Here is a 57,671-nt window from a genome sequence, read left to right as displayed (position 1 = left end):
CCGTCTGCGAGCGAGCAGGCGGCTCTCGGGGCCGTCGGAGCCGCCATCGGGATGCTGGCCGTGCATGTCACCGAACGGGCGCTCTTCGTTCGCCGGGGCGCGAGCCACCCGCCCGCCCGGCAGCGGGCGGCCGCGCTGTTGCGGGAGATGAACCCCGAGGAGCGCAAGCTCGCCCAGGAAGCCCTCGACCTGGCCCTGGATGCGACCGAGGCCGCCTCCGGCACCGGGGCGGGAGCCGTCTCCTTCACCTCGGAGATGTTCGGATCAGCCCCCATCCACACCCCGCTCGACCCCTCGTACCTGAGGACCACCGAGGTGTGCGACGCGATCCAGTGCCGCTCGCGGGACTGGTATGTGAGCCTCTTCGACCAGGCGGCCGGTGAGCTCGGCCTCCCCTGGCTCGCGGACGGTGCCCGGCTCGCCGCTGAGGACGATCCAGCGGGGGCGCTGCGGACGTGGGGTGTGCCGAAGGGAAACATCGGCGCCCTGTGCGATCCGCAGCAGCCGCTGACCTTCTACGCCCTGTACTTGAAGCTGCGGGCCGCTTTTACCGCCGGTGGGATGCAAGCCAGCCACCTGCTCACCTACGCGCTCGCGGCGGCAACGCTGGTCGGTGAGCCGCTGGGCGGAGAGACCGGCCAGACTACGGCCGACAGGGCGTAGGGCGCGCACGCCTTCAGCTCGTGGATCAGTCCTCGACGGTGTTCCGACTCAGTCGGACGTGACGACCTAAGGAGTTCAAGGCATGGCAACAGGTTCCCTCGACGGGCCGGTTCCGGCAGCAGACGGACGTGGGCAGCGAGTCCTCGACCTCCTGGACAAGGCGATCGACACCCAGAGCCTGCTGGTGCGCAAGAACATCGCCCGGGCCCGCCAGCGGAACCCGGAGGCGACACCGGCACAGGTGATCCGCAGTCTGGAGCGGATGTACGTCAGCGCCTTGACCGGGACGGGTGCCGCAGTCGGAGGAGCCGCGGCCGCCCCCGGCGTCGGCACGGGAGTCGCCCTGGCACTGTCGGCGGGCGAGGCTCTCTCGTCTCTTGAGCTGAGCGCCCTCTTCGCGCTCTCGCTCGCCGAAGTCCACGGAGTCCCTATCGACGAAATCGAGCGCCGCCGGACGATCGTGATGGGAATCATGCTCGGCGGGACCGGCTCCGCCACCATTGGCAAGGTCGCTGAGCGTACGGGGCAGCACTGGGGACGTCAGGTGGTCGCCAAGGTGCCTGTCGAGACGTTGCGCCAGATCAACAAGATCTTGGGGAAGAACTTCATCACGAAGTACGGGACCAAGCAGGGGATCATCGTTCTCGGCCGAGTGGCACCGTTCGGTATCGGCGCTGTGATCGGTGGTGGCGCCAACGCCGCCCTCGCCGCTCTGGCGGTGAGGGCCGGTCGTCGCGCGTTCGGCCCACCCCCGACGTCGTGGCCAGGGTCGACGCACAGCACACCGCCGACGTCCGAGGACTCGCTTGGCTGACGCTCGGGCCGCCATCGCAGGCCTCCCTGAGCTCGCCCTGGGCGATACGCCTACGCCGGCGTCAGCGCCGGGAGGGAGGTCGGCTTCTTCAGGATGTGGAGCTGGGGGGTGGTGAGCGGCTTCCGGCTACGGTCCGCCGCGAACACGCACAGCCGCAGGACCAGGAAGCGGCCTATGCCCGCGAGGCCGGAGGCGCTGAGGTAGACCAGCTGCTCGGTGAGGGCGCCGGGGGACGACTGGACCGCGTGCAGGGCGAGCATCGCGGCGGACGTCACCGCGTACGCGGCGGCGGCCGAGCCGGCGGACTGACCGTGTTCGCGCCGGCCGGGGCGGTGGGCGGCGCCGAAGGTGAAGCGGGCGTGGAGTTCGGTGCACAGGAGGGTGGAGGCGATGGTGATGATCGCGTTGGCCACCGCCCAGGGCATCGAGTCGGCGAGGAGGGCCACCGCGCCGCTGGAGAGGAGGCCGACTCCGCCGCCGGTGAGTACGAAACGGGCGAAGGAGGAGAGGGGGCCGGGGGCCGCCGGGGGCGTGAGGGGCGCTGTGTCCATGGCGGGCTCCGTCCGGTGGGTGGGCTGTGGCCCGTGAGGCACTCGATTGCTTGACTCACTCAAGCATATGGGGATTGCTTGACTTAGGCAAGCACTGCTCTCAGGGAGAGGCCTGGAAAGAGGGAGGAAGCGGCTCGCTCATACTGGGCCGGTGTCGCAGCCGTTCGAACAGCCCCCGGTCCCGATAACCGCCGACGCGCCCGAGGCGATAGCGCGGCCCCTGCTCACGCAGTCCTGGCTCGATCTGACCTTCCTTCACTGGGCCGTCGAGCCGGATGACGTCGCCGGGCTGCTGCCGTCGGGGACCGTGCCGGACACGCTGGACGGGGTCACGTACGTCGGGCTGGTGGCGTTCCGGATGCACAAGGTGGGGTGGCTGCGGCTGCCGGGCGTGCCCTACCTGGGGAGTTTCCCGGAGACCAATGTCCGGCTCTACTCGGTGGACCGGCACGGGCGGCGTGGCGTCGTCTTCCGTTCGCTCGACGCGTCGCGGCTGCTGCCGGTGGCGGTGGGGCGGATCGGCTTCCGGATGCCGTACCTGTGGTCCCGGATGGCCATCGAGGCCCGTACCGACGGCGACGGCGGCGGCGATGTCGTCACGTACACCAGTTCCCGGCGCTGGCCCGGGCCGCGCGGGGCGCGGAGCCGGATCGTCGTGCGGGTCGGTGAGCGGATCGACGAGCCGACCGGGCTGGAGCACTTCCTCACCGCGCGCTGGGGGATGCACGGGGCCTTCTTCGGGCGGTCGATGTTCCTGCCCAACGCCCATCCGCGGTGGCCGCTGCACCGGGCCGAGCTGGTGAAGTGCGAGGAGGACCTCGTGGTCGCGGGGGGGGGCTTCCGGCGCCTGTCGGGCCGCCGGTGAGTGTCCTGTACTCGCCCGGCGTCCCGGCCCGCTTCGGCCGCCCGGCCCGGCCGGCGGGCATTCCGACGCCGTGACGTGAGGTGCCTTCGGGCCGTCACGGTGTCGGCGCCGCCGCTCAGAGCGAGGGCTGGGGCCGGGACGGCGGTGGGGGCAGGGTCGCGAGGGCCTCCGGTGGGATGGCGTGGTCGAGGAGGTGGAGGGGGGCCGGGCGGACTCCGGCGGCTTCGGCGGCGTCCCAGTGGGCGAGGGCGCCGGGGAGGTCGACCAGGCCGTGGATCAGGGGGAGTTCCGTACCGGAGTCCGAGGCGGTGTGGTGGGCGTGGAGGAGGGACTCCAGGCGGCAGGAGGCCAGGGTGCCCGGGAGGTGGTGCTGGGTGCGGGCCGTGGCCCGGCCGGTGCGGGCGAGGGCCGGGAGGTCCGGTGACAGGTGCGTCTCGGTGGGATCCAGGGCCAGCAGGCCGCCTCCCACGATCAGTACGTCCTGCTTGTGCCGCATACGGTCCAGGGCCCGCGCGGTGTCGAAACAGTGCGGGAAAGAATCGTCCACGACGATCGTGCCGGGCCGTAGCCGGTCGACGTCCAGCAGGGTCGTCGGGCCCCCGCTGACCGCCGTGACGATGACGTCGGCTGTCTCGTAGACCTCGGTGGGGAGGGTCCGGGTGTCGGTCGACTCGACCACCTGGACGGCCATCGTGGGGTGATCGACCGACAGTTCCGTGGCGAGGTCGTGGAGGCGCGGGGCGCTGCCCGGCAGGTCGCAGAGGAGGAGTCGGGCCGGGGGGTGGGGGCTGCGGGCCAGGAGCAGGCGCAGCGATGACGTGCCGATGGAGCCGCAGCCGACGACGGCGAGGGTCAGCTCGGAGAGGTCGCGGTCGGTCGCGGTGAGTGCGGTGCGGACCGTTTTGACCACGGCGACGGTCGTGGCCGCGTGTCCCGTGGTGAGGGTCGCGGTGAGGGGGGCGGGCGTCGCCGAGGTCTCCCGGAGGACGTCGTAGCCGTAGCCCGTGAGGGACGGGATCATGCCGGCCAGTGAGACGCAGCGGGCGCCGAGGGACGCGGCGTGTTCCACCGCCCGTGCGGTGTGGGTGGGGAGGTCCCCGGTGGGGAACGGGCCCGTCAGCTCGTCGGCGAAGAGGGGGAGCGAGACGAAACCGGATCTGCCGAGGGGCGTGGTGATGCTCTCCAGGAGTCTGGCCCTGCCGTCCGGGAAGAGGAGGGCGCGGATCTGTTCGCGGCTGGGGGCCGCGTGTGGGGGGAGGCCGGCGAAGGCGGCCAGGTGGTGCGGGGCGGGGAGGTAGCCGATGAGGGCGGCGTCGAGGGGAGGGGTGGGGGCCGTGATCTTCCCGTGCGGTGCGGCTTCCAGTTGGGCGCGCAACTCCCCCGCGAAGTCCGTGAGTTCGTCGGACGTGAGGGCTGTCGCCGATGCGCGGGCCGTGACGCGTAGGCCTTCGCCGGTCGGGGACGGGCGTACCGCCAGGAAGACGTCCGTGCCCACCGGCGGCGGGGCGAGCGCCGTTTCGGTGTCGTCGGCGTGGAGGGTCAGGGTCGTGTCGGGGGGTGTGCCGAGGGAGGCGAAGTCGAGGAACGTGAAGAAGAACTGGGCGGTACGGGGGAGGCCTTGGGGCGTACGGAGGTCCAGGGGGCCGGTGGTGCGGGCCGCGATCGTCTCGGCGGCGATACGGCGGAGGTCCTCGTCGAAGTCGGGGATGGGGATGGGGGAGGGGGAGGGGACGAAAGAGGGGTGGAGGGCAGGGCGTAGTGCCACCGCCTCGGCGAAGGGGCCGAAGACGTGGTGTGCGTCCGGTGTGGTCTCGTCGCGGCCGGTGACGGCCAGGCCGAGGACCAGGTCGCGGTGGCCGGTGAGGGTGGTGAGGGCGCGGTAGTACGCGGTGAGGAGAGGGGCGTAGAGGGTGGTGCCGGCGGTCTGCGACGCGAGGCGGCGGAGGGCGTGGGTGTGGTCGGCGTCGAGGGTGAAGGTGGTGGTGTGGAAGGCGGCAATGTCCCGCGTGGGGGTGCCGGGGCGGGGTGTCCGTAGGACGGGTGGGGTGTACGGGGTGTGGTGGCGGGTGCGGTATTCCTGGCGTTCCTCGCGTTCCTCGTGTTCCTGGCCTTCCTGGCCTTCCTGGCGTTCTTGGCCTTCCTGGCCTTCCTCGGTCTGCGGGTGCGGTGCCTGGGGGGTCGCGGGCTGGTGGTGCGTGGTCCGGTGGTGGACGTGGTCGCGGAAGGTGGAGTGCAGGGGCTCCAGGCCGTGGGGCAGGCCGCGTTCGAAGCGGCCGTACACGGTGAGGAGTTCACGGGTGAGCAGGGCCGCGCTGTAGCCGTCGCCGATGAGGTGGTGGGCGTGGACGAGGAGTATGTGCTCGTCGGGGGCGACGGTGAACAGGCGCAGGCGCAGCAGGGGCCAGGCCCAGGGTTCGAAACGGCGGCGCGCCTCCTCGGCGACGCGTTCCTCCAGCAGGTCGGGGTGGGACAGGACTTCCGTCTCTACGGGGAGTCGTAGCGAGGCGGGGAGTTCCTGTTGCACGGGTGGGCGGGCGCCGGACGGGAAGACCGTGCGGAGCATGGGGTGCCGGGCCATCAGGACGTCGACGGAGCGTTGGAACAGGTCCGGGTTCAGGGGGCCGTGGATACGGAAGCGGGCCAGCCAGGCGGGGTTGGCGCGGGGGGTACCGGGAGTTCCGGGAGCGCCGGAGGCGAGGGCGTCGGCGAGGAGGAAGCCCTGTTGGGAGGGGGTGAGGGGGTACGGGGTGAGGGTGGGCTCGGTCTGCCTGGTCTCGGCTGGGGGCGTGGTCGTGGGGGTCGCGTCGATGGCTGCCGCCAGGGCGGTCAGTGTGCGGTGCGTGTAGACGGCGGTCGGGCGTGGCAGTGCGGGGCGGTCGTGGCGTAGGCGGGAGAACAGTTCCAGCACGGTGATGGAGTCGCCGCCGAGGGTGAAGAAGTCGTCCTGCTGGTGGATTTCTGGCTCCGGGACGTCCAGCAGTTCCGACCAGGCGCGTGCCAGCAGGCGTTCGGTGGGGGATGCGGGCGGCGTGCGCGGGTGGCCTTGCTGCGGCTCGGCGCCCGTGTCCGCCGTGGTGTCGCTTCGGGGCGCGAGCCGGTTGCGGTCGATCTTGCCCGTGCCGGTCAGGGGGAGTGCCGGGAGGGAGTGGATGCGGGCGGGGAGCATGTACGGGGGGAGGGTGCGGGAGAGGAAGGCGCGCACCTCGCGGGGGTCGGGGGTGGATGCGGGGGTCCGGGGCTCGACGTAGGCCACGAGTCGTCCGTCGCGCAGCAGTACGGCCGCGCGGGCCAGGTCCGGGTGGGTGAGCAGGGCGGCCTCGATCTCGCCGAGTTCCACGCGATGGCCACGGATCTTGACCTGGTCGTCGAGCCGGCCCAGGAACTCCAGCACCCCGTCGGCCGTACGGCGGACGCGGTCGCCGCTGCGGTACCAGCGGCGGCCGTCCCGTTCGGTGAAGGCGGCGGCGGTGAGGTGGGGGTCGCCCAGGTAGCCGGGGGTGAGGCCGGTTCCGGCGATGAGGAGTTCGCCGGAGTCGCCTGGGGCGCAGGGGTGTCCGTCCTCGTCGGCCACGGTCAGTTCGGTGCCGGTGATCGGGCGGCCGATGGGGAGGTGGCGTACGTCGTCGGCCGGGCGGGTGTCGATGATGTGGCAGGTGGCGTTGATGGTGGCTTCGGTGGGGCCGTAGAGGTTGGCGATCCGGTGGTGGCCGGGGCCGCTGCCGGTGCCGGTGACTGTGCCCAGTAGGTCGAACCAGCGGCGTACGTGGGCTGCGGGCAGTGCTTCGCCGCCCACGTGGACCCAGCGCAGGGCGGAGAGGTCGGGGGGCGTGCCGTGCTGCCGGGTGTGTTCCTCGGCGGCGGTCAGCAGGCGTTCCCACAGGGTCGGTACCGAGCTCCACACCGTGATGCGGTCCGCCACCACACGGTCCAGCAGCGCGTCGGGGTCCCGCAGCAGGTCCCGGGAGAGGGTGTGCACCGTGGCGCCCACCAGCAGCGGGGCCAGCAACTGCCGTACGGAGGCGTCGAAACAGACCGACGCGGTCTGGGCCAGCCGGTCGCCCGGGCCGTAACCGAAGGTGGCCAGTGACCAGTCGAGGTAGTTCGTCATCGCGTGGTGGGTGATGGGGACGGCTTTGGGGCGGCCCGTCGAGCCGGAGGTGAAGATGACGTAGGCGATGGCTTGGGGGTCAGGGGTGGGGGTGTCATTGTCGTGAGGGTCGGCGGTCGGTAGGACGTCGGCCGGTTCGGTCACGTCGGCCGGTTCGGTCACGGTGGCCGGTTCCGTCACGGTGGCCGGTTCGGTCGCGGTGGCCGGTTCGGTCGCGGTGGCCGGTTCCGTCACGGTGGCCGGTTCGGTCACGGTGACCGGTTCGGTCACGGTGACCGGGGTGATGCCGTCCAGGCCTGCGGCCGCTTCGTGGGTCGTCCTGTCGCAGACCAGTACGCGCACTCCCGTACGGGACAGCTGATCCCGGTGTCGGGCGGTGGGGTGGGTGGCGTCCAGCGGTACCCAGCCGGCGCCCGCGCGCAGGATGCCGACGACTCCGGTGACCGTGTCCGTGCCGCCCGGTTCGGTGAGGAGCCCGACCAGGTCGCCGGGGCGTACGCCGTGGGCGCGCAGGCGGGCGGCGAGGGCGGCGGAGGCGGTGTCGAGGGCCGCGTAGGTGAGCGTGGTCCGACCGGTGTCGACGGCGATGGAGTGGGGGGTGGCGCGGAACTGGGCGTGCAGGCGGCTCACGATTCCGCCGGTGGCCGTGACGGTGGATGAGGTCGCTGCCGCCTCCCGAGGGGACGTCACGGCGGTCGCCGCTGCCTCCGCCGTGGCCGTCAGGGCGTTCGAGGTATCCGCCAAGTCCGCGACCGCCGCGCGCAGTTCGGTGACGTACTCGTCGGCGAGGCGGCGGACGGTCTCGGGGCGGAACAGGTGGGCCGGGTGGTTCCACGACAGGCGCAGGCTCGCGTCGGCCTCCCAGCAGAGGAGGCCGAGGCGGGTGGCGGCGGAGGCGGTGGCGGCGGCCGTCGGGGTGACGGTGACCGGCCAGTCGGGGCCGTGGACCACAGGGAAGCGGGCGAAACTGAACCCCGCCTCGGCCGCCGTGCGCGGCGCCGGGCCGGTGGTGGGGCGCACCTCGGACAGCAGCCGGGCGAAGTCGGTGCTGCTCAGGGTCGCGTGGGCCTCGGCTTCCCGCCAGATCTCCCGCAGCCGGCCGGCGAGCGCGGTGGCCGGTTCGTCGGGGGCGGTGGTCACGAACACCGGCAGGGTGTCGGCCAGCGGCCCCACCAGACGGTCGATGCCCGCGATCGGCAACTCCCGCCGGGCCCGGGCCACATTGACCGCCACGGCCCGCCGCCCGCTCCACCGCGCCAGACAGCGGCCGTACACCGCCAGCAGCAGGTGGAACAACGAGACCCCGTGCCGCGCGGCCGTATCGCGGAGCGCGGCGGTCAGTGCCTCGTCGATGCCGGTGCGGTGGTGGGTGAGGGGCGGGGTGGGGGGTGCTTCGGGGTCTCCGTCGTACGGCAGGGAGGGGTGCGCGGTGGCGGTGGTGTGTTCGGCCAGGCGGTCGCGCCAGTACCGCTGGTCCTGGGCGTACGCCGGGGACTGGCGTTCGGCGGTCACGGCGGTCGCGTAGTCGCCGAACTCGGCCTGCGGAGCTTCGAGTTCGGGTTTCTCATCCCCTCGGGTCAGGGCTGTGTAGAGGGACCAGAGGTCCTCGGCGAGGAGCTTGAGGCTGTAGCCGTCGGCGGCGGCGTGGTGGACGACCAGGAGCAGGTGGGCGAGGTGGGCGTCGTCACGGTCCTGGACGAGGAGGGCTCGTACGGGGTCCTCCGTCGTCAGGTCGAACGGGCGGTTGCACAGGTCCTGTTCGAGCCGGCGCAGATCGCGCAGATCGCGCGGATCGCGCGAATCACGCGGATCGTGGGAGTCCCCGATCTCGAACCAGCGCGGTGCCGCGTCCACGGGCCCGGCGGGTGCGACGTACTGGCGGGGCCGTGCGCCGCCGTCACCGGTGATCCGCAGGCGCAGCATGGGGTGGCGGGCGGCGAGGCGGGCGAGGGCCCGGCCGAGGAGGACGGTGTCCAGGGGGCCGCTGATGCTCTGGCGTACATAGCCGTAGGCGGTGATGCCCTCGTGGAGGGTTTCGGTGGTGTGGAAGGCGAGTTGGAGGGGGGTGAGGGGGAGGGGGCGGTCTTCGGGTGTGGGTGTCGGCGAGGGGGCGTACGGGGTGACGGTCGCTGTCGGCGTCGCCGGCACGGGCGGGGTCGTGGCCAGGTGGGCGGCCAGTTCGCCGATCGTGCGGTACTCGAAGAGGAGGGTGGCCGGGAGGGGCAGGCCGAGTTCGCGTTCGAGGCGGCGGGCGAGGTCGACGGCGCTGAGGGAGTCCAGGCCGAGGGTGAGGAACTGTTCGTCGTCGCCTATGTCCTGCGGGGCGCGGTGCAGCGCGTCGGCCAGGAGGCGGCGTATGACCGTGGTGACGTGGGACGGCTGGGGCAGGTCCTGCCGCTGAACAGCCCTTTGGGGGTGGGATGTTGTGGGGAGGGGCTTGGCCGAGTCGGTTTGCGTGGGGACGGGCGCGGTCGAGTCGGTTTGCGTGGGGACGGGCGCGGTCGAGTCGGTTCGCGTGGGGACGGGTGCGGGGGTCGCCACGCCCGTGCCTGCCACCAGTACGTGGGCCGCGTCCAGGGCGACCGCCGCGTGCAGGCCCGCGAGGGCGGCCCGTGCGGTCATGGGGGCGAGGCCGTGAGACCGGAGTCGGCGGTCCTGTGTGCCGAGGCCGGGGCCGTGCTGCGGTGTCGTAACTGCGGCCAGGCCCGTGTCGGTGACGGGGCCGAAGGCGATCGACCGCCAGGGGCGGCCCGCGGTGCGCTCGGCGGTGGCGAAGGCGTCGAGGAAGGAGTTGGCGGCGGCGTAGTCGCCGAGGGCGCCGGCCAGGCCGGGCAGTACGGCGGAGACGGAGGAGAAGGCGACGCATACGGCGCCCTCCTGGCCGTGCCGCCGCAGTGCCTCGGCGAGCAGCGTCGTGCCGCGCACCTTGGCGGCGAGCATGTCCTCGATCTCGTCGTCCGGCTTGCCGCGCAGGCTGCCGGGGCGGGCCGTACCGGCCGCGTGGAACACCGCGTCCAGGGGTGGCAGTCCCGCGATGAGTTCGTCGACGTCGGCCGCTTCGGTGGCGTCGGCCGTCTGGTAGCGGGCGCGGGCGCCGAGGGCGCGTAGGTCGGTGAGCAGGGCGCGGGGTGGGGTGGGGGTGCGCCCGGTGAGGACCAGGGTCGGGGTGCCGCGTTCCGCGAGGTCGCGGGCGAGCGCGGAGCCGAGGCCGCCTGCGCCACCGGTGATCAGGTAGGTGCCGTTCCGGGGGAGGGGGAGTGGGGGTATCGGGGGCTTTGAGCCGTCGTTCGCGGGCATGGTCGTACGGGTGAGGCGGCGGCCCGTACGCCAGGCGACGGTGCCGCCCGCGCCGGGGTCGGGTGGGGTGGTGGCACACAACTCCCTTGTCAATGCGTCGAGTTGGGAACCCAGGGTGTCCTGGGCCGTCAGGTCGATGCTCAGTGAGGAGAGGCCCGGATGTTCCTCGGGGAGGGCGAGGGCGAAGCCGTGCAGGAGCGCCTGTGCGGGGCGGGGGCGGGCGGGGGAGTCGGCGATGCCGGTGCTGTACGCGTCCTCCGTGACGAGCAGCAGGCGGGTGGCGGTCGTGCCGAGCGACGGCAGTACCTCGCGCAGGGCGGAGACGGCGGCGGCGGTCTCCGACTCCGCCCCTGTCGGGTCACCGGCGAACCACAGCACGGTCTCCGGGGTGGTTGTCGGCGAGGCGTCGTGCTGCCGCAGCACGGTCACTCCGCGCCGGGTGAGTTGGTCGGTGAGGGACCGTCGGAGGGGTGTGTCGGCGCCGGCCAGGCGTACGGCATCGGGGCCGGGGGCGGCGGTCAGTGGGGCGTCGCGCCAGAGGAGGGGCTGGGGCGGGGCGGGTATGCCGTCGGGCGCGGAGGGCGTCGACTCGCATGCGGTTGTCGTACCGGACCCAGGTGCCGTGTCGGATCCACGTGCCGTGTCGAGTCGCTCCGGCCAGTGGTGGCGGCGCTGGAACGGGTACGTGGGGACCGGCACCCGTCGCCGTACCGTGCTCCGGGCCGGAGAGGCCGGAGAGGCCGGAGAGGCCGGAGAGTGCGGGGAGAGCGGGGTTCCACGGGTCCAGAGCCGGCCGACCGTCTCAAGCAGCGCTCCTGCCCCTGCTTCCGCTTTTGCTGCCGCTTCTGCTCCTGCTCCCGCTCCCGATCTCGGTGCGGTCAGTGCCGGGAGGACCTCCACCTCAGCGGGCGCGACGCCGGAATGCGCGGCGGTCACCGCGTGGATCGGGCCGGAGAGGGAGTCGCCGGGGCCGAGTTCGACGAAGGTGTCGTAGCCCTCGTCGAGGAGCCGGGTGATGGCGGCGCCGAATCGGACGGGGCGGATCGCGTGGTCGCGCCAATAGCCGAAGCCGGGACCGGAGTCGGGGCCGGAGCTGGGGCCGGAGTCGGAGGTCAGGTCGGGGTTCCACTCGCCGGTGACGGTGCTCAGCATGGGCACGGTGGCGGGGTGGACGGTCAGGGTCTTCGCGGCGTTGTGGAGGGGGTCGAGGACGGGGTTCAGCATGGGGGAGTGGAAGGCGTGCGAGACGCGGAGGCGGCGGGCGGCCACGCCGCGGGCGGTGAGGGCGGCGACCGCGCGGTCGACGGCGTCCGGCTCGCCCGCCAGCACCACCTGGGTCGGTGAGTTGACGGCGGCCACGCAGAGGGTGCCCTCGGACTCGGCGAGTACGGAGGCGACGGTGTCCTCGTCCCCCCGTACGGCCGCCATGGCGCCCGGCGCGGCGAGCCCGCCCACCAGTCGCCCGCGTTCGGCGGCGAAACCGACCGCCTCGGCGAGGGGCAGGGCCCCGGCGACGCACGCGGCGGTGATCTCGCCGACGCTGTGCCCCACGACCGCGTCGGGCGCTACCCCCCACGCAGCCAGCTGCCCGGCCAGCGCCACCCCGAACGCCACCAGCAGCGGCTGTGTCACCTCCGTCCGGGCCAGGGCCGCCGGGTCGGCGTCCTCGTCCAGACACCAGGCGGCCAGGGTGCGGCCGAGGACCGGCCCGGTGAGCGAGGACGCCTCGTCCAGGACCTCACGGAACGCGGGCGCCGAGCGGTACAACTCCCGTCCGAGGCCTGGTCGTTGGGCCCCCTGACCAGGCAGTACGAACACCGTGCGCGGCCGGGACGCCCGTACGGCGGCCGGCGCCGCGCTCGCGGAACCCGCCCGACCGGCCGCTTCGAGCCGCTCCGCGAGGTCGCCCTCCGCCACGACGGCCAGCCGGTACGGCCCCTCGTCCCGGGCGGTGTTGACGGTGGCGCACACGTCGCCCTCGTCCAGTTCGGGGTGGGCCCGCAGCCGCGCGGCCAACTCGGCGGCGGCGACGCGCAGTGCGGCATGGGTGCGGGCGGAGAGGGTCAGCAGGTGGGGGCCGGGTGTGGGCATGGGCGTGGGCCCGGCCGCGTCCCTCGGCGCCTCCTCCAGCACCGCGTGTGCGTTGGTGCCGCCGAAGCCGAAGGAGTTGACGCCCGCGATCAGCGGGCGGTCCTCCGCCTCGGTCCATTCCTCGTGCTCGGTGACCAGGCGGAAGCCGGGGGCGACGCGTTCGAGGAAGGGGGCGGGTGGGGTGGTGTGGAGGGACGGCGGGAGCCGGCGGTGGGAGAGGGCGAGGACGACCTTGACGAGGGCGGGCATGCCGGCCGCGTTGAGCAGGTGCCCCAGGTTCGACTTGACCGAGCCGAGCCGGCGCGGGACCCCGTCGGCGCGGGGCGGGAACGCCTGCCCCAGCGACTGCGCCTCGACGGGGTCACCGATCGGCGTACCCGTGCCGTGCGCCTCGACGTACGACACGTCGGCCGGATCGACGCCGCACTCCTCGTACGCCCGGCCGATCACCTCACGCTGGCCGCGCGGGGTGGGGGCGAGGAGGCCGAGCGAGCGGCCGTCGTTGTTCACGGCCGTACCGCGTACGAGGGCGAGGACCGGGTCGTCGGCGGTGCGGGCGTCGTCGAGGCGGGCGAGGACGATCGCCGCGCCGCCCTCCCCCGGTACGAAACCGTCGGCGTCGGCGCCGAACGCGCGGCACCGGCCTGTCGGGGACAGCGCGCCCGTCGCTTCGAGGAGGCGGTGGCCGGTCGGGGTCAGGCCCAGGTTGACGCCGCCGACCACGGCGAGGTCGCACTCGCCGGAGAGCAGGCTGCGCCGGGCCAGGTGCAGGGCGACCAGCGCGGAGGAGCAGGCCGTGTCGACGGCGAGGGCCGGGCCGTTCAGGTCCAGTACCTGGGAGACGCGGGCGGCGATCAGATTGGGGAGGTTGCCGGTGAGCGCGGCCGGGTGGCGGGCGAGGTCGCCGTCGGCGGCCTCGGCCAGGATCTCGCGGTATCCGCTGTCCCCGGTCGCCGCGAACACCCCGACCCTGCGGCCGGCCCGCCGTGGTCCCGCGTACCCGGCACGCTCCAGCGCCTCATGGGCCAGCTCGAGAAAGATCCGCGCCTGCGGGTCGGTCGTCCGCGCCTCCGCGTCGTCCATGCGGAAGAAGTCGGCGTCGAAGGCGGCGGGGTGGGAGAGGAAGGCGCCGGGGCGGCCGTTCGCGCGGGGCACGGGCCCCGCGTCGGCCGTGTTCCCGCCGGTGGCCAGCAACTCCCAGAAGGCTTCGGGAGTCTCGACGCCGGGGAAACGACAGGCTGCGGAGAGAACGGCGAGGGGTGCGGCGGTACCGGTACCGGTATCGGTGCCGGTGCCGGTGCCACTCGCCTCATGGCTCGGGGGGAGCTGTGTGGTGGCGGCTGCGGGTGTGTCGTGGCTGGGCGCGCAGTTCCCCGCGCCCCTGAAGGGCCTGCGGCCCTTGCGAGGGCCGCGCCCCTCCTCACCCGGACTCGCCCCGCCCAGCAGCTCCAGCACATGCCCGGCCAGTCCCGCCACCGTGTCGTGGTCCCGCAGCGCGGCCGGCTCCACCGTCACGGAGAACGTGTCCTCCAGCCCGCCCAGCACGGCCATCGCCTTGAGTGAGGACCCGCCGAGGTCGAAGAACCGCTCCTCAAGTCCGATCTCGGCCGCGTCCCGCTCCAGAACCCGCGCCCAGACCCCTCGTACGGACTCCTCGATCGCACGCGGCGACCGGGGGACAGCCGTTCCGGTCCGCACGTCCGCTCCGACGCGGGTATCTGCCCAGCGCGCCTCGACCGCCGCGTACGTCCCGGCCTCGAACCGGCCGCGCAGCACCCCTCGGCGCAGTTTCCCGCTGGTCGTACGCGCGAACGCCCCCGGCGGCAGCGGCAGCACCCGTACGTCGTCGTGGCCGAGGGCCTCCCGGAGCCGCCCGGCGGCCGCCCGGAGCACCGGGGCGGCAGCCGAGCGCTCGGGCCGCGCCCACTGCACGAACGCGACGACCCGCTCGCCCCCACCGTCCGGATCGGTCGACCCCACGACCGCCACGGCACCCGGCGGCAGCCCCGGCGTCGCGGCGACCGTCTCCTCCAGGTCCGATGCGTGGAACGTACGGCCGTTGACGAACACCACGTCCTTGTGGCGCCCGGTGACACACAGCCGCCCGTCCCGCAGGAAGCCGAGGTCACCGGTACGCAGCCAGCCGTCGCCCCCGAACGCGTCCGCGCTCGCCTCGGGCGCCCGGTGGTACCCGCGCCCCAACTGCGGCCCCCGCACCTCCACATGCCCGACCCGCGACTCACCCGACGGTCCTCCGGACGCGCCGGTGATCCGGACCTCGCAGCCCTCCACCGGCCGCCCCAGGTCCATCAACTCCACGGCGTTCGGGCCCGGTTCGGCCTCCACCACCCGCCCCCGGCTGAGCGCGGCCCGGTCCAGTACCAGCGGCGTGGCGATCTCGCCCAGCGGCGGCACGGTCACCGCGAGCGTCGCCTCGGCCAGGCCGTACACCGGCAGCGGGGCGCGCGGGTCGAGCCCCGCCGGAGCCGTCCGGGCCGTGAACTCCCGCCAGACGCGCGGTGCGATGGGCTCGGCGCCGACGAGCATCAGCCGTACGCAGCTCAGGTCGAGCCCGGCGAGGGTGGCCTCCGGCACTCGTCGTACCGCGAGGGCGAGGGCGAAGTTCGCGGCCGAGAGGAGGGTCGCGCGGTGACGGGCGACGGCCTCGAACCACAGCGCCGGGCGCTTGGCGAAGGACAGCGGCTCGATCCGTATCTGCTTCAGGCGCGCGGCCATCGGGACGAGATGCGTGCCGATGAGACCCATGTCGTGGAAGTACGGCATCCAGGTCGCGATCACGTCGTCGGCGGTGATTGCCATCGCGGCGCGGATCTGGCGGAGGTTGGCGAGGACGCCGGCGTGGGTCAGTTCCACGCCCTTGGGCGCGCCGGTGCTGCCGGAGGAGAACTGGAGGAAGGCGATGTCGTGGGGTGAGCGGCGCGGCAGGTGCCGGGGCGGGCGCCCTTCGCGGAGCGCGTCCAGCCGCAACGCGCCTGCCGCACAGTCGAGTGCGGCGACGACGGCGGCCGTCGACCCGTCCACCACCACGGGCGGCCTGCCGAGGAGTTCCCACACCGGGCCGATCCGGCGCGGCTCCGGGGCGAGCGGTACGGGGACGGCTCCCGCCGCCAGCGCGCCCCAGAACATCGGCTGGAAGGCGTCGCCCCGGTCGGCGACCAGCGGCAGCGGGGTGCCCGGTGTCACGCCGGCCGCCATCAGCCCGCCCGCCACACGCAGGGCGTCGTCCCGGAGTTCGGCGAAGGTGACCGTGTGCTCGCCGCCGTCTCCCCGGACATGAACGACGGTCTGGCCCGGGGTCTCCCGCGCCGCCGTCAGCAGCACGTCCAGCAGCGTCTCCGCCCCTGTGTCCGCCGCTCCGCCGTTCGTACCTTCATTCGATCTCTCCACCGTGCGGAGATTACAAGTCGGGCCGCGCGGAACACCGTCGCCGTCGAACGCCCGCGTGTCCGAGCCGCCGTACGACCGGCCGGTGGGGGCTGGTCGCGCGGTTCCCCGCGCCCCTTACGAGGCGCGGTACCGCACGGGACTTCGCCAAGGCCGCCTAGCATGCCCAGCCATGGCGATGTTCGTGCACCTCACCTCGGCGGCCAACGCGCCGCGCATCCGGCGTTCCGGAGTCCGCGCGACCGCTCAGGGGCAGGACGGGGCGCGTGGGGTGTACTGCTTCCCCGTGCTGCCGTCGTACACCCTCACCCACCAATGGCTGCGCGAACTGGGCCGGTTCGGCAGCCGGGGCGGGCTGGTGGCCGTCCATGTGCGGCTGGACGACGCCCAGGAGGTGCTGGTCGGGCGGTATACGGACCGTGCGCGGAGCGCCCAGGCCACCGTCCCCTCGGCGGAGGCGGTACAGCGGATCTCGGGGCTGGCGGACCCGCGGGGGTGGGAGGTGTTCGTGCCCCGGGCGATCCGGCCGCGCGAGGTGCACCGGGTGCGGGCGGCGCCGCAGGTGGTGGGGTGGCGCTATCTGCCGGACGTGCACGGCATCCGTCCCTGCACGTGCTTCGGCTGCCGGGTGCGCGGCGGCTACGGGGCGCGCCGCCTGCGCGAACGGCTCCCCCATCCCCTGGACGGCCCGCCGCCGCCCGTCCGCGTGCTCCTCGCCCGCGTCGAAGCGGCCGGCGACCCGGGCGACCCGGTCGCGCTCCGCCAGGCCCTGCACTGGTTCGGCATGCGCCGCCGGGGCCCACTCGACCGACTGACCCGCCTTTCCGCCCACCCCGATCCCGGCGTACGGGAGGAACTGGTCTGGACGGTCTCCGGCTGGTCCACTCCCGGCGTCGGCGAACTCCTCGACCGCCTCGCCGACGATCCGCATCCGGACGTACGGGAGGCGGTGGAGGCGGTACGCGACTCGTCGTGACACGTCAGCACACCGCGCTCGCTCATGTCCGCTTCTTCCGGGCCGTCTTGTACGCCTGCCACAGCTCCGTGGCCTTCTCCCACCGCACTTGCCCGTACCCGCAGGCAGCGCACCCCGTCAGGTGGGTCAGGAACACCCCGTACTCCGTCTCGTGGCTGGTCCGCGAGGGGTGCCAGGCCGTGCTGTCGGCGGGATTTGTGGCAGGCGAAGAGGCTGCCGTCAGTTCCAGGTGTGGGCCACGTCCACAACCAGCCGGTCCGGCAGCTGGATCACCCGGAACGGCAGCCGGGCGCGGACGCCGACGCCTAGCTGGGTCTCGCCCTCGAAGCTGCCGGCGAACCGGGTGTCGCGGAAGGTGCGGTAGCCGGAGATGTTCACGCCGGGCAGGGGCTCGGCCACGTCGCCCGGGTACGCGACCCCTCCGGTCTCCGGGTCGTAGCTCGGCGCGGCGACCCGGATTGCGAGGATGGCCCCGCCGCTCACCGGGATGGGGTCGCCCGAGCCGACCTGGTGGAGCCGGTCGACGTACTGGACGTAGTAGCCAATGTGGTCGCCGCCGCCGGGGACGTCGAACACGATGCGGTCGAAGCAGTCGTGCCGGCCGGTCCTGATGTCCGCCAGCGGCACGGCGCCGCTGTCGGGGCTGCCCTTGGTGCCGCTGCCCCAGCCCGTCGGGCAGGCCGCGGCGGCCCGCGAGGCGCCCCCCGGCGCGGCACTCGCGGTGGCCGCCGCCGTCCCGAGTGCGGTCCCCGCGAGCACGAGTGCCGCCAGCACGGCTCCGATTCGTCGCATGTTGTCCCCCTTGATGACGTAACGCTGTCGTAGCGCTGTTATCGGAGGAGACGGCCCGGTATGGCGGAAGGTTGTATGCCGGTTGCGGGGAAGTACCCCTGGAATCCGAGCCGCCTGGAATCCCAGCCGCCCCGAATCCCAGCCACTCACTGGACCGGCGACCCACTCCGCTCAGGATGACGGCGGCGAGCCGTAGGGGCGGCCGGGGACGGGACCTTGCGGAGCAGGGGGGTCGTCGTGGTGCGGCCGGTGGTGCCCGGGCCGGCGCCGCCCGGGGGACGGTTCACGTACTGGCTGTGCAGGCTGTCGTCGATCCGCCAGAGGATCCCGGTGCTGCGGCCGGGAGGCGCGGCCGGGTCGAGCTTGGCCGTGAAGGACGCGAGGCGGTCGTAGAGGGTCTTGCAGCGGGCTCCGTTGGCGGTGGTCTCGGCGGTCGTGGCCTCGCGGAGGGCGTCCAGGAGGAGGACCAGGTTGTGGCCGGAGAGCAGGACGTCCTGCATGCCGCCGTCCGCCTTGGTGATGCGGCCCGGCGGCAGGTTGGGGTTCGCGGTGAAGTGGGCCGCCCTGGTCGCGCTGGGACCGACCCGGTCGTACGGGTCGCGTGTGCTCTGGGTCCAGCCGGGCTCCCAGATGCCGAACGCCGTGCGGGCCAGGAAGGTCCAGGTGTCCTCGTGGCAGCGCAGCGTGAGGTACGAGACGCCTGCCGCGCGCTGGAGCGTGCCGTTGTGCTGTTCGAGGGCGACCCGGTTCGCGGCGAGGGCGGCCCGCAGGACCGCGCGGTCCTCCTCCCGCCAGAGTCGTTCCTGCTCACCGCGTTGAACCAGCAGATCCCGTTTGATCTGCTGGTTCTTCGCGTACTGCTCGACGAACGTCTTGATCAACGTCCTGAGCGACGTCTTGAATGCCTTGAACATCTTGAACATGGCGCCTGCTGAGGTCGGGCCGGACATCCTGGTGTCGCAACAACCTGGTGTTGCAGCGGCCCAACGACGTTCATCAGATCTTGGTCACGCGGACCGCCCCTCCCGCGACCTCATCAGTGGCTGGATCCGCGTGCCGAAGTTCTCGACGCCGGCCAGGAAGTCGTCGAAGACGAGCATGATCCCCTTCGTGCCGTCGACCTCGGCGACCTCGTCGAGCATCTTCGCGACCGTCTCGTAGGAGCCGACCAGCGTGCCCATGTTGAAGTTGACCGCGCCTTCGGGCAGGACGATCGTGCGGGCGGTGGAGGAGTCGTCGGCGGTGGTGTCCGAGGCCGATTCGCCCGCCATGTAGGCGAGGGCCGCGTGGTCCGCGTTGTCGTGGTAGTCCTGCCACTTCGCCCGGGCGGCCTCGTCCGTCTCGTCGGCGATGACCATGAACAGGGAGAGGGCGCCCACGTCGCGGCCCGTCCGCTCCGCCGCCTCGACCAGCGTGGCCGTGGAGCCGGCGAGGGCGAGCGGGGTGTTGACGCCGCTGCCCAGGATGAAGCTGTAGTCGGCGTGCTCGGCGGCGAACCGCATCCCGGTACCGCTCTGCCCGGCGGCGACGATGTCGATGTGGCCGTTCGCCGGGCGCGGGGACAGCACGCAGTCGTCCATCTCGTAGAACTCGCCCTTGAAATCGCTGACGCCGTCGCGCCACAGGTCCTTCATCACGGTGACGTACTCCGCGGCGCGCGCGTACCGGTTGCCGAAGTGGTCGTCGCCGGGCCACAGGCCCATCTGGGAGTACTCGCCGGGCGCCCAGCCGGTGACGATGTTGACGCCGAAGCGGCCGGGGGCGATCGAGTCGACCGTGACGGCCATGCGCGCGACGATCGCCGGCGGGAGGGCGAGGATCGGGGTGGAGGCGTACAGCTTGATGCGGTCCGTCACGGCGGCCAGGCCCGCCATCAGCGTGAAGGACTCCAGGTTGTGGTCCCAGAACTCGGTCTCGCCGCCGAAGCCCTTGAGTTTGATCATGGAGAGCGCGAAGTCGAGGCCGTGCTCCTCGGCCTTCCGCACGATCGCCTTGTTCAGTTCGAAGCTCGGCAGGTACTGCGGTGAACTCTTCGATATGAGCCAGCCGTTGTTGCCGATGGGGAGGAAAACGCCGATGTCCATGCCGCCCATGATCCATGATCGGCCAGTCAACTCACCCTGGAGCCAACGCCGTTGGTGCGGATGCCCGGCGCGGAGGGCGGACGTCGAGGGCGGCATCGAGGACGCGTTGAGGACGACACGGGGGAGCCGCTGTGGAATTCCTGTGGCGGACTGCCTTACGTATGAGTAGAACGTTAAAGTCTGGCTCATGAACGCACGGCTGGCCCTGCTCAGCACGGTGGACCCCGGTGTCGCGGAAAGCGAGGTCTTCCGGCTGGCGCTCCAGCACGCGGTCGGCGAACTCGGCGCCCTCGGGGGGATGATCCACCTCAGGGGCCCCATGTCGGCCCTGCGGCTGGTGTCGGTCACCGGCCTCCCGCCCGCGCTCACCCGCCCGTGGGAGATCATCGACCAGGAGGGCCCGCTGCCCCCGGCCCGCGCCCTCCACCGCGGCAGCGGATCGTGGTCGCCGCTGGGCTCCATGGCCATCGCCTGGCCCGGCACCGGCCTGGTCTCCTTACCCGTGGCCGGCTGTGCCCGCACGATAGGCGCGCTGACCGTCCTCACCGGCGCCCGGGGCGAACCCACCGACGAGGAGTGGGAGTTCCTGCGGGCGCTCGTCGAGTGGACCGAGGACCGCATGGCGCAGGCGCCGCCACCGTCCGGCCCTCCCCAGGCCGAGCTGAACGGCGAGCGGCTGCGGCAGGCGCTGAAGGAGGTCAGCGTCGGCTCCTGGGACTGGAACATCCGCACCGGCGACCTGATCTGGGACGAGGCGGCCCTGGAGCTCTACGGCACCAGAGCGTCCGAGTTCACCGGCAAGGTTGAGAACTGGATGCGGATCGTCCACCCGGACGACCTCGCCCCCACCCTGGCCGCGGCGGAGCGGGCGATCCGCGACCACGGCGTGTACGAGGCGGAGTACCGCGTACGGCGATTCGACGGCACCTGGGGCTGGACGCGGGCCCGCGGCCGGGCCACCTACGACGAGCACGGCGAACCCCACCGGATGATCGGCGTGGGGTGGGAGAGCAACGAGTCACGGTCCGCCCGGGACGCGCTCAGCCGGGCCCTGCGGCACATGAGCGACGGCTTCCTCGCCGTCGACGCCGACTGGCGGATCACCTTCGCCAACCTGGAGGCCGAACGCACCCTCGGCCTCTCCGAGGAGGAGCTGTTCGGGCGCGTCCTGTGGGACGTGCCGTCCCTGCGTGAGACCCCCGGCGTGGAGAGCCGCTGCCGGCAGGCCGCCGCCGAGGAGAAACCCTCCGGGTTCGACGTACGCATACCGGACCGGGGCAGCGTGTACCACCTGCGGCTGGTCCCGGGGCCCGACGGCCGGACCGTCTACTTCACCGACGTCACCGAGAAACGGCGGCTGGAGGAGGAGCACCGCGAAGCCGAGCGCGCCGCCTCCGAACGGGCCGACCGCATCGCCGCGTTGACCGCCGCACTCGCCAAGGCGACCACCTCGCAGGACGTCGTCGAGGCGGTCGCCCGATGGGTGCTGCCGCCGTTCGCCGCCACCGGACTCCTCGTCCAGGCCGTGGAGGGCGGCCGGCTCCACAACGTCGGAGCCGTCGGCTACTCGGACGAGTTCATCACTCTCGTCAACCACTTCCCCAAGACGCCCTACGGCCCCGCCTGGGACGCGATCAACTCCGGCACCCCGATCTTCATCTCCTCACCGCAGGAGTACGTCGCGTACGTGCCCCAGCACGCCGAGCTGCTGGCCAGGTCCGGCAAACAGTCCTGGGCGTTCCTGCCGCTGACGGCGTCCGACCACACCTTCGGTGTGTGCATCGTCTCCTTCGACCGGCCGCGCCGCCTCATCGACGAGGAACGCACCCTCCTCACCGCGATCAGCGCCCTCCTCGCCCAGTCCCTGGAACGCGCCCGGCTCTACGACCTCGAACACACCCGGTCCCGCGAACTCCAGCGCGCCCTGCTCCCGCAGGCCCTGCCCGCCCTCGCCGCCTGCGAGTCCGCCGCCCGCTACCTCCCGGCCGGGCAGGGCATGGACGTCGGCGGCGACTGGTACGACGTCATCCCGCTCTCCAGCGGCCAGGTCGCCCTCGTCGTCGGCGACGTCATGGGCCACGGCCTGTCCGAGGCCGCCACCATGGGCCGGCTCCGCACGGCCGTCCACACCCTCGCCGACCTGGAACTGCCCCCCGACGAGATCATGAGCCACCTCAACGACATCGTCACCGCCATGGGCGAGGAGTCGTACGTCACCTGCCTGTACGCCCTCTACGACTCCACCACCCAGGTCTGCTCCATCGCCCGCGCCGGACACCCGCCGCCCGCCCTGGTCCACCCCGACGGCACCGTGCACTTCCCCGAACTGACCGCCGACCCGCCGCTCGGCGCGGCCGACCCGCCGTTCGAGACGGTCGAGCTGACCGTGCCCGAGGGCAGCCTGCTCGTGCTCTACACCGACGGGCTGATCGAGTCGGCGAAACGGGGCATCGACGAGGGCATGGCCGACCTGGCCGGGCTGCTGCGCACCGCCCACGAGGACGGCACCGCCGCCGACCTGGAACGCCTCTGCGACACCCTCACCCATGGTCTGCTCCCCGCCGAGCACCCGGCGGCCGACGACGCCGCGTTCCTCGTCGCCCGCCTGCACGCCCTGACCGACGACCGGATGGCCTCCTGGTCCCTGCTCGACAACCCGAAGGCCGCCGGCCAGGCCCGCCGCCACGTCCGCGAACAGCTCGCCGCCTGGGACCTGGACGACCTCGCGCCCACCACCGAACTCCTCGCCAGCGAACTCGTCGGCAACGTCGTACGCCACGCCAAGGGCCCCGTCCGCCTCCGCCTCCTGCACGGCTCCGCGCTGGTCTGCGAGGTCTTCGACGGCAGCCTCACCATGCCCCGCATACGCCGGGCCACCGACACCGACGAGGGCGGCCGGGGCCTTCAGCTCATCACCGCGCTCTCCCAGCGCTGGGGCACCCGCTACACCACCACCGGCAAGTGCATCTGGACCGAACAGTCCCTCACCGGCCCCGACCCCCACCGCGACCCGCCGCCCGACCCGCTGGAGCTGATGTTCCCGACCCCGGAGGGCTTCGACGGCGACCTGGACACGCTCTCCTTCGGAGACCTCGACCCGTAGGTCAGCCCAGGTCGCCCCCGTGCCGCTTTCCGCTCAGCAGTTGCGGATGGAATAGACGGGCGCCCAGTCCACGCCGTAGACAGCGTTGTCGGCGGGGTAGGAGCGCAGTTCGTTGCCGCTCGAACCGTAGATGCGGGCGACGGCGCCGCCGGTCTGGCTGTTCTGGGCCTCGCCCCACTCGTTCCAGTTCGACAGCGAGTAGCGGGCGCAGTTGAAGAAGTAGAAGACCCGGAACCGGCCCGCCGCCGGGTCCCAGACGGAGGCGCAGAAGTTCCCGGAGCTGCAGATGATGCCGGAGCCGGGGCTCAGGAGTTCCGAGCGTACGGCCGGTGAGGTCGTCGGAGAGGCGGCGGACGGCGCCGCCTGGGCCGTGCCGGAGGTCAGGGCGGAGGCCAGCACCAGGGTGATGGTGCCGAGGGCGCCGAGAAGTGAACGCTTGGTACGCATGGGTTCGCGATCCCCCTGTGGGTGTAGAGACGCGCGGCCGTCGGTCGCCGGCCGGGTGCGGGCACCCCGGGTCGTGGGCCCCGGTGGCCCCGCGTCCCCATGGTCACCGTCAGCTCCCGGCCGGCACCACGGCTTTCGAGCGTGGTCGAATGCCGCAGGTCAGGCCGCCTTCCAGGAGGTCGGCGCCCAGGCCGGTGAGGGTGTGCAGGACGGCACCGCCGATCCGCCGGCTGGTGAGGAGCCCCGACTCCCGCAGCACGGCCACATGATGGCTGACGGTCGCCGGACTGAGCCCGACCCGGCCGGCCAGCTCGCTCGTGGTCCGGCCCTCGGCCACCTCCTCCAGCACCGCGGCCCGTGCCCTGCCGAGCAGCGCGGCGAGGGCCTGGTGGGTGCCGGGGGCGGCGGGCGGCGCGGGGGCCAGCCAGCGTGGATCGTGGGTCACCGGGTGGACCAGCACCGGGGGCAGGGAGCCGTCCTTCAGCACGATCGGGCCGGGCCAGCAGAAGAACGACGGGATGATCCGCAGCCCTCGCCCGCCGAGATACAGGTCGCCCTGGAGATGCGGGCCCGCGATGTGCAGCACCGGCGCCGACCAGCGCACGCTGGGGTGCAGCCGCTCCGCCAGACCTGCGAAGCCGGACCGCAGCAGGGCCCTCGCCGCGACCGACCGGGCCTCGTCGAAGCGGGTGCGGACATGGGCCCAGTGCGGGGCGACGAACCGCTCGTGGTGCCGGCGGACCAGGTCGGCGAGCCCGTGCAGCGCCTGGGTGTCGCCGTCGGCGAGCGGGCGGGCCCAGCCGGGGAGCGGCCGGGCCAGGGCCAGCTCGCCAGTCGGATTAGCGGTCCGTAGTGATCCCGTGACAGACTGTCACGCACACGCTCGGCGCCCAGGCGACGTCGGGCACCCTCCTCGGTGAGGTCGCGAGATCTCACCGACCAGCGTCCGGAGGGACATGCCACGCGGGCTGACGGCTCCTGCCGTTCAGCACCAGGGCACGAAGACGATTGGCTCACATCCCTGAGCAACGCTGGGGATCACTAAGCCAGTCAGAGACGCTGAGCAGCCCTTCCCGCAGGGGATCGGGTTCCTCCGCGAGGACCACCCGGGCCAGGTCCTCATACGTGAAATGGATCCGCAGCCCCACCGGCTCGCTCCCCCTGGTCCCACCTCAGCCATGCCATGCACAGGTCATACACAGCTTCGGCACCGTGACACCGCCCACCACGGCCGGGCAAGACGGACACGCGGGCCTGCACAAGAACCACGCGTTCCGGGGGCCGGACCCCGGCGAGCGTGGACGTGCGGAACCCCGGGGTGCCAGCCGTGGCGGGGCGGGCACCCCGGGGTTCGGGGCCGCAGGGCGATCAGTGCACGGAGCCGGTCAGTTCACGGACCGGTCAGTCCACGGACCGGTCAGTCCACGGAGCCGATGCGCTCCACGCGCTCGTTGACGCCGTTGCGGAGTTCGCCCAGGGTCGTGCCGGGCGGGGCCGTCTTCGGGGTGGAGGACGGCGGCTGGGTCTCGTCCGCGCAGGTCGTGCCGGAGGCCGGGACCTTCAGGTCGACGAGGTAGCCGATGACCGCGTCCGTCGCGCAGGCGCTGCGGCCGAACGCGGTGTGGCCCTCGGCGTCGAACGTCAGCAGCGAGGCGTTGTCGAGCCGCCGGCTCAGGGCGACCGCGTCCTGGTACGGGGTGTCCGGGTCACCGGTGGTGCCCATGACCAGGATCGGCGACGAACCCTTCGCCCGGTAGGAGCCGTCGTAGCGGCTGACCCGCTCACCGGGCCACTGGACGCACGCGGTGGCGTGCTGGTGGTCGTACGTCGGCGGGCCGTACGCCATGGCCGGGCCCAGCAGCGGCGCCGCCTTCGCGTTGGCCGTGACGTTCCGCTTCAACTGGTGCAGGCTGCGGGGGTACTCCCGGTCGACGCACTCGACGACCACGTTCGGGCCGAGGAAGTCGAAGCTGGCCGGGGACGGCGGCCGCAGCAGGAACGAGGTGTTGTCCCGCAGCTGCGCCTTGCGCAGGGCCGCGCCGAGCGACGGCCAGATGACCTTGCCCTCGTTGATGTTGAACATCAGCCGGTAGACGAGGGTGTAGCCGTTGGCCTTCCCGCCGCTCGCGGTCGTGACGGGGTTCGCGTCGAGGTCGCTCTTCAGCTGCTCGAACGCCGCGCGCGGGTCCCCGTCCCCGAAGCCGCAGGTCGCCGGGTCGGCGGCGCACCAGTCGAGGAAGCGGCTCATCGCGCCGTCGAGCGCCAGGTACTGGGGCCGGTCATAGGCGTAGGGGCGGTTGGCGTAGTGCACCGGGTCGTACGCCCCGTCGAGCGCCAGCGCCCGCACCCGCTTCGGGAACAGCGCCGCGTAGACCGTACCGATGTACGAGCCGAACGACCGCCCGTAGTACGTCAGTTGCTCCTCGCCGAGCGCCTGGCGCAGCAGGTCGATGTCGCGGGCGACGTACTCGGTGCCGACGTACGGCAGCAGGGCGCCCGCGTTGTCGACGCAGGCCTGGTTGAACTCGGCCGCCTCGCGCAGCGCCGGGCCGAAGGCGTCCGGACCCGGGACGCCCTTGGCGTCGGTGACGGCCTTGGTGTAGCGGGCGTCGTCGAAGCACGTCAGCGCCGAACTGCGCCCGACACCGCGGACGTCGTAGCCGAAGACGTCGAACGAGTCGCGGAGGGCGGCCGGCAGGTCGTCGTAGTTGTTGCGGACGAAGTCCACCCCGGAGTTGCCGGGCCCGCCGGGCTGCATGAAGAGCGTGCCCTTGCGCTGCGTCTGGTCGGCGGCCTTCTTGCGGACCACCGCGAGCGTGATCGTGCGGCCCTGCGGCTCCCGGTAGTCCAGCGGCACATCGGCGTTCGCGCACTCGAAGCCGCCCTGGCAGTCGGTCCAGGTGAGCGTCGGCACGGGCGGAGTCGGTGGTGTCTTCGGCGAGGCCATGGCCTGCGTCGCCGTACCCGTTCCCGCGAGGACGAGGGCGGTGAGCGCGGCCCCGACGAGTCTGAGCCGCGCGAAGCGTCTCGGTGCGGGCTGCTGCGGTGTCATCTGGGTGTTCCCCCCTGGGCTGTTGATTCCCCAAGCACTCACTGGTCAAGGTGAGGTCGGAGCATGTCTAGCTCAAGAGAGGGGAAATTGGCCAGACGGGTGCCGCTGTGGCCGACTTTCCACGGGATCTCTCCACTACCCGGCGGTAGTTACCGTCTTCGACCTTCGCTTCGTAATCTTGGGAACGTCCCTGGCCGGTATCCAGTGATGGGGCCCGGCCGGACCCCCACGACCCCGAAGGAACCGCGCACGTGTCAGCCAAGAACAGTCGTCTCCGGGTTGCCCTTCTCACCGTCGCCGTAGCGGTCGCCGGCCTCGCCCTGGCGGGCCCCGCCGCGGCGGCCACGCCCCAGGCCACCACGACGGCGACCACGGCCCAGCAGACGCCCGCCATACCCGTCGACTTCGTGGACCTCGCCACCAGCCCGCTCACGGCGGACGGCGAGAGCCACGAGGTCACCGTCACCTACCGCAACGACTCCACGGCGGACCGGACCGTCGCCCCGCAGCTCCTGGTGGAGTCGCCGGACGCCGGCCCGTTCCTCGACCCGTCGGACATCGAGGTCGAGCGCCGCACCGCCGGCGGCTGCTGGAAGCCCGTCGACCTCGGCACCCAGACCGGCACCCTCTTCACCGACCTGTCCACCGCCCAGCGCACCCTGCGGGCCGGCGAGACCCTGACCGAGGTCTACCGCCTCACCGCCACCGACCCGGCGGCCCAGGGCACCGTCCACCCGAGGGTCGCGCTCTACTGACCGACAGCACCGCCCGACACCCGGGCTGGGCCCGGCTCTTCGCCGGCGGGGCCCGGCCCCGCGCGTCGTGGCCTCACCCGGACCCGCACCGGCTCACTGGGCGCTCGCGGCCGGCCGTACGACGATCTCGTTGACGTCGACCTGCGCGGGCTGGGCGACGGCGTAGGCGATGGCGTCCGCGATGGCGGAGGCGGGCAGGGCCACGGCCCGGTAGGCCTTCATGGCCTCCCTGGCGGCGGGGTCGGAGATGCCGTCGGCGAGTTCGGACTCGGTCACGCCCGGGGAGACGAGGGTGACGCGGATGTCCCCGGCGGACTCCTGGCGCAGCCCCTCGGAGATCGCGCGGACGGCGAACTTGGTGGCGCAGTAGACGGCCGCCGTGGGGGACACCTCGTACGCGCCGACGGAGGCGACGTTCACGAAGTGCCCGCCGCCCTGGGCGCGCATCGTGGGCAGCGCGGCGGCGATCCCGTGCAGAACTCCCCGTACGTTCACGTCGATCATCCGGTCCCACTCGTCGGTCTTCAGCGCCTCCAGCGGCGAGAGCGGCATCACCCCGGCGTTGTTGACCAGCACGTCCACCCGGCCGTAGCGCGCGTGGGCGGCGGCCACGAAGGCCCGGACGTCGGCGGCGTCCGTGACGTCCAGCCGCCGGAACTCCGCGGTGCCGCCCGCGGCGGTGATCTCCTTCGTCAGCGCCTCCAGCCGGTCGGTGCGCCGGGCTCCGAGGAGCAGACGGTGACCGTCGGCGGCGAGCCGGCGGGCGGTCGCCTCCCCGATCCCGCTGCTCGCCCCGGTGACGGCCACGACCTTGTGCGTGAATGTCATGTCTGGCTCTCTCCTTCTCGGCGGACCCCGAAGTGTCCGTGGTGGACCCGAAGTGCCCGTGACGAACCACGAGTTGTTCGTGGTGGAGCCGAGTCTGGGCAGGTCCGTCGCAACCAACCAGGACGAGCGCCACCCGGGTGCACCACACCCAGGCAGCACACCGTGACAGGCCCTGGCGTGAGGACCTGACCGACCACCACCTCGGGCCTTCGACGTACGCGACGCCCGGCGGGAGTGACGCAGGTCACATTCAGGCGTGTCACATCCGGCCCGGGGCGCTCCGTCCTTGTGTTGTCACCGCATACGACGGCACTTAGGAGCCCACCATGGAAGCGCGTCTGAACATGCTCGCCACCCCCGTCGCCGGGAAGCTCGTCAAGCACTTCGTCGCGGCCGGCAAGGCGATAGAGGAGACGGGGCTGCCGGCCGCGACCCAGGAGCTGGTGAAGATCCGCGCCAGCCAGATCAACGGCTGCGGGTTCTGCCTCGACATGCACACCAAGGAGGCCGCGCACGCGGGGGAGACCGCCCAGCGGCTGAACCTGATCGCGACCTGGCGGGAGGCCAAGGTCTTCACCGAGGCCGAGCGAGCCGCCCTGGAGCTGACCGAGCAGGGCACCCGGATCGCCGACGCGGCCGGCGGTGTCCCCGACGAGGTCTGGGAGAACGCCGCCAAGCACTACGACGAGGACCAGCTCACCGGCCTGGTCGGCCTCATCGCCCTCATCAACACCTTCAACCGGCTGAACGTCATCGTGCGGCAGCCGGCGGGCGACTACCAGGTGGGCATGTTCGGATAACCGAACGCACGCCCACATGACGAACCCCCAGGTCACGGACGGACCTGGGGGTTCCTCACCGGCCGGCTGGGCCGACGGTCAGTTCCGACGGCACCTGCCGACGTCGATCCGTACGATCTGCGGGTCGTGGTCGCTCGCCTGGTCGGCGAACTCGGCGTTGATGTGCACGACGTCGTAGTCGAAGTGCGTGACGGCCGGGCTGGTCAGGATGTGGTCCAGCGTCTGCGAGTTGCCGTCGTAGACGTAGGTGTAGCGCTCGGCGGCCGGGAGGGTGCTGATCAGCGAGTTCAGGACCTTGCCGTCGGTGAGGGCGGTCATGGTCTGCGAGAACTCGAAGTCGTTGAGGTCGCCGAGGACGACGGCCTTGGCGTTCCGGTCCGCCTTGAGTAGCGACTTGACGAAGGTGTTCACCTCTGCGGCCTGCTCGTGGCGCTTGGTCTCGGAGCTGCGGGCCGGCTCCTGGTAGCGGCCGTGCAGGGGCTGGTCGCCGCCCTTGGACCCGAAGTGGTTGGCGATGACGAAGACACGCTCGCCGTGGAAGACGAACTCGCCGACCAGCGGCTTGCGGCTGCTGCCCCAGGCGTCGCTGGTGGGGTTGATCCGGCCCGGCGAGTACGTAAGCTGCGCGCCCTTCCACGTCTTCACGACACCGGTGGCCGTGGTGGCGTCGCCGCCGGCCCGGTCGGTGAAGGAGACCCGCTTGGGGTTGAACAGGAAGACCTGACGGATGTTGCCGCCGGGCTCGCCGCCGTCCTGGTTGTTCTCGGGGGCGATGTAACGCCACTGGTAGCGGGGGCCGCCGGCCGCGCGGATGGCGTCGGTGAACCGGGTCAGGGTGGCCTCGGCGGTCACCGTCCCGTCGTTCGTCGCGCCGTTGTCGTCCTGGATCTCCTCCAGGGCGACGATGTCGGGCGAGCTGAGGGAGACCGCGACGCCCTCGGCGAGCCGGTCGAACTTCTCCTGGCCGTCGAGCGCGTCCAGGTTCTCCACGTTGTACGTGGCGACCGCCAGCTCGTCGCCCTTCTGGCGCCGGGTCCTCTCGGCCTTCAGCCCGTTGTCGACGAGCGTGCCCAGCTGGGTGGCCTGGAGGTTGTAGCCGCCGAAGGTGGAGTAGTCGAGCGGTCCGCTGGTCGTGCCGGACAGCTCGTCACCGACGTTCGCCACCGGGAAGGCGGTCGTCGTGTCGAGCGACATCACCTTCATCCGGCCGGTGCCCGGCTGGTCGTAGGAGGAGTAGAGCGTGCCGCCGCGCGCGCTCGGGCTCTCCTGCGGCTTCACCGTCACCCACATCTCGTCGAACTCCGTGGTCGCGCCGACCACCCGGGCGTCGGAGGCCCGCACCCGCGAGCCCTCCAGCGCCTCGTAGAAGTCGAGGGCGTACACGGCCGGTTCGAGCGGCAGCGCGTCGATGCTGCCGCCGCCGGCGGTCGGCACGTACGCGTCCGGCACGGTCGACGCGTCCAGCGTGACGGCCGCGGGCAGCGCGTTGCCGCCGGACAGCACGGTCGCGGTCGGCCCGGTGATCTCCGTGACCGACTGGCTGGTGCTGCTCGGGTAGTACTCGGTGACCTTGCCCGTCACCAGCACGGAGTCCCCGGCCTTCACGGTCGGATCCGCCGACCCGGTGTACACGAACACGCCCTCACCGGTACGGGGGTCGCTGTCGGCCTGCGGGTCCTGGATCCAGTACCCCTTCGAACCGGAGGTCCGTACGCCGGTGACGATGCCGGGGACACGGGTGACCGTCTGCCCGGTGAGCGGGGAGAGCCGGGTGGTGCCCTGGATGTCGTGCACGCGGAGGGGCCCGGGCTCGGTGGAACCACCGTCGCCGCCCCCGTCCCCGTCGCCCGAACCGGGCGTCTCACCGGCCGAGTTGACCGGGGACGGCGTACCGGAGGCGAGGTCGGCCGCGTTGTCGTCGGTGTCCGCGAGGGACGCGGCACGGGCGACGGAGGCGGTGTTGGAGGCGCCGGTGACGGGGCCGCCGCCCTCCCGGACGAGCGCGCTGCCGTAGCCCACGAGGTCGACGACGTTGCTGTCCGTCGCACAGTCGGCGGCGGTCTTGCAGGTCAGCGCGGCGGTACCGGCGACCAGGGCGATGGTCCCGCTGGTCGCGCTCATCGCGATCGAGCCGGTCGCGTCGGCCGTCGGCAGCGCCGTCGTACCGCCGCTGCCCGCCGCCTCGGCGACCAGATACCGGCCCCCGGGTGCGACCGAACCGCTCAGCGCGGTCACCTGCCACTGCGAGGACGCCGAGGGCGAGCCCGGCAGGTACTGCACGCTGTAGCCCGACAGGTCGTACGCCGCCGAACCGGCGTTGCCCAGTTCGACGAAGTCCCGGACCAGGGTCGCCCCCGAGTTGCCCCCACCGCCGTACACCTCGGAGATCAGCGCGCTCGTGGACGGCGCGGCGAACGCGGCGGGCAGCACGCCGAACGCGAGCGCGCCGGCCGCGCCCACGGACACGAGCGGGTAGGCGACGCGGCGCACACGGGCCCCGCTTCCCGCGGATCGATCGGATCTGTCGGATATGGACACGCTGGCGGTCTCCTCGTACATCGGGTACGTCGAAGCGGTGGTGTGGGGGGAGTCGGCTCAAGTTACGCGCGTAGAGGGGGAGTCGCCAAGGGGGTGCGGGTTAAATCCCGGGAACGAAGCGGTGGGTGAGCCCGTCGAACGACGAAGGGGGGTGAGCCCGTCGAACGACGACAGGGGTGGGTGAGCCCGTCGAACGACGAAGTGCGCCCGGTCACCTGCTCGATGGCCGGGCGCGCGGTCGCGTCACTCCCCGTCCCGCTGTGCGAACCGGAGCGAGAGGGACCGCAGGACGTCGGCCGTCGTCGTGTCGGTCCGCCCCGCGTCGTGCACCTCGGCAAGGTGGACGAAGGCGTAGGAGAAGCAGTTGGCCAGGGACACGATGGCCGGTCCCAGGGCGTCCGCGATGATGCCCGTGGCCTCCTGGGCGCTCGCGTCGGCGGGCAGTTCGACGGTGGGCAAGGTCTCCGCGAGCAGCGCGGAGATGGCCCCCGTCAACGCCACCTCGGCGCCGGGGTGCTCGCGAGCCTGCCGCCGCATCTCGATCGCTTCGGTGAGGATGCCGACGACTCGCTGCATGATCTCGGATTGCTCCATGGGGTGGAGCCTAAGAGTGCTGGTGTCGGTGGGTGCGGCGAACCCACTGGTTTCGCTTGCCGATGTGCCGCGTCGGACGACCACGACGGCGCAGTCCGCGACGTCGCCTGTGGTGGGCGGGACCGGAATCGGAACCGCCTCTTCTGAACTGACGGCCAGTCATACTCGATGGTCCGCAGGTTGACCAGTGCCTGTCAAAACCCTCACAACCGGCACCACCGGTTCACAAACGCCCGGCGGTAGTCTCGGCGCCGACCGAGTCACTCCCGTACAAGGGGGAAACACGCATGGCATCGAGCACACTCACGAAAGCGCTGTTAGGTACTCTCACCGCCGCCGCCCTCAGCATCGGCACCCTCGCCGGTGCCACCACGGCCGCAGCCGCTCCCGCCCAGCAGGTTCCCACCCGGACCGTCACCATCCAGGCCGTCAACAACCTGGGCCTCACGACCTGGGAAGCCAAGAGCGTTCAGTGCTACGTCCGTGACGCGGCCCCCGTCGGCAAATTCAACCCCGGCGCCATCGACGGCCAGCTCGGCACGAACAGCTGGAAGGCCTGGCAGCTCTTCCTCAACGACCGCGGATACAACGCCGGAACCGTCGACGGCGACGTCGGCCCCAACACCATCCGCGGCCTCCAGCGCTTCCTCGTCTCCCTCGGCTACGACACCGGCGGCATCGACGGCGACGCGGGCGACAAGACCAGGGCCGCCTGGAAGGCGTTCTCCCACCTCACCGGAGGCTGGTGCTCCTGACCACCCGTCGCGGCGTACGACGGTGATCCGCACCGCGTAGGCGTCCGGCGTTCCTCAGGCCGTGATCTCCCCGTCGACGGAGACCGGCGAGTCGTGGGCGAACAGGCGGGCCCAGTGGCCGACCTGTTCGCCCTCGCCCTCGCGCACGCCCACGCCACGCCCCGCCGAAGCCCGATGAGATCGGTCGGTCGGGAACCGCCCGCTCCCCCCCCCGCTACTCCGGCATGCCGTAGGCCGCCACCATGATGTTCAGGGCCACCCTGTTCATGTCACGGCCCTTGGCGTCGGTGGAGTTGACGCTGTAGACGAGCGCGCGGGAGCCGTCGCGGGTGGAGGCGATGGCCGTGTTGTATCCCCAGCGACCGCCCGTCTTGCCCCAGACCTCACGGCCGCCGAGCACCTTCCTCGCCAGGCCGACGGCGTACTCGGCGGGCTTGCCGCTCGTGAAGTCCGCCACCTTCGGCACGGTGAACATCTCCTCCAGCATCGGCCCGCGCGGCACGATCCGCCCCCGGAACAGCGCCTTCGTGAACCGCTCCAGATCCGCCGTGGTCGAGATGATGCCTCCGGCCCCCCAGCCGTCCGTCGCCCCCCACACGGTGACGTCCCGCAGCCCGGTCGTCCCGTCGTCCAGCTTCATCCGCTGGTAGCCGTGGTTGTGCGGGCCGCGGATCCGCGGGTCGGTCCCGGGAAGATACGTGTCCCGCAGCCCGAGCGGCTTCAGCACCCGCCGGGCGACCTGCCGCTCGTACGAGTCCCCCGTCACCCGCTCGACCAGCAGCCCGGCGATCGTGTACCCGATGTTGAGGTAGTGCTGCCGCTCGCCCGGCGCGAACTCCGGCTTCTTCGAGGTCGCCGAACGGACCATCTCCTCCGGGTCGTGGATCCGGAAACGGTTCGCGTACGCCTCCTCGACCGTCGTCCACGGGAAGTCGGGCGCCGGGATGCCGTGCGTGTGATTGAGCAACTGCCGGACGGTGACGCCCGCGTACGACGCCGGAACCAGCTCCGGCAGATACGAGCGGGCGCTCCGGTCGAGGTCCACCCGCCCCTCGGCGGCCAGTTGCAGCACGACCGCCGCCGTGAACACCTTGGTCACGGACCCGGCCCGGAAGCGGCCGCCCGGATCCGCCGCCCGGTCCGTCGTCAGGTCGTGCACCCCCGAACTGCCCCGCCAGACACCGCCGGTACCTCCGATCCGCACGAGCGCGGCGGTCGCGTCCGCCGACGGCAGGCCCGCGATGGCGGCTTCCATGGCGGCCGCCAGTTCGGGATCCGCCTCGGAGCGGGTCCCCGCCTCGGAGCGGGTCCCCGCCTCGGAGGGGGGATCCGTCTCGGAGCGGGCGGTGACCGACGCGCCCGATGGGGACGCGGTGGCCGGCAGGACCGCCGGCCCCGCCGCGACCCCCAGGACGAGCGCGGCGGCGAGCAGCGTGCGGGTGGTGCGTCTCATGGTCAACTCCGTGGATGTGAGCCGGTGTCATCGAACCGGTGTCATCGAGCTGGTGTTATCGGTCGCTCTCGATGGCTCCATCCTTCTGACCGGCGGCTTCCCGCGGATCGCCCGCGCAGGCGGTCTTCGGGTGCCCGGTTCGGTCAGTCCCTCGCCGACGCGGGGGAGGAGCCCGGCCGGGACGCTCCCCCGCCCGGGGGACCCGCGGCACCGGGCGGAGCGTCCCCGGCCGAGATCAACCCCGTCTCGTACGCGCAGATCACCGCCTGGATACGGCTCCGCAGCCCGAGCTTGGCGAGGACGTTGCCGACGTGCGTCTTGACCGTGTGATCGCTGACGACCAGTTCCGCGGCGATCTCGGCGTTCGACAGCCCGCGCGCGAGGAGCAGCAGCGTCTCGCGCTCTCGCCCGGTCAGCACGTCCAGGCGGGGGTCGGGCCGCCGGGCCCGGGCGGCGGCCGGCCGGGTGTACTGCTCCACGAGCCGCCGGGCCACGGACGGCGCGAGCAGCGAGTCGCCGCGCGCCACCACCCGTACGGCGTGCACGAGATCGTCCCGGCGGACGTCCTTGAGCAGGAACCCGCTGGCCCCCGCGTGCAGCGCCTCGTACACGTACTCGTCGGAGTCGAAGGTCGTCAGCATCACGATCCGGCAGGCTCTGTGGGGGCTGTGGGGGCTGTGGGGGCTGTGGGGGCCCTGGGTGCCGTCCGCACTGATCGCCCGGCACGCCTCGATGCCGTCCATGCGGGGCATCCGGATGTCGAGCAGCGCCACGTCGGCCCCGTGCCGCCGCACCGCTTCCACGGCCTCCGCCCCGTCACCCACCTCCGCGACGACCTCGATGTCCGGCTGCACATCGAGGATCAACGCGAGGCCACTGCGCACCAGCTCCTGGTCGTCGGCCACGACCACGCGGATCGTCAACGTCCCACCTCCGCCACGACGGCCACGGCGGGCAGGGGTATGCGCACCCGCACCTCGAACCCGCGCCCGCCCGGCCCCGGCCCGGCGAAGGCCGTACCCCCGTGCGCGGCCGCCCGCTCCCGCACCCCGACGAGCCCGTGCCCACCGCCGTACCCGGCCTGCGGACCGCGCCCGTCATCCGTCACCTCGATGAACAAGTCACCATCTCCATAGGCGAGTTGTACGGACACGCTATGGGCGTCCGCATGCCGGACCGTGTTCGTCAGCGCCTCTTGGACGATCCGGAAGACAGCCGCCCCGACAGCCCCCGGCAGCGGCCGTTCCCGCCCCACCACCTCATACGCGACCTGGAGCCCACTGCCCCGCACCCGATCGAGGAGCGTCGGCAGCTCCCCGACCCCCGGCTGTGGCTCACGCGGCGCGCGCCCCGGCGCGTAGCCCCCCGGACTCTCCTCACCCTCCCTCAGCACCCCCAGCATCCGCCGCAGCTGGACCATCGCATCCCGCCCGGTTTCCGAGATCGCGTCGAACGCGGCCTCCGCCCGCTCCGGAGCCGTACGCACCGCCACCGGACCGGCCTCCGCCTGCACGATCATCAGGCTGACCGCGTGGGAGAGGATGTCGTGCATCTCCCGTGCGATACGGGCCCGTTCGCGCGCGGCTGCCTGCTCGGCCTCGACGCGGTGCGCACGCCGACGGGCATCGGTGTGCCGCCCGAAGACATAGGCCGCCGCGAACACGAAGGCGGCGAAGGTCAGTTCACGCGCCGTCCGGCTGTTGAGCCACACCCCCACCGGTACGGCGACCAGCAGCAGGCCCCCGGTGACCAGCCGCTTCCACGGCGGCGACAGCGCGGCGATCGTGTAGACGATCACCAGCCCGGTGTACGGCAACGGCTGCCCGGGCCCGTCCAGCGCCAGCTTGTACACCATGCTGGTCACCAGAATCGCCAGCAGCACGGCGAGGGGAGCCCGCCGCCGCCACACCAGCGGCACCACGGTGAGCGTCGTCAGCCCGTACGCCGCCCAGGTCGCCGGCGCCAGCCCGGCCGCCCGCGGCACCACGAACGGCATCGTCATCGCCCCCTGCACCAGCAGCGCGACCCCGACATCCACCACCCACGGATTGGCGTCCCCGAGCGCACGCCCGCGCTCCCACCACCCCCGCGCACCCCGTATGCCCGTCACGACTCCCCACCGTAACGGGGGTGGCCGAACGGGCACACGTGTCTCCCTGGGCGCGCCGCCCGGCTGACTCAGCCCGAAGCCCCGTCCGCCGCCCCGTCCACCCCGTACAACTCGGCACGGACCCGCTCGGTGGCCCGCGCGGCGAGCGTGATGCTGGTTTCCTTGTCGCCGCCGGACGTCACGATGGCGAGGACACCTCCGACGCGGACGTGGACGGCGTAGGAGGGAGTGCCGTCGTACTCGTCGCCGCCGGTTCGCCGCGTGGACTCCAGCAGCGCCGCGTCGCCGAGGCCGGCGATCTCGCGAGCCTCGTGGTGCTCCTGGACGGGGGCGGCCTCCGTGTCGACGGTGACGTCCGGACAGGCCTGGTTGAGCCGGTGCCGAACCTCCAGATAGCGCTCGGCACGCCCGGCGGACATCGACACCAGCTGGACGGTGACGACACGGCTGTTCTCCGCGGCGCCTGCGAGGCGTACGGTCTGCTGGGCGCTGGCCCCCTCGAAGCCCCGCATCTCCACACGTGGCCCGTTCCCGGCCGCGCACGAAGTCCACTCGCCTCCCCCGTACCGGCCGAAGAGCCCCAGATCCGTCCGGGTCACCTCGGCACCCCTGCCCAACACCTCGGCGGGCGGAAGCGCGGCCTTCAACTCGCCTTCCGTGAAGACCCGTTCCACGTCGGCCTCGCCGTCGACACCGGGCGCCGTGGAGGCAGCGCCCGACGGACCCGACGTCGCCCCGGGCGGCACCTCCGCGCCACCGCACCCGCTGAGCAGAGCGGCCAGCAGAACGGCACGGCCCACCCATCCCCTACGTACGGCGACTCGCACGGCACCTCCGGTTCGGCGAACGTCGGACCAGAACCCTAGGGCCCTAGACAGCACCCGGAGGCGGTGCCGTACTGCGCCGCAGTACGAGCCGCGTAGGCACGAGCGTCGTCCCGTGCTCCTGCCCCGCCTCCCTCTCCTCCCCGCCCTCCCGCATCTTGCTGAGCACCCCCTCCACACACAGCCGCCCCACCTCCGCGAAGTCCTGGTGGACGGTGGTGAGGGGCGGCAGGAAGGACGCGGCCTCGGGAATGTCGTCGAAGCCCACGACACTCACGTCCTCGGGAACCCGGCGGCCGCGCTCGTTCAGGGCCCGCAGCAGCCCGAGGGCCATCTGGTCGTTGGCGACGAACACGGCCGTACAGTCGGGCTGTTCGGCGATCAGGAGCCCGGCCCGGTACCCGGACTCGGCCGACCAGTCGCCGCGCACCAGCGGCGGCGCCTCCAGGCTGCCGCTGCCGCCGCCGCCCGCCTCGTCGAGGGTGGCGCGCCAGGCGTTCGCCCGCCGTTGCGCCGCGAACGAGTCCTCGGGTCCGGCCAGATGCCACACCGTCCGATGCCCGAGCTCCAGCAGATGCCGTACGGCGTCCCGTGCGCCGCCCGTCTGATCGGTGTCGACGACGGTGTACCGGTCACCGGCGTCCGAATCCGCCACGACCACCTGCACACCGGGCGGCAGCGAGACGGTCGCCGCGTCGAGCAGATGAACCTCCATGATCACGATGACGGCGTCCACGGCGAGCTCCCCGAGCCGCGAGAACGCCCCGTTCACCTCGTCCTGCGTCGGCACGGCGACGGGCAGCAGCGTCACGGCGTACCCCTCCCGCGCGGCGGACGTGGCGATCGCGTCGAGCGTGCGGATGTTCCCCAGCGTGGAGAGGGAGAAGGTGATCACCCCGAGCGTCCGGAACTCCCCGCGCCGCAGTGCCCGCGCGGCGCTGTTGGGCCGGTACCCCAGCTCCCGCATCGCGGCCAGCACCTGCCGCCGGGTGTCCTCGGTGACCCCGGCGAACCCGTTGGAGACCCGGGAGACGGTCTGGGCGGAGACCCCGGCGAGCCGGGCGACGTCCCCCATGGACGGCCCTTGCCGGGGCCGCCCGGCGCGCGTCCTGTCCACCTTGTTCCCCTGACTCCGACCCTGCCTGACGACTGCCTGACGACTGCCTGACGACTGACTCTTGACCGCCGAGATTCGGACAGTGTAGACATCGCGCTCAGTGGATGTTTACGTAAACATTCACTGAGACAAACCATACGAGAGCGCGACGAACCGAAGCGAAAAGAACGGTGAACCGCGCAGAAGCGAAGTAAGTAGCACCGCACCGAACCGCACCACGCGGGCCCCCGCCCCGATCTCCGTGTCTCGCCGGGACGCGACGCACGGAAGAGTTGGAGTACTCGAATGGCACACCGCACCCGTACGAGACGGCTCCTCGGGGCCATCGGCATCACCGCCCTGGCGACCGGAACGGCCATGGCCACGACCTCCCTGCCGATGGCACACGCCGACACGGCAGCCGCCGCCGCTGCGGTGACGGTCAGCCCCGACCCCTCCTACAAGGGCCAGAGCTTCGAGGGCTGGGGCACCAGCCTGGTCTGGTTCGCCAACGCCACCGGCGACTACCCGCCCGAGATACGCGAGAAGCTCGCCGACCTCCTCTTCGGCAAGGACGGCCTGAACCTCAACATCGCCCGCTACAACATCGGCGGCGGCAACGCCCCCGACGTCAAGGACTACCTGCGCGCCGGCGGCGCGGTGGAGGGCTGGTGGAAGGCCCCGGCGGGCACCACCCGCGAGGACGTCGACTGGTGGAGCGCCGACGACAAGAACGACTGGAACAAGAACGCCGACGCCACCCAGCGCTGGTGGATCGACCGCATCAAGAACGACATCACCCACTGGGAGACGTTCAGCAACTCCCCGCCGTGGTTCATGACGGAGAGCGGCTACGTCTCCGGCGGCTTCGACGCGTCGCAGGACCAGCTGAAGGAGGAGTCGGTCGACGACTTCGCCAAGTACCTGGTCGGCGCCACCGAGCGCCTGGAGAAGGCCCACGGCATCGACGTCGACACCCTTGACCCCTTCAACGAGCCCAACACCAACTACTGGGGCACCAAGCTCGGCGCCGACGGCCAGCCCACCGGCGGCCGCCAGGAGGGCGCCCACATCGGCCCCGAGCTCCAGCAGAAGGTGCTGCGCGCGCTGAGCCCGGTGCTGGAGAAGTCCCGGAGCGACGCGGAGATCTCCGCGATGGACGAGACGAACCCGGGCACCTTCGCCACCAACTGGAACTCCTACCCCCAGGAAGTCCGCGACCTGGTCGGCCAGATGAACGTCCACACCTACGGCACCGGCCAGCGCACCACCGTCCGCGACCTCGCCAAGGCCGCCGACAAGCCCCTGTGGATGAGCGAGGTGGAGGGCGACTGGGGCGACGGCCAGAGCTTCACCGACATGCGCCCCGGCCTCGGCCTCGCCCAGCGCATGGTCGACGACCTCCGCGAACTGGAGCCCCAGGCCTGGGTCTTCTGGCAGCCCGTCGAGGACTACGACAACATGAAGCCCGGCGGCGAGTCCGCGAAGGGCGGCAACTGGGGCTCGATCCAGCTCTCCTTCGCCTGCACCTCGGCGGACACCCTGAAGTCGTGCCCCATCTACACGAACACCAAGTTCGACACGGCCCGTAACTTCACGCACTACATCAAGCCGGGCGACCGCCTCATCAAGACGAACGACACGTCGAGCACGGCGGCGGTCGCGAAGAAGGGCGACAAGGCGACGGTCGTCCACGTCAACAGCACCACGGAGTCCCGCGCGGTGACCGTGGACCTGTCGAAGTTCGGCAAGGTCGCGAAGACCGCGACGGTCACCCCGGTGGTCACGGACGCCGCCGGCAAGCTGATCCGCCAGAAGCCGGTCAAGGTGACCGACAAGCAGGCCACGATCACGGTCCCGGCCCAGTCGGTGACCTCGTTCCTGGTGAAGGGCGTCTCCGGCGTAGCGAAGTCCCAGGCGGAACTCCAGGACGACCACACCTACACCCTCACGGGCGTCCAGAGCGGCAAGAACCTCGCGATCGCCCCTGACGGCAAGAGCCTCGTCATCAAGACCCCGAACGCCACGGACGGCACCGGCCAGCAGTGGCAGCTGGACCGCATCGGCCACGGCACGACGGACAACCGCACCCGCTACGCCCTGACCGAGCCGGCCTCGGACAAGCGCCTGGCGATCCGCGACGGCTCCCTGGTCGCCGAGGCCGATTCCGGCGCCCGCGACGAGGCCGCCCAGTGGATCCTCTCCTCGACGGGCGACAGCACCTGGACCCTGGTGAACGCCGCCACCGGCCAACTCCCCGACGTCTACGGCCAGTCCACGAACGACGGCGCCGGCGTCGGCCTGTGGTGGCCCAACTCGGGCTCGAACCAGCGCTGGACGCTGACGGACGTGACGGCGGCCGCGGCTGCCGCGCGGGACGCCGACGGTTCATAGGGCGAGGAGACCGCCGGGCTGGTAGCCCGCCGCAACGTCAACGGAACAGGGCCTCTGGCCCACGGAGAGCCCCAGGCCGCCGGCCCGGGGCTCTTCTGCGTAGAGAGTGACACGATCGAACTCGTGCTCTCATGGAACGTTGCGATCACCGGGGGCCTGCTGGGCGCTGACCTGGTGATTGGCCGGGCCAGTGCTTTGTCGGGCTCGGCTGCCTGGCGCACTGATGTACATCTGCTACATTCGTGACATGAGTGATCCAGTCGTCGAATCCATGGCCGAGGTCCGCAGTCACCTCGCCGACGTCATCGATCGCGCTCGTCGGGAGGAAACCCCGACGATCATCACTCGGCGCGGCAAACAGGAAGCCGTCGTGATCGACATCCAGGAGTACCAACGCCTGCGTGAGATCGCGGAGAACGCCGAAGAGGCATGGCTCAACCAGCTGGCCGACGAAGCCGAGTCCGAGGGCACGGAGGGCTCCGTCTCGCTCGAAGAGATGGCCGCCTTGCTGCGCGCTCATCAGGGCTGACCCCATGGGGTACGTCACGCGCTTCACGCCGCACGCTCAACGGGACATGCTCAAGGTCCCGCGTCCGGACGCCCTGCGCATCCTGTACCGCCTCACCGAACTCCAGAAGGCGATGGACGCGGGGGACACCGCGTCGTTCGACCTCAAGGCCCTCCAAGGGCACAGTGCCCGCTGGCGGCTCAGCATCGGCGACTACCGGCTTGTCCACACCGTAGAGGACGGCCAGTTGATCGTGTGGGTCCTGGCTGTTGGCAATCGTCGCGACATCTACCGCCAAGTTCCGTAGGCCCTCCGCAGTGCGGCTTGGTGCCGACTGCCCGCGTGAGCGTTGCTCGGGGGTGGAGCACCGGCTGCGGGAGCGATCTTCGGCACCGTCGGCAGGCCTACTGAAAGGTGCCTGTCGGGGGTACGGCCCAATCACGCAGGTTGCCGACCTGGGGCTTCTTCACGCAGCGAGCAATGCCATCCAGCCCGTAGCCGCACAGCCGGCCCTACAGGTCCACACGTGATGCGCTGTCGTCACCCCGCCTCAGAACCACATACGCAGGCCGGAACGGCAGACCGCGCAGGACTGGCTCCATGACCTCGAAGAGAGCATCGGCATCCGGCCCATAGGCGAACACGACAGCTTCGCCACCTCCGAACTCGTTCCCGTCGACCTCACCGACGAGTGCCTCCTCGACCGCTGCTCCCATCGCGCTGAGCCCTGACGGCTCACTGGTCGAGCGGGACGGCCTTTAGCTCGCGTCCGCTTCGTCCCGAAGCAACTTGGGCGGGCGCGCGACCATGGGCCAGGGTGCCCCGCACCTGCTGCCATGGTCCGCTGGTGTGCGCCCATGTCCATCGCTGTACGCAGGCATTGTCACGCAGTTGGACACTCAGCAGGGGCTGTTGCAACGCGTCGTCGCTGTTGTCTGGGGAATTGGCAGCCGTCATGGTGATGCCTATGCCTGGACAGAGGAAGAGGAATCGGCAAGCACGCGAGGAACGCCAGCGAGCCTCCGCGGCCCTGGCGGCCGGATGGCGCTGGGAAGTCATCTGCGAAACGGAGGACTCCGACCAGCTCCGGGCGCGGCTGCGCAGCCTCCAAGAGGAACGACCTGGTACCGACCCCTCCCGAGTGCGAATCGACACACTGTGCGGGCGGCTGAAGCACCCGACTACCTACCGGTTGAGCGTGCTTGTGCCCCAAGGGACGAGTGAGTGAGTCAGGGACCCGCGGGCAGTAGGGCTCGATGACAGAGTCAGGCCCGGCGCAACGGGGTATCGGAGCACCAGTCTGGAAGATCGCGTAACCAGGCTGGGCTGACCTGGGAAGACGCTGACCTACGCGTTCCCAGAACGCTCGCCGACGGTCCCCGTTGTTCCCCGTCATTCACCGTCATTCACCGTCCGATCGGGCACCCACGCAGGGGGCATGTGCGCCGCCAGTCCGGGGTGCGGGCGGGGTCCGCTTACCTGTCAGGTCATCGACCCCAATGCGTCGGCATGCCATGCTCCCGGCGTACGGAGCTCGACCGACCGGAAGGACGACATGCCCGCGTACGCCATAGCCCACTTGCAAGAGGCCGCTCCGCACCCGGAGATCGTTGAGTACATCGAGCGCATCCCCGCCACCTTCGAACCGTACGGCGGACGCTTTCTCGTGCACGCCACGCAGCACGAGGTGAAGGAGGGCAGCTGGCCCGGGCACGTCGTGGTGATTGGCTTCCCCGGGATCGACGAGGCGCGAGCCTGGTGGGACTCACCCGCGTACCAGGAGATCGCACCGCTGCGCTCGCGGCACATCGAGGGCGACATCATCCTGGTCGAAGGCGTCCCCGAAGGCTACGACCCGACTGCCACCGCAAAGGCGATGCGAGAGGCCCTGCCTGCCGAGTAGCCATCGGGCTCTCTATGACCGAGTCAAGCATCATCGATCTCGAAAACCGTCGTGGCAGCGATGTCACCGTGGGTTCAAATCCCACACCCACCGCACGATGAGCAGTGAGAACGTCCCCTGACCTGGGTGTTTGGTCGGGGGACGTTCTCATGCTCTGTCACCGTGTGTGCCCGGTGTTCCCCGAGGTTCCCCGGCAGATCGGGCACGGGAAGGGCACGGTCAGTTGCTGCGGTGGCGGTACTGGGCTCCTACGCCACCGACTGCGATCAGTAGGGATGTGAGGGCGGCGGCATCGGCATAGGCGGCCGCGGCGGTACCCATCGACGGCCATGCGATCACGACGAGAACGATCACGACGATCAGCCATGGTTGCGACTTGTGGTTTGACAGGTCCTGCGGGGTAAGGGTCACACTCATTGTTGGACCTCCACGAGGTTCGGAACCCGCCCTGCCGTGCACGCCTAGGAACCTGTTCGGCGAGGGCGGGTTTCTCTGTGTGCGCGGTTCGGCCCATGGTGGCTCAGAATCGGCGGTTCGCAAATTCGATCTCGGCTATTCGGACACCGATTTGCCTGTCACAGCGAGGAGTTGTGATTGGGATCACCCAGTGTGAGTGCCGAGCATGGCTGACCGATCGTTCGGTCAAGCTGCGCGTCAGATGCGCGTGGCCCTGCGGTTCGTCAGCCCGCAGTGTGTCTTCCACCCCTCGGCGGTGAGCGGCCTGTCGGAGACCAGGGCGGTGGCGAAGTGCTCGGTGAAGTCGGCGGCTTCCCGACGACTTCCGCGCTGGCACCGCTCGGTAGGTCCCAGACCGGCGCCATGAGGCCGTGTACGGGTGAAGAGAGTCAAAAGTGAGCCCTTAGCTTGGGAAGCTAACCTCGGGCTTTCGCGAGCGGCTTGTGCGGGTCTTGATCAGATAGCCGGAGAGTACTGCTGAGCTGCAACGATGGGGCTTGCCGGGAGTTCTGTCCGCTGTGAAGGGAGGAACACTCCCCAGGTGAACGAGCGCATCGGGCCCTTCTCGCCTGTCGGAGCCCTTGTGGGCGGCGGAGGCGTAGGCACCCACAAAATGGCTGGTCACGGTGCGGCCTGTGCAGGATCCTGAGCGTATGCCTCGGCGTCTGATGTTCGTGCAGTTGAAGACCGGTTACAACACCGACCGTGGACCCTCGTGGATCGGATGGGTGGACTTCTCGAAGACCTGGAGCACGGCGTACTTTCATGGCCGGACACTGCGCCGGGCAGCGGGGATGTTCGACGCGAACTTCTACGACGTACAGACCAACGAGGAGTTCTGGGTCTCCGCGCCGAAGCGGGACCGCACGGACACCCGCTACGGCCCCTCCAACCCTGAAATCGAGCCGGACGCCGTCGAGACCTATCACGCCTTCCTGGAGGGTGCTGCCCTGCCAGGCCGGGAAAACGGCTAGCCGCGCGCCCTCGCGAGTGGGCCTGTCCGAGTCTTGATCAAATAAATGGAGAGTGCTGCTGACCTGCAACGATGGGACTTGTCGAGGGTCCTGTCACTGCAAGGAAAGAAGCACTCTCCAGGTGAAGAAGAGTAACGGGTCGTACCCGCGTGTCCGTGTCGAGGGCGGCGGCCGTGGAGTTGTTGCCCAGGCCGGGGCCGTGCTCCTGGTCGAGACGGTCCGCAAGTCCGGCCTGGACGCCGCGATATCCGCGGCGCTGGCGCCGTGGCGCAAGCCGCGGGCCGTGCACGATCCGGGCAAGATCCTGCTGGATGTGGCGCTGGCCGTCGCACTCGGCGGCGACTGTCTGGCAGACGTCGGCATGCTGCGGGCCGAGCCGGCTGTGTTCGGTCCGGTGGCCTCCGATCCGACCATCTCCCGCCTCGTCGACGCGCTCGCCGCGTCCGGTCCGAAAGCTCTTGCGGCGATCCGGGGCGCACGTTCCGAAGTGCGTCGGCGAGTCTGGGAGTTGGCCGGGGCAAGCAGTCCGGCCGCCGACGGCCAGGTGATCGTGGACATCGACGGGGTGCTGGTCCTCGCGCACTCCGAGAAGCAGGACGCCACCCCGACCTGGAAGAAGACCTTCGGTCATCACCCGCTCGTCGCGTTCGTCGACCACGGCCCAGCCGGGTCCGGGGAACCGGTGGCCGCCCTGCTGCGGCCTGGCAACGCGGGCTCCAACACCGCCGCCGACCACATCGAAACCGCCCAACTCGCTCTGGCCCAACTGCCCAAACACCTGCGGCGGGGACGGCAGACACTGATCCGCACCGACTCCGGCGGCGGCACCCACGCCTTCCTGGACTGGCTCTCCCGCCGGGGCCGGTGGCTGTCGTATTCCGTCGGAATGACCATCACCGACGCCATCCACCAGGCCGTCCTGAAGATCCCGAAGAGGGCGTGGACGCCGGCCTACGACGCCAGCGGCACCGAACGGCCCGGAGCCTGGGTCGCAGAGGTCACCGACATGCCCGACCTGACCACCTGGCCCACGGGCATGCGGCTGATCGTCCGCAAGGAACGCCCGCACCCCGGCGCCCAGTTGCGCCTCACCGACCTCGACGGACTACGGCTGACCTGCTTCGCGACCAACACGAAAGGCGGCCAGCTCGCCAGCCTCGAACTGCGTCACCGCAGGCGGGCCCGCTGCGAGGACCGCATCCGAGGCGCCCGCGCCACCGGCCTGCGCAGGCGCCAGGGGCACCGGGCCCAAATTGATCGCTCGCCAAGTGCCCCGCAGAGGTCGGCGGAGCGGCTTTGGGGTGGCGCTGCTTTGGCGCGAGTGATCATGTCCCCGTAAGCTTCTGGCGCGTCGGGCAGTCTGTGGACCTGCCCGGTAAAGCACGACGTTGGGGCCATGATCTGCGAGGCTCGCGCCAAAGTGGCTCCGTAAAGCCGTGGAGCCGACCGCACCAGCCGCGACGTGCCCCTTCTCTGACGGCAAGCGGCTAATTGCTGTGCGCGCGGCACGGGCGCCGGCCGGGCTGGAGCGGGGCGGAGACAGGAGCGCAGGCCCGGCCGGGGGCCGGGCCGCGCGCGGGGAGCGGAGCGAGCCGCCTTGAGAGTTCAGTGGAGAAAGTTGTAACTCAGTCGGTCTGCTGGGATCACTTGGGCACTGTCAGCACCATGCGGCTATCGACCTTCTCGATGACATGCCCCCTGGGGAGTTCGCTCTCTGGCGTGTCTACTGGATGGACGGTCATGCGCGGTGACGCCGTGCGGGCGGTCCCCCAGGCTGTGATGTGGGCGATCAGGTTGTGGGCTAGGGCCGTTCCGTCGGGGCCGTAGCCAACCGCGCCAAGTTGCGAGCGTAGTTCGGGGTCTGCCTCGTCCCGCTTGGCGATGAGATACGCGAGGGAGTTGCCGGAGACAAGGACGGGGCTCCGGCTGGGGATGGCGGGGCGTCGTGCAGTTTCTTCCGCCAAGGCTTGCTTGGTGACCTCGATACGGCAGACCGTGTCGTCGGAGGCTGTGGCACGCAGCCAGATGCCGTCGAAGGTTTCCTGGCTGCTTACTCGCGTCTGCGACCACTGCTCGGTGAGCGGGGTGGAGAACACCTCGCCCAGCCGGTCGGGGTCGACCGGCTGGTCCTGGTCGTGGTGGAGGCGGACGGTGCCGTTGGCCAGTTCGGTGGTGCGTTCGCCGGTCTGGCCGACGATGGGGACGAATCCGCAGAGTTCCATGTCGTCGGATACGAAGATGTTGCCGTGGCGGGTGAGGGCGATGGAGCGGGTCTGGCCGCGCCAGCGGAGGGGGAGGACGAGTCGGCCGCCGTCGGCGAGTTGCTGCCACCAGGGGGCGGGGATGTCCCAGAGACCGACGGTGGCGATCATTCGGCTGTAGGGAGCATGCTCGGGTGCGCCCTTCAGACCGTCCCGTTCCATGACCCTGACGTCTTCGTAGCCGGTGCGGTTGAGGGCCTCGCGGGCGTGCAGGGCGACTCCGGGGTCGATGTCGATGGTGGTGATCTGTCCCTTGGCGCCGACGAGTTCGGCGAGGAGGGCGGCGTTGTAGCCGGTGCCGGCACCGATCTCCAGGATGTGGTCGCCGGGCTGGGGGTTGAGTTGGGCCAGCATCATCGCGACCGTGGAGGGCACGGAGGCGCAGGACAGGGCCAGGGGGCCGTTGGGGTTGTCCTCGATGGTGACGGCTTGGTTCGTGTAGGCGTCGGCCTGGTTGAGGCCGGGCAGGTGGAGGTCGCGGCGGACGGTGCGCAGGGCTTGCTCGATCGGTGCGGGCAGCGGGCGTTTGGCGATGATCTCGTCCACGAGCTGGTTGCGGAGGTCGTCGAGGGCGGGGGTGTTGTTCACCTTGGCTCTTTCAGTCGAGGAGGAGACAGGTATCCCAAGCGGGGGCGGTAGCGCGGGTGGCGTTCAGGTCGTGGAGAGCGAGGAGGATTCCATCCGCACCGGTCAGGAGTCCGGCGGTCTCGGGGAGCGGGTGCTTGGCCACGTGAGTGGCGAAATGGGAGTGGAGAGACGGCAGAACCCGTCGGAGTGCGCTGTCCTGCGCTGTGTCGGCGGCCGAGCGTTCTGCCGCGAGGCAGATTCCGGCCCAGCCGTGGCAGACCGTGGCGTTGTCGACGTGGGCGAGTTGTTCGGGATCAGAGGCACAGGTCATGAGGGCGTCCTCGGCCAGGCGTTGGGTCGTCGTACGCGAACACTCGATTGCCGCGAGTTGTAGGGCGCGTGCGATGCCGGGTGTGCCATAGCACCAAGATGGTCTGCCGGGGCGGGCCGGTACGGGTGATCTGTTGATCCATGAGTCGAGAGTGACGGTCTCCGGCCAGGAGACGGCGCCGTTGGTTAAGCAGTGCGCTCGCTCTTCCAACAGACGGCAGATGTCCGTGAGGGCTGGGAGTTGACCGGCAGTGGTGTGCCCGGCGCGAGTGCTCAGGGCAAGGAGGGCGATGGGCCCGGCGACACCATGCGCCATGCCGAAGTTGCCGTGCCCTGTTGGCCAAGCAGCGTCGGTCCGACCGCTCGGGCTGTCCGAGGTCCACCAACCCGGTACTTCCTCGCCGTTGACCGTGATCGCCTGCTGGAGGAGGCGGACCAGGTAGCGCAGGACATCGTCGAGCAGTGCCGGTTGCGTACCTCGGTGCAGAAGCAGTGCACCCAGTCCCGTCAGGCCTGAGATCAGGTCGTACTCCCACATGCGTGGTGGGCGGCCTGTCTCCATTCGGCGATGAGCGTCCGCGAGGCGTGTGCGTACGAGCTTGGCGAGCGCGTCATCGAGGCTGCCGAGTGCGGAGCGGTAAGCCGGGTGGCCCGCTGTCTGGAGGACGTAGGCCACGGCCGGTGCCCCGCGATAGAGGCTCGCACCAGCGGGATGGACGGCCACCGGTTGTCCCGCCAGAGTCGCTGTGGTGGTGGCCACTGTGTCCCACTGCCCGCTGTCCCGGGCAAGGACTGCCTGGTAGAGGGCGGTCCCGGCGAGGCCGCGACCCAGGTCGTGCACGAAGTCGCTCACCGTGCTGCCCCCTGCGCCAGGAGGGAGCGGCATGCCTGCCGGGCGGCATGTCGGCATGCTGCCTCGGCTTCGCGGCCCGGGCCCATGATGCGGTTGTGGTGCATGTGCAGTAGCGACTCCAGCACCGGACCAGTCTGCTCGTCGGTGAGATGGGATCGGTACTCGGTGAGGGCGATGCGGCGCTGTTCGTACGCTGCGGACAGGCGGGGTGTCCTGGTTGGGCGTTGTGGGACGGCTTCAGTACGGGTGTGGTGAAGCGTCTGGCGGGTGACGCTGAGCAGGCCCTGGCCACGAGCGGGTGTGGTGGCCAGCCAGTGGACGCCTTCCTCGCCACCGAGGAGTCCGCGGGCGGTGTCGATCATTCCGAGTGCGCACAGCACGTGCCGGTCAAGGCCTGGCAGGTCGGTGAGTGCGGTCCGGGCCGCGTCGCTGTCGGCAACGAACACGGCCTCGGCGGATTCCAACGCCGGTCCGGTGCCGTAGCGGCCGAACTCGGGCCGGTATCCGTCGAAGACGAGCCGGGAGATGAGGGATTCCCTCTGTAGGTTCGCGGCCCAGCGCGCGACGGCCCGTATCACCGCCGTGTGTTCCCCTGGGCTGTGCGCGGCGATGCGCAGCCGGAGGTGGTCCTCCTCCTGCGCGGTGCGGTAGCGCACGAACCAGCTGTTGGGGCCGCCCAGCGGTCCGAGAAGGCCGGGCAGACCGCGGGTGAGGATCTGATCCATGAGCGTCGGGTGGGTGAACAACTTGGCTTGTACCCACGGCTGTTGGGGGTCACCTGGCATCGGCAGCATCCGGTTGGTCACGATCGGGGCTGACGTCAGGTCGGGGTGGGGCAGGGGCGGCCGGGTCGAAGTGAGCGGCAGCGTGAGTTCGTGGGCGTGGCCGATCCAGCCGAAGGCCTGTTCGTCGGGGGCTTCGAGCAGTTCGGCGTTGCCGTGGCGCCGGAGGTGGCTGTGGAGGAGGCGGGCGTGCAGTGGTTCGCTCAGGTCCAGGCGCAGGGTGCGGTCGTCGTCCCGCAGCTCGACGAGTTGCGGGCACTTCCACATCCGTGCCCAGTCGGCCATGGCCGACTGCCAGGCAGGTTGGAAGGGCCCCGGCGGAAGGTCGGCGTCGGCCAGGCGCCAACGGGCCGGGGAGAGGATCGACTTGCGGTAGCGGACCCGCGGTAAGTACGGCATCCCTGCCGCGAGAGGTCCCCAGTCGAACTGAGTCCACGCGGTGGCGAAGCCGCGCCCCAACAGAGCGATGAATCGGGCGATAGGCGGGGCCTGCTTCTCCAGCGCGAGCGGGTGCAGGACGACCGGCTCGACGACACGGCGCCGCGAGATGCACACCAGGTGCAGCCGTTTGCTCGTCGACATCACCGCCAGGTCATCGAGCGGGATCAGATCGTTGGCCGGGTCCCGGTGCTCGCCAACGGGAATCACGTACGACAGTAGAGCTGGGATGCGGGCTACGTTTTCGGCGTGCGGATGGAGCGGTGCGAAGGAGAGCTGGGCGGGTAGAGCGCCGTCGACCAGGGTGGGCAGCCGTCGATACACCTCGTCGAGGCCGCTGTCGGGGAGGGCGGTGGCGAACCGGCCGGTGAGCGTGCCGGTGCTCCAGGCGGGACGTACGGACACGGTGAACTCACCTTGGTCCAGGGCCTGCGTCGACGTCGCGTGCACGCGCACCGCCATCTCGACGTGCGGGGCGATGGCCTCGTCGTCGCGGCTGGTGTGGGCGCACAGTTCATCGAGGTCCGCGTCCGTGAGTCGGATCTCCCGGGCGCCGGTGAGCGCCGCCTGCCACGCCCTCGCCATCAGCAGCTCATCGCGCGGAAGTGCCTTCGACGTGATCTCTGGCCACAGCGACATCGGAAAGTCGGCCGGCAGGCCCACCCCAGCGGCCAGATCGACCGCATCCTGAAGCGGGATCAGGCTTCCGGCGCCGTACCGCTCCCAGAACAGGCCGTGGTACGCAGCCCACAGAGGCTTCTCGCCCACGTTCCGGGTCAGTCGGAGCAGCGCCACCGCAGCTCGCTCGGCCTCCTCCAGCAGCGGCGTTGGGATGCGAACCCTCGCGTCGAGTCGTAGGTCGACACTGAGTCGCACCCGGCCTCGGTCGCTGATGCCGTTCATGCGCTGCTCGGCCGTATCGCGCAGCACCTGTGCAGCGGCCGGATCGTCTGCCACGTCATGCTCGGCGAGCAGCCGACAAACAGCGGCCAAGTCGTCGAGCACACCGGCTGTTTCGGGCTTCAGGTGATCCATGTGGGAACGTAGGACACTCAGCATGTGCCCCAACGGGTCAGGCTCCGTCAGTGGCGCTGACAGGTCGCTGATCAGAAAGCTCGCCTCCAACGTGTCCGTGAGGAGCCGTGCGATCTGATCCGCCGTGCCGCCCAGCGCGATCAGTTGATCGGTGATCTCCTGGCACGGAACAGGGTGTCGCGTGGCCAGCGCGAGGACCGTAGCGAGCGGTCGTGTGATGGGAACGCTCGCGATACGGCCGCCGGACAGGGGCAGCATCAACACGTCGCCGTGCCTGGTTGCCAGGTCGTTGACCTGCAAGGTCAGGCGGGAAAGGACGTCAGGACGCCGCTGGAGGTCGCGGCGGACATGGTCGAGCCAGAGCGTGTCCGGGCGGGCGATGGCACGATGGCCGGTACCCACTCGGGCCTCGGCAGAACCAGATTCCGCGGGGGTCACGCCGGCGAACAGACCGAACGGCGTGGGGCGTCCAGCGGCGCGCAGGAGGTACCGGGCGACTGCAGTCGTCGCCTTCCGTAACCGCTTCGGTTGGACGTCGGCGTCCTCAAGGATGTGGTGGACGGCTCGCGCGAGTTGGGGAGACGCAGCCCGTACTGCGGCAGCGAACGGCGGGCGCGCCCAGATATCAGCAAGCCACCGGCGGCAGTCGGGCGGATCGTCCAGGGTGGGCCAGCGGGTCTGCTGGGTGGTGAGCGGGAGGACAGCGGCCCGCAGCAGGAGCGCGTCACTGCGTTGGAGCAGTCTCGTCTGCCTCATCGTGGGTTCCCGTTCGGCTAGGTCGGTGTGGGCAGGGCGGTAGGCCATGCCCACACCGGTTCCGACGTGTGGGTCAGCTCGTGCAGGAGGAGGCGCAGGTGGACTCGCACCCGTCGCTGGTGTCGCAGTCCTCGGCTACCGGCATCGGCGCGTCCGTGATCGCGATGGTGAGCTGCCAGTCGTCGGTGATTGGTGCCGTCTCGGTCGTCGCGATTGCCATTCCAGTACCTCCGAAGGGATGGTTGGGCCGTCCACGGGAGGCGCGGACGGGGGAGCGCGGGACCCCCGCACCCGGCTGCCAAGGACTTGCATGCAACTGGCTGCGCGGATACCGCGTCAGGCACGCCAAGGAACCGTCATGCAGGCTGGCTCGCCCGGCGGACGGTCTACGACCTGCGACCTGCGTGTCGGCCATCCTCGACAGGAACCCTTTGACGGCGCCTGTCGAGGGTTCGGCCCGACGGTCCTTCCGCTCGTAGGGGTTACGCGCGGCTCATAATGTGGGCGATTCCGGGCGAGGCCTGAACTGCCTGTCGGCAGTCCGGTGCGGCCGGGGGCGCTGGCTGGCCGTCGAGGGCGCGGCACAGGGCGGCGTGCAGATGTTCGGCTTCGACGAGGGTGAGGGTCAGCTCGGTGTCCGTGGCGTGCCCGCCGGCGAGGAAGAGCCGCAGGGGTACGGCGAGATGTTCGTTGCCAGTGCGGCGCACGGGTTGCCCTGGAGTGCGCTCGATGGTCCAGCTCATGACGTCGCCTTCCCGATTCGGGTGAGGCGGTAGGTGCCCCAGAGTTGGCGTCCGTCCTCGCAGCCGTCCTGGGCCTTGGGGGTGCCCTTGCAGCCGCTGGCGCACTTGCGGGTGTGCTCGAACCACAGCCGGTAGGCGCGGAGCATGGGGATCTCGGCAGGAGGTGCGGCGGGCCGCCCGTTATGGACGTCGGTCATCGGCACGCCTCCTCTGCGAACCGTGCTGCGGCGCGAGCGCGTTGGTGTACCTCAGGCGCCAGGAGATAGGTGCCTACGAGCGTGCTCGTGATGTCGTCGGCGGAGATGGCGGGTAGGACGGTGGGCGGCCACGGGCGTGAGGTGCGGCGGCGACGTGCGCTGGCGAGGATCGCGGCCCACATCTCGGGTGAGGGGGTGCGAAGAGACAGGCCCGGGAGTGTTGTAGGAGTTGCGGGGACGGCCGTGTCGCGGGCCGTGTCGTAGTCGGGGTGGGGCGGTCCGAAGAGCACCCTTCTCACCCACACGATTGCCCGTGATACACAGTGCATTGTCGACTCCATTGCAGTCGGCCGTGCCCCGGGAGGTAGCCGCCTCGCCGGGGTATGGCGTTGTTCCGTGCGGATTCCACGGTCCCGTTCCCGTGATGGAGGAGAAAAGGAAAGTTCGGGGCGGACCACTTCACGGGAGCGGGAAACTTCTGTTTCACGGTGCGCTTCCATGTCGCTACGGTGGGTTCGTCATTGTGGGGACGGAGGGCTCATGTCGGCTCAACACCAGCCGAATCTCACGCTGCGACGGCTCATGACCGAGTACGGGTTCACGAGGGAAGGCCTCGCGGAGGCTGTGAACGCGGCGGCAGAGCGGACCACCCGTCAGCCCGGCAATTGCAGCGCGCGCCTCGTCGGTTACTGGCTGAGCGGAAGGGTCTCCTGGCTGAGGGACCGCAGCCGTATCCCGCTGGAGGAGGTGTTCGGCCGGCCCGCCGAAGAACTCGGTTTTCGGGCTCCCGCCTCACAGGGCGAGGGAGTTACCGTGCGGAGGAGAACCCGCACCCCGCCCCAGGATGTGCCCGTGCGACGCCGTCAGTTCATCATCGGCCTGACCGGAAGTCTGCTCGCCCTGCCGCCGCTGCCGGAGTCGGGGCGGCTCGGTGTGAGCGACGTGGACCGTGTGCAGGCCGCCGCCGCGAGGCTTCACCAGATCGACGACGTGCACGGGGGAGGGCAGCTGTCGGACATCGCGGCGCGGTACATCAAGTACGTAGAAGATGCTGCCCGTCGCTGCACGTACGGCGGAAACGTGGAGGTGCGTCTCCACCGAGCGCTCGGTGAAATGGCCACCAGCGCCGGGTGGTTCGCCTTCGACGCGGGTCAGCAGGACAAGGCCCGACGTTGGTGGGATGCCGGGTTGCGCTACGCCCTGCTGGGCCGGGACAAGCCGCTCCAGGCTCGGATCTGGTCGTCGATGTCGCACCAGGCATGGCAGTTGGGACATGGCGGTGAGGCCGTCTCGATCGCTCGCGCGGCGCTGGAGGAGACCAGGGGGCGCAGGGACGGGCAACTGTCGTCGCTGCTGCATTCGCGGGTTGCCCAGGGGCACGCGCTTCAGGGTGAGTCCGGCTGGTGCGCACGGTCCCTGTTACGCGTCGAGAAGGAGTTCGACCGGGAGCCGGTCGAACCGCAGAGATGGCTGGCGTTCTACAACGTCGGCGAGTTGTCAGCCACGGCGGCCCTGTGCTTTATGGACCTGGGGCAGTACGACAAGGCTGTCGGCGCTGCCCGCGCGTCCCTGCGTGCCGTGCAGTCGGGCCCGTACCGGCGTAATCAACTTGCCTCCCACGTGCGTCTCGGTCGCGCCCTGTCAGCGGCTGGCGAATTGGAGGAGGCCGTGGCGGTCGGCAACGAAGCACTCGCACTTCTGCCGGAGGTACACAGTCCCCGGATCGGCGGACGCCTGAGGCAGCTACGGGACGAACTGGTCGACCGTGCTGCACCTGATGCGATGGAATTTTCCGAACGATACGAGGCGGTGGCCCCATGACCGTAGACCTGCTGACGACCAGCTACTACACCGGCGCACAACTGGCGGAGATCCGCGGAACCCTCCTGGATGTGTACGCCGACGTGTACGCGGAGGACATCGCCACCAATCCGTTCTTCTCCATGGAGCGTTTCGAGGAACGGTTGGAAGGTCATGTCGCAGCTGGTGGCTGGGGGTGCGTCGTCGCCGATGTCGGTGGTGACGTGGCCGGCTTCACCTACGGGTTCACGGCTCGCGATGACGTGTCGACGTTCAAGCTGTGCGAGAACATGCTCCGCGAGCGGTGGCGTAAGCGCGGCATCTCCCGGGTCATGCACGACGAGTTGATGAGCCAGCGACAGGAAAAGCGCGCTGAACTGCTTGTACGCCGGGAGCGGCCGCGGTTGCGGGTCATGTACGAGACCTGGGGGTACGAGCATGCGGGGGAGAAGCTGCCGTTCCCTGACTCCCCGCTGTACGACGTCATGGTCCTCGCCCTGCGCTGAAGCCGACGGCATCCTCGCCGGGACCGGACTCGCCATCGACCTCCCGCCACCATCACCCCGAAGCGCATGGTCAGTTAATCGGTTGCATGCCACCGAGACGGGGTGTCAGATCCCGGCTATGACGATTGTGCTGAGTACGCCGACGGCCGACGGGGTGCGCGAGGCTCTTGCGGCGCTGCGGGAGTGGCAGCATGACGAAGCGCCGATGCAGCTGCATCCCGGGGACATCGGCTGGAACTACCGGTTCGGAACGGCCGAGACGGCCGCGGCGGTTCGGACCTGGAGCCGGGACGGACGGATCCTCGCTGTCGGGATGCTGGATTCGCCGACGCTGGTGCGGATGACGGTCGCTCCCGACGCTTTCCAGGACGAGGACTTGGCGCGGCGGCTCGTCGAGGACTTCTCGCTGCCTGAGCGCGGCGTGCTGCCGGAAGGAGCGGTGTTCATCGAGGCGCCGCAGGGCCTGCTGCTCCACGATCTGTTGACCAAGGAGGGCTGGGGTGTCGACGAGCCGTGGACGCCGCTCTTCCGCGACCTCGCCGAAGCGGTGGAGGACCCCGGTGTGTGGATCAAGGCGATCGGCCTGGAGCAGGCACAGGACTTCGCCGCCGTGCTGCGGTCCGCGTTCAACACGACGAAGCCCACGCGCGAGTACCGGCACGAGATGTCCGCGGGACCGTTCTACGCCGACGCCCGATGCCTGGGTGCTTACGACCAGGGCAACCCCGTGGCGGTGGTGACCGTCTGGTCGGCCGGCCCGGGGAAGCCGGGACTGGTCGAGCCGATGGGCGTCCATGCGGACCACCGCGGCCGCGGCTATGGCCGGGCGATCACCGTCGCCGGGGCGGCCGCACTGCGGGAGATGGGCTCGTCGAGCGTGCGCGTGTGCACGCCGAGCTCCAACGTCGGCGGCGTCGCGACGTACAAGGCGGCCGGGTTCGCGGCGAGGCCGGAGATCGCCGACCGGATCCGCAAGGTCTGACGTCGTCTGACGTCGCAGTCGCCTCCCTCCACCTTGCCAACGCGCTGACCCGTCACGGACAGCCGCGCGCGGCCACAGCGCAACCTGTCAGCCCGGCGCGACACCCGCCATGACATCCGCGCCCGCGATAACATCCGCGATCTGATGTCGACCGGTAAGGGGGAGGGGACCGTGACGGCCATCGCGGTGACCGGGCACCTGGAGCTGGCCGAGGGCACTGTCCCTCTGGTGCGTGCGGCTTTGGGGGACTTGCTCCGGCCGTACGCCGGTGACGGGCGGCTCGTCGGGGTTTCCTGTATCGCCAAGGGGGCCGACACGCTGTTCGCCGAGGCCGTGCTCGCCGTCGGGGGGCGGCTGGTCGTCGTCGTGCCCTCGCGGGACTACCGTCGGAGCACCGTCGAGGCTGAACACGGAGCTTCCTACGACCGGCTTGTCGAAGCCGCCGAGGAAGTCCTCGTCCTTCCCTATGCGACGGCCGACCGGCAGGCGTACGAGGCCGCCAACGCCGTGCTCGTCGAACGGGCCGATCGGCTCGTGGCCGTGTGGGACGGTGCGCCGCCCACCGGCAAAGGCGGTGGCACTGCCGATGCCGTTCTTGAAGCGCGGGCGGCGGGTATCCCGGTGGACGTGGTGTGGCCGGACGGGGCCGCTCGCCGAGGCTGAGGGACTTGGCGGGAACGGAACAGGCGGGCCTGCTCCAGGCTTTCCCGCCGTCGCTCGGATCACACGGCCAGGGCAGCGCCGGCCGCCGCGGTTTCACCCGGCAGGGGCGTTCCCGACTTGTTGGTCACCAGGCTTACGTTCTCGACGAACAGCTGGAACAGCAGCTGGCTCGGGCCGACTTCCCTTCCCCTCTTGCCGTTGGCGCCCTGTGCGACAGCCACACTGAACGGCTCGTTTTCTTCTGGCTTCACTCCGAGGTAACCGGGCAGCGTTCCTTCGTTCGGGTTCGCATTCTGGTATTCTCCGCCATTCGCCTTGCGGATCAGTTCGGATTTATAGCTCGGGCCGAGGGCCATGTATTCGGGATCGAAAAGAAGCTCGTGTGCGCCAGGCTTCAGTGTGAACTTCAGCAGGACTTGATACGCGTCACCCTCCATGTTGTGGTATGACTCGGCCTGACCCTTGTCGCCCAGGTGAGCACCGACGGTCATGCCCTTGTGATTGGTCTTGAACTCCTTCGATGACCCACCGTCGTCCGCCACGTATTGCAGGGCGTCAATCTGTGCGGTGCTGCCCCAGTATTCCAGGGCGCTCCGCGCCTCGCCCACGCTCATGGCCCTGAACAGCTCCAGCTTTCCGGACGTCGGCGATTTGGCCTGGAGTTGACGCAGGAGATCCGGGCCGACCCTCTGGATGATTTCATCCATCGTGCGCCCCGGGGACGCCTTACTGCTCTTGGCCTTGCCCTTACCCTTCTTCGGCGGCTTGGCCGCGGCCATGAGTTCCGCTTTGGTCTTGACCATCGCTGGTGTGGCCTTACCGTCCTGGCCCACCACCCCTGCTTGACGTTCCCAATGCTCGGTCGTCATGACGTTTTGGGGGTTTTCCGGGTTCTCGTGGTCGTAGACGCGCTGTACGGAGGGGAGGGGGGCCGACGGGTGGGAGGGCGGCGCCACTTGGCGTTGCAGGTTCGGAGCGGCTTGGGGGTCGGCCGCCAGGGCCCTGCCGGCGTTCGCCTCGGCTTCGCGCTCGAAGCGGTCGGACGGGTCGGAGACCTTCAGTCCGTTGCCGGTGTCGGTGCCGGCGACCGGGCCTTGGCGTTGCTGGATGACGTGGGTGAGTTCGTGGGCCAGGGTGTGCCTGTCCCCGCCGCCGTCTCCGAGGACGACGTGGTGGCCGCTGGTGTAGGCGCGGGCGCCGACCTCGGCGGCGGAGGCCTTGGCCGCGGCGTCGTTGTGGATACGTACGTCGGAGAAGTCCGCGCCCAGACGCGCTTCCATGTCGGTGCGGGTGTCGTCGTCCAGCGGCCGGCCGGACGTGCGCAGCACGTCGTGGACGGCGGAGCGCTGCACCGCGGGCTGCTCCGCGGGTCCGAGTCGCTGTTCGTTCTCCTGGTGGCCGCATCCGGCGCTGTGCTCGTGCTGTTCCTGCGCCCAGGGGTGACCGGCCTTGCGGAGCATCTGGACGACCGCGCCGTTGCCCGCACCGGCCGGCAGGCCGAGCAGGTCACGCAGCTGCGCGG

Annotated in this window: 40 protein-coding genes and 2 pseudogenes (2 of these 42 cut by a window edge); 18 read left to right on the top strand and 24 right to left on the bottom strand. The window is 70.9% G+C overall.

Annotated elements, in window-relative coordinates:
• Both JIX56_RS22400 and JIX56_RS22395 read left to right on the top strand, forming a co-directional pair.
• Window positions 1–663, top strand: the final stretch of a protein-coding gene (locus tag JIX56_RS22400; RefSeq protein ID WP_257542987.1) for a hypothetical protein. 726 nt of this gene lie to the left of the window's left edge; only the last 663 of its 1,389 coding nucleotides appear in the window; the start codon falls outside the window, past its left edge; it ends in the stop codon at window positions 661–663.
• Window positions 664–745: 82 nt separating this feature from the next.
• A complete protein-coding gene (locus JIX56_RS22395) occupies window positions 746–1,477 on the top strand; it encodes a hypothetical protein (RefSeq protein ID WP_257542986.1) in 732 nt (243 codons plus the stop codon).
• A gap of 50 nt (window positions 1,478–1,527) precedes the next feature.
• Here the strand turns inward: JIX56_RS22395 and JIX56_RS22390 are convergent, their stop codons facing one another.
• Entirely contained in the window at window positions 1,528–2,028 is a 501-nt protein-coding gene (locus tag JIX56_RS22390) for a hypothetical protein (protein WP_257542985.1), read from the bottom strand.
• Between the two features lie 151 nt (window positions 2,029–2,179).
• Between JIX56_RS22390 and JIX56_RS22385 the strand changes: the two are divergent.
• Window positions 2,180–2,967: pseudogene (locus tag JIX56_RS22385) on the top strand (YqjF family protein).
• A gap of 41 nt (window positions 2,968–3,008) precedes the next feature.
• Here JIX56_RS22385 and JIX56_RS22380 read toward each other — a convergent pair.
• On the bottom strand, window positions 3,009–15,797 hold the full coding sequence (locus JIX56_RS22380) for a non-ribosomal peptide synthetase/type I polyketide synthase (protein ID WP_257542984.1): 12,789 nt from the start codon (window positions 15,795–15,797) through the stop codon (window positions 3,009–3,011).
• Between the two features lie 169 nt (window positions 15,798–15,966).
• Between JIX56_RS22380 and JIX56_RS22375 the strand changes: the two genes are divergently transcribed.
• Window positions 15,967–16,770 carry a HEAT repeat domain-containing protein gene (locus JIX56_RS22375; protein ID WP_257542983.1) on the top strand — a complete coding sequence of 268 codons (804 nt, stop codon included), beginning with the start codon at window positions 15,967–15,969 and terminating at the stop codon, window positions 16,768–16,770.
• Window positions 16,771–16,989: 219 nt separating this feature from the next.
• Here JIX56_RS22375 and JIX56_RS22370 read toward each other — a convergent pair whose 3' ends face one another.
• The 3 genes from JIX56_RS22370 to rutA all read right to left on the bottom strand — a co-directional run bounded on the left by JIX56_RS22370 (window position 16,990) and on the right by rutA (window position 19,646).
• Window positions 16,990–17,562, bottom strand: coding sequence for an AMIN-like domain-containing (lipo)protein (locus JIX56_RS22370; protein ID WP_257542982.1), 573 nt, complete (start codon window positions 17,560–17,562; stop codon window positions 16,990–16,992).
• 146 nt (window positions 17,563–17,708) lie between these two features.
• Window positions 17,709–18,485, bottom strand: coding sequence for a hypothetical protein (locus tag JIX56_RS22365; RefSeq protein ID WP_257542981.1), 777 nt, complete (start codon window positions 18,483–18,485; stop codon window positions 17,709–17,711).
• A gap of 84 nt (window positions 18,486–18,569) precedes the next feature.
• Window positions 18,570–19,646 (bottom strand): pyrimidine utilization protein A, encoded by a 1,077-nt coding sequence (rutA, locus tag JIX56_RS22360; RefSeq protein WP_257542980.1) that lies wholly within the window; start codon window positions 19,644–19,646, stop codon window positions 18,570–18,572.
• 187 nt (window positions 19,647–19,833) lie between these two features.
• On the opposite strand from rutA, the gene JIX56_RS22355 reads away from it, so the two are divergent.
• A complete protein-coding gene (locus JIX56_RS22355; RefSeq protein ID WP_257542979.1) occupies window positions 19,834–22,749 on the top strand; it encodes a SpoIIE family protein phosphatase in 2,916 nt (971 codons plus the stop codon).
• 33 nt (window positions 22,750–22,782) lie between these two features.
• On the opposite strand, the gene JIX56_RS22350 is transcribed toward JIX56_RS22355, so the two are convergent.
• From JIX56_RS22350 to JIX56_RS22340, 3 genes are all read right to left on the bottom strand, one after another.
• Window positions 22,783–23,196, bottom strand: coding sequence for a hypothetical protein (locus JIX56_RS22350; RefSeq protein ID WP_257542978.1), 414 nt, complete (start codon window positions 23,194–23,196; stop codon window positions 22,783–22,785).
• A 109-nt stretch (window positions 23,197–23,305) separates the two neighbouring features.
• Window positions 23,306–23,782 (bottom strand): ArsR/SmtB family transcription factor, encoded by a 477-nt coding sequence (locus tag JIX56_RS22345; protein WP_257542977.1) that lies wholly within the window; start codon window positions 23,780–23,782, stop codon window positions 23,306–23,308.
• Between the two features lie 831 nt (window positions 23,783–24,613).
• A complete protein-coding gene (locus JIX56_RS22340) occupies window positions 24,614–26,248 on the bottom strand; it encodes an alpha/beta hydrolase (protein ID WP_257542976.1) in 1,635 nt (544 codons plus the stop codon).
• Between the two features lie 251 nt (window positions 26,249–26,499).
• Here JIX56_RS22340 and JIX56_RS22335 point away from each other — a divergent pair, with 251 nt between their 5' ends.
• Complete coding sequence (locus JIX56_RS22335; RefSeq protein WP_257542975.1) at window positions 26,500–27,003, top strand: hypothetical protein; 504 nt, start codon at window positions 26,500–26,502, stop codon at window positions 27,001–27,003.
• A gap of 93 nt (window positions 27,004–27,096) precedes the next feature.
• On the opposite strand, the gene JIX56_RS22330 is transcribed toward JIX56_RS22335, so the two are convergent.
• A complete protein-coding gene (locus JIX56_RS22330; RefSeq protein ID WP_257542974.1) occupies window positions 27,097–27,831 on the bottom strand; it encodes an SDR family oxidoreductase in 735 nt (244 codons plus the stop codon).
• Between the two features lie 326 nt (window positions 27,832–28,157).
• Here JIX56_RS22330 and JIX56_RS22325 point away from each other — a divergent pair, with 326 nt between their 5' ends.
• Window positions 28,158–28,631: a carboxymuconolactone decarboxylase family protein gene (locus JIX56_RS22325; RefSeq protein WP_257542973.1), complete on the top strand. Its 474-nt coding sequence runs from the start codon at window positions 28,158–28,160 to the stop codon at window positions 28,629–28,631.
• 78 nt (window positions 28,632–28,709) lie between these two features.
• Here the strand turns inward: JIX56_RS22325 and JIX56_RS22320 are convergent, their stop codons facing one another.
• Together JIX56_RS22320 and JIX56_RS22315 are read right to left on the bottom strand one after the other, a co-directional pair.
• Window positions 28,710–31,121: a lamin tail domain-containing protein gene (locus JIX56_RS22320; RefSeq protein ID WP_443031857.1), complete on the bottom strand. Its 2,412-nt coding sequence runs from the start codon at window positions 31,119–31,121 to the stop codon at window positions 28,710–28,712.
• Between the two features lie 291 nt (window positions 31,122–31,412).
• Entirely contained in the window at window positions 31,413–31,763 is a 351-nt protein-coding gene (locus JIX56_RS22315; protein WP_257542972.1) for a hypothetical protein, read from the bottom strand.
• Window positions 31,764–32,050: 287 nt separating this feature from the next.
• Between JIX56_RS22315 and JIX56_RS22310 the strand changes: the two genes are divergently transcribed.
• Window positions 32,051–32,518 carry a peptidoglycan-binding domain-containing protein gene (locus tag JIX56_RS22310; protein ID WP_257542971.1) on the top strand — a complete coding sequence of 156 codons (468 nt, stop codon included), beginning with the start codon at window positions 32,051–32,053 and terminating at the stop codon, window positions 32,516–32,518.
• A gap of 214 nt (window positions 32,519–32,732) precedes the next feature.
• On the opposite strand, the gene JIX56_RS22305 is transcribed toward JIX56_RS22310, so the two are convergent.
• The 5 genes from JIX56_RS22305 to JIX56_RS22285 form a co-directional block, all read right to left on the bottom strand.
• Window positions 32,733–33,971, bottom strand: coding sequence for a serine hydrolase domain-containing protein (locus JIX56_RS22305; protein ID WP_257542970.1), 1,239 nt, complete (start codon window positions 33,969–33,971; stop codon window positions 32,733–32,735).
• 143 nt (window positions 33,972–34,114) lie between these two features.
• A complete protein-coding gene (locus JIX56_RS22300) occupies window positions 34,115–34,894 on the bottom strand; it encodes a response regulator (RefSeq protein ID WP_257542969.1) in 780 nt (259 codons plus the stop codon).
• Complete coding sequence (locus JIX56_RS22295) at window positions 34,891–36,081, bottom strand: sensor histidine kinase (RefSeq protein ID WP_443031856.1); 1,191 nt, start codon at window positions 36,079–36,081, stop codon at window positions 34,891–34,893. Before JIX56_RS22295 ends, JIX56_RS22300 begins: the two co-directional genes overlap by 4 nt.
• 68 nt (window positions 36,082–36,149) lie before the next feature.
• Entirely contained in the window at window positions 36,150–36,908 is a 759-nt protein-coding gene (locus JIX56_RS22290; RefSeq protein WP_257542968.1) for a hypothetical protein, read from the bottom strand.
• Window positions 36,909–36,951: 43 nt separating this feature from the next.
• Window positions 36,952–37,980: a LacI family DNA-binding transcriptional regulator gene (locus JIX56_RS22285; protein WP_257542967.1), complete on the bottom strand. Its 1,029-nt coding sequence runs from the start codon at window positions 37,978–37,980 to the stop codon at window positions 36,952–36,954.
• A gap of 327 nt (window positions 37,981–38,307) precedes the next feature.
• On the opposite strand from JIX56_RS22285, the gene JIX56_RS22280 reads away from it, so the two are divergent.
• From JIX56_RS22280 to JIX56_RS22265, 4 genes are all read left to right on the top strand, one after another.
• Complete coding sequence (locus JIX56_RS22280; RefSeq protein ID WP_257542966.1) at window positions 38,308–40,395, top strand: RICIN domain-containing protein; 2,088 nt, start codon at window positions 38,308–38,310, stop codon at window positions 40,393–40,395.
• Between the two features lie 247 nt (window positions 40,396–40,642).
• Window positions 40,643–40,924: a type II toxin-antitoxin system Phd/YefM family antitoxin gene (locus tag JIX56_RS22275; RefSeq protein ID WP_257542965.1), complete on the top strand. Its 282-nt coding sequence runs from the start codon at window positions 40,643–40,645 to the stop codon at window positions 40,922–40,924.
• A gap of 4 nt (window positions 40,925–40,928) precedes the next feature.
• Entirely contained in the window at window positions 40,929–41,210 is a 282-nt protein-coding gene (locus JIX56_RS22270; RefSeq protein WP_257542964.1) for a type II toxin-antitoxin system RelE family toxin, read from the top strand.
• Between the two features lie 1,248 nt (window positions 41,211–42,458).
• Window positions 42,459–42,806 carry a DUF1330 domain-containing protein gene (locus JIX56_RS22265; protein WP_257542963.1) on the top strand — a complete coding sequence of 116 codons (348 nt, stop codon included), beginning with the start codon at window positions 42,459–42,461 and terminating at the stop codon, window positions 42,804–42,806.
• 219 nt (window positions 42,807–43,025) lie between these two features.
• On the opposite strand, the gene JIX56_RS22260 is transcribed toward JIX56_RS22265, so the two are convergent.
• Window positions 43,026–43,223 (bottom strand): hypothetical protein, encoded by a 198-nt coding sequence (locus tag JIX56_RS22260; RefSeq protein WP_257542962.1) that lies wholly within the window; start codon window positions 43,221–43,223, stop codon window positions 43,026–43,028.
• Window positions 43,224–43,915: 692 nt separating this feature from the next.
• Here JIX56_RS22260 and JIX56_RS22255 point away from each other — a divergent pair.
• Both JIX56_RS22255 and JIX56_RS22250 read left to right on the top strand, forming a co-directional pair.
• The gene (locus tag JIX56_RS22255) at window positions 43,916–44,236 is read left to right on the top strand and encodes a hypothetical protein (protein ID WP_257542961.1); all 321 of its coding nucleotides are present in this window, start codon (window positions 43,916–43,918) and stop codon (window positions 44,234–44,236) included.
• Window positions 44,237–44,357: 121 nt separating this feature from the next.
• A pseudogene (locus tag JIX56_RS22250) lies at window positions 44,358–45,479 on the top strand (IS1380 family transposase); the annotation flags it as partial.
• 400 nt (window positions 45,480–45,879) lie between these two features.
• Here JIX56_RS22250 and fxlM read toward each other — a convergent pair.
• The 6 genes from fxlM to JIX56_RS22220 all read right to left on the bottom strand — a co-directional run bounded on the left by fxlM (window position 45,880) and on the right by JIX56_RS22220 (window position 52,198).
• A complete protein-coding gene (gene fxlM / locus JIX56_RS22245) occupies window positions 45,880–47,085 on the bottom strand; it encodes a methyltransferase, FxLD system (protein WP_257542959.1) in 1,206 nt (401 codons plus the stop codon).
• A gap of 10 nt (window positions 47,086–47,095) precedes the next feature.
• A complete protein-coding gene (locus JIX56_RS22240) occupies window positions 47,096–48,247 on the bottom strand; it encodes a lanthionine synthetase C family protein (protein ID WP_257542958.1) in 1,152 nt (383 codons plus the stop codon).
• Entirely contained in the window at window positions 48,244–51,258 is a 3,015-nt protein-coding gene (locus tag JIX56_RS22235) for a lantibiotic dehydratase (protein WP_257542957.1), read from the bottom strand. Before JIX56_RS22235 ends, JIX56_RS22240 begins: the two co-directional genes overlap by 4 nt.
• A 73-nt stretch (window positions 51,259–51,331) precedes the next feature.
• Window positions 51,332–51,478 carry an FxLD family lanthipeptide gene (gene fxlA / locus JIX56_RS22230; RefSeq protein WP_257542956.1) on the bottom strand — a complete coding sequence of 49 codons (147 nt, stop codon included), beginning with the start codon at window positions 51,476–51,478 and terminating at the stop codon, window positions 51,332–51,334.
• A gap of 262 nt (window positions 51,479–51,740) precedes the next feature.
• The gene (locus JIX56_RS22225) at window positions 51,741–52,001 is read right to left on the bottom strand and encodes a hypothetical protein (protein ID WP_257542955.1); all 261 of its coding nucleotides are present in this window, start codon (window positions 51,999–52,001) and stop codon (window positions 51,741–51,743) included.
• Window positions 51,998–52,198 carry a hypothetical protein gene (locus tag JIX56_RS22220; RefSeq protein WP_257542954.1) on the bottom strand — a complete coding sequence of 67 codons (201 nt, stop codon included), beginning with the start codon at window positions 52,196–52,198 and terminating at the stop codon, window positions 51,998–52,000. Before JIX56_RS22220 ends, JIX56_RS22225 begins: the two co-directional genes overlap by 4 nt.
• A 540-nt stretch (window positions 52,199–52,738) precedes the next feature.
• Between JIX56_RS22220 and JIX56_RS22215 the strand changes: the two genes are divergently transcribed.
• From JIX56_RS22215 to JIX56_RS22200, 4 genes are all read left to right on the top strand, one after another.
• Window positions 52,739–54,019, top strand: a complete 1,281-nt coding sequence (locus tag JIX56_RS22215; RefSeq protein WP_257542953.1) for a tetratricopeptide repeat protein — start codon at window positions 52,739–52,741, stop codon at window positions 54,017–54,019.
• Entirely contained in the window at window positions 54,016–54,504 is a 489-nt protein-coding gene (locus tag JIX56_RS22210; protein WP_257542952.1) for a GNAT family N-acetyltransferase, read from the top strand. Before JIX56_RS22215 ends, JIX56_RS22210 begins: the two co-directional genes overlap by 4 nt.
• Before the next feature lie 118 nt (window positions 54,505–54,622).
• Window positions 54,623–55,486: a GNAT family N-acetyltransferase gene (locus JIX56_RS22205; RefSeq protein WP_257542951.1), complete on the top strand. Its 864-nt coding sequence runs from the start codon at window positions 54,623–54,625 to the stop codon at window positions 55,484–55,486.
• A 171-nt stretch (window positions 55,487–55,657) separates the two neighbouring features.
• Entirely contained in the window at window positions 55,658–56,149 is a 492-nt protein-coding gene (locus JIX56_RS22200; RefSeq protein WP_257551026.1) for a hypothetical protein, read from the top strand.
• Between the two features lie 59 nt (window positions 56,150–56,208).
• Here the strand turns inward: JIX56_RS22200 and JIX56_RS22195 are convergent, their stop codons facing one another.
• Window positions 56,209–57,671: the 3' portion of an eCIS core domain-containing protein gene (locus tag JIX56_RS22195; protein ID WP_443031854.1), read on the bottom strand. Its footprint extends 88 nt past the window's final position; 1,463 of the gene's 1,551 nt are visible here — the last part of the coding sequence; the start codon falls outside the window, past its right edge; it ends in the stop codon at window positions 56,209–56,211.

This window comes from Streptomyces sp. CA-210063 (assembly GCF_024612015.1).
In the GTDB taxonomy this organism is placed as follows: domain Bacteria; phylum Actinomycetota; class Actinomycetes; order Streptomycetales; family Streptomycetaceae; genus Streptomyces.
Note: the sequence above shows the minus strand (reverse complement) of the source record. Positions and strands in the feature narration are given on the sequence as shown.

Bases quoted from the DNA above. Each gene is read 5' to 3' on its own strand.
- JIX56_RS22365 (WP_257542981.1), bottom strand. From the start codon at position 18,485: ATGTTCAAGATGTTCAAGGCATTCAAGACGTCGCTCAGGACGTTGATC.
- JIX56_RS22350 (WP_257542978.1), bottom strand. From the start codon at position 23,196: ATGCGTACCAAGCGTTCACTTCTCGGCGCCCTCGGCACCATCACCCTG.
- JIX56_RS22275 (WP_257542965.1), top strand. From the start codon at position 40,643: ATGAGTGATCCAGTCGTCGAATCCATGGCCGAGGTCCGCAGTCACCTC.
- JIX56_RS22215 (WP_257542953.1), top strand. From the start codon at position 52,739: ATGTCGGCTCAACACCAGCCGAATCTCACGCTGCGACGGCTCATGACC.
- JIX56_RS22355 (WP_257542979.1), top strand. From the start codon at position 19,834: ATGAACGCACGGCTGGCCCTGCTCAGCACGGTGGACCCCGGTGTCGCG.
- JIX56_RS22315 (WP_257542972.1), bottom strand. From the start codon at position 31,763: ATGGAGCAATCCGAGATCATGCAGCGAGTCGTCGGCATCCTCACCGAA.
- JIX56_RS22390 (WP_257542985.1), bottom strand. From the start codon at position 2,028: ATGGACACAGCGCCCCTCACGCCCCCGGCGGCCCCCGGCCCCCTCTCC.
- JIX56_RS22225 (WP_257542955.1), bottom strand. From the start codon at position 52,001: ATGAGCTGGACCATCGAGCGCACTCCAGGGCAACCCGTGCGCCGCACT.
- JIX56_RS22395 (WP_257542986.1), top strand. From the start codon at position 746: ATGGCAACAGGTTCCCTCGACGGGCCGGTTCCGGCAGCAGACGGACGT.
- fxlA (WP_257542956.1), bottom strand. From the start codon at position 51,478: ATGGCAATCGCGACGACCGAGACGGCACCAATCACCGACGACTGGCAG.
- JIX56_RS22235 (WP_257542957.1), bottom strand. From the start codon at position 51,258: ATGAGGCAGACGAGACTGCTCCAACGCAGTGACGCGCTCCTGCTGCGG.
- JIX56_RS22375 (WP_257542983.1), top strand. From the start codon at position 15,967: ATGGCGATGTTCGTGCACCTCACCTCGGCGGCCAACGCGCCGCGCATC.
- JIX56_RS22330 (WP_257542974.1), bottom strand. From the start codon at position 27,831: ATGACATTCACGCACAAGGTCGTGGCCGTCACCGGGGCGAGCAGCGGG.
- JIX56_RS22280 (WP_257542966.1), top strand. From the start codon at position 38,308: ATGGCACACCGCACCCGTACGAGACGGCTCCTCGGGGCCATCGGCATC.
- JIX56_RS22285 (WP_257542967.1), bottom strand. From the start codon at position 37,980: ATGGGGGACGTCGCCCGGCTCGCCGGGGTCTCCGCCCAGACCGTCTCC.
- JIX56_RS22260 (WP_257542962.1), bottom strand. From the start codon at position 43,223: ATGAGTGTGACCCTTACCCCGCAGGACCTGTCAAACCACAAGTCGCAA.
- JIX56_RS22310 (WP_257542971.1), top strand. From the start codon at position 32,051: ATGGCATCGAGCACACTCACGAAAGCGCTGTTAGGTACTCTCACCGCC.
- JIX56_RS22210 (WP_257542952.1), top strand. From the start codon at position 54,016: ATGACCGTAGACCTGCTGACGACCAGCTACTACACCGGCGCACAACTG.
- JIX56_RS22220 (WP_257542954.1), bottom strand. From the start codon at position 52,198: ATGACCGACGTCCATAACGGGCGGCCCGCCGCACCTCCTGCCGAGATC.
- JIX56_RS22205 (WP_257542951.1), top strand. From the start codon at position 54,623: ATGACGATTGTGCTGAGTACGCCGACGGCCGACGGGGTGCGCGAGGCT.
- JIX56_RS22270 (WP_257542964.1), top strand. From the start codon at position 40,929: ATGGGGTACGTCACGCGCTTCACGCCGCACGCTCAACGGGACATGCTC.
- JIX56_RS22370 (WP_257542982.1), bottom strand. From the start codon at position 17,562: ATGCGACGAATCGGAGCCGTGCTGGCGGCACTCGTGCTCGCGGGGACC.
- JIX56_RS22340 (WP_257542976.1), bottom strand. From the start codon at position 26,248: ATGACACCGCAGCAGCCCGCACCGAGACGCTTCGCGCGGCTCAGACTC.
- rutA (WP_257542980.1), bottom strand. From the start codon at position 19,646: ATGGACATCGGCGTTTTCCTCCCCATCGGCAACAACGGCTGGCTCATA.
- JIX56_RS22305 (WP_257542970.1), bottom strand. From the start codon at position 33,971: ATGAGACGCACCACCCGCACGCTGCTCGCCGCCGCGCTCGTCCTGGGG.
- JIX56_RS22325 (WP_257542973.1), top strand. From the start codon at position 28,158: ATGGAAGCGCGTCTGAACATGCTCGCCACCCCCGTCGCCGGGAAGCTC.
- JIX56_RS22265 (WP_257542963.1), top strand. From the start codon at position 42,459: ATGCCCGCGTACGCCATAGCCCACTTGCAAGAGGCCGCTCCGCACCCG.
- JIX56_RS22255 (WP_257542961.1), top strand. From the start codon at position 43,916: ATGCCTCGGCGTCTGATGTTCGTGCAGTTGAAGACCGGTTACAACACC.